The following is a 56,287-nucleotide window of genomic DNA, read 5'->3' as shown; positions in this document are numbered from 1 at the left end:
GATTTCCCCACGCAAGATCTTGGCGAAGATGTTGTCGGTATCGTAAGCGGTCATGTTTGTTCTCCAAGCGCGATATCGACACCAGTTCTGCTGTGCGCCCCAGCGCGGGTCAAGCGACGAATTGAAACCCAAGGCCGAGCCCTTGAAAATCCTGACGTGATACCCAGCTAACAGCTGATTTTGGTCGAAAATAAGCGAGTGGCCCCGCGACCCGCGACAATTATTCTTGATCCAGATCAAACTCGACCATTGAAGGCGCCCCATTCGCAATCTAAAACCAGCAGGAATCCCGCGCGTCGGAGACTTTCGGCTGCGCGGTAGAATTGTAACAGGAGGCACCTAATGGCAGACGCAGCCATTCATGGTCATGATCATGAAGACGAGCGCAGCTTTTTCCAGCGCTGGTTCATGTCGACCAACCACAAGGATATCGGGATTCTTTACCTGATCTTCTCGGCTTTGGCCGGTTTGATTTCGGTTTTGATGACTGTCTATATGCGGCTCGAGCTGATGCACCCCGGTGTGCAGTACATGTGCCTCGAAGGGTTCATGGCTGATCCGTGTACCCCGAATGGTCACCTGTGGAACGTGATGATCACCTACCATGGTGTTCTGATGATGTTCTTCGTAGTCATCCCGGCCCTATTCGGCGGATTTGGCAACTATTTCATGCCGTTGCAGATCGGCGCGCCTGATATGGCGTTCCCGCGGATGAACAACCTGTCCTTCTGGCTGTACGTCGCTGGTACGTCGCTGGGTGTGGCTTCGCTGCTCAGCCCCGGTGGTAACGATCAGCTCGGTTCGGGTGTTGGCTGGGTTCTCTACCCGCCGCTGTCCACGACCGAGGGCGGCATGTCCATGGACCTTGCGATCTTTGCCGTACACGTATCGGGCGCCTCCTCGATCCTCGGCGCGATCAACATGATCACCACCTTCCTGAACATGCGTGCCCCGGGCATGACACTGTTCAAGGTGCCGCTGTTCAGCTGGTCGATCTTCGTCACCTCGTGGCTGATTCTGTTGTCCCTGCCGGTTCTGGCAGGCGCGATCACCATGCTGCTGATGGACCGCAACTTTGGCTTCACCTTCTTTGATCCGGCCGGTGGCGGCGATCCGATCCTGTATCAGCACATTCTGTGGTTCTTCGGCCACCCGGAAGTGTATATCGTGATCCTGCCCGGTTTCGGCATCATCAGCCACGTGATTGCGACCTTCGCACGCAAACCGATCTTCGGCTATCTGCCGATGGTCTGGGCGATTATCGCGATCGGTGTTCTAGGCTTTGTCGTGTGGGCGCACCACATGTACACCGTCGGCATGTCGCTGCGTCAGCAGGCCTACTTCATGTTGGCCACGATGGTCATCGCGGTTCCGACAGGCGTTAAGGTCTTCTCGTGGATTGCGACCATGTGGGGCGGTTCCATCGAGTTCAAGACACCGATGCTGTTCGCGTTTGGCTTCCTGTTCCTGTTCACCGTCGGCGGTGTGACCGGTGTGGTTCTGTCGCAGGCCGGTATCGACCGCGCCTATCACGACACCTACTACGTGGTTGCTCACTTCCACTACGTGATGTCGCTGGGGGCCGTGTTCGCGATCTTTGCAGGCGTGTACTTCTACTTCAGCAAGATGACCGGTCGTCAGTATTCCGAGTTTTGGGGCAAGATCCACTTCTGGATGTTCTTCATCGGCGCTAACCTGACGTTCTTCCCGCAGCACTTCCTGGGTCGTCAGGGCATGCCGCGTCGCTATATCGACTATCCCGAGGCATTCGCCCAGTGGAACTTTGTATCGTCGATTGGTGCGTTCATCTCGTTCGCCTCGTTCCTGCTGTTCTTCGGCATCGTGTTCTACGCCCTGTTCCGTGGCGCTAAGGAAACGCGGAACAACCCGTGGAACGAATATGCGGATACGCTGGAATGGACCCTGCCCACCCCGCCGCCCGAACACACGTTCGAACAGCTGCCGAAGCAGGAAGACTGGGACAAGGGCCACGCCCACTGATCCCATAAAATCTAAAGAAAGCCCCGCCAAATTGGCGGGGCTTTTCATTTTGCATTCCCTTGTTTTCAGAATATTCGCCAGAACCTGCAGGACAGGCTATTCTAGGGGCAACTCCTTATCCAACAGGTCCGGAGGAATCCAATGTCCAAGATTGATTTCTGGTTTTCGATTGGCAGTACATATAGCTTTCTAACCATCATGCGGATGGATGACTGGTGCGTTGAAAACAACACAACAGTCAATTGGCGTCCATTCAATGTACGCGCCATTATGTCCGAACAGAAGAACATCCCGTTCGCCGGGAAACCTGCAAAATCCGCCTATATGTGGCGCGATATCGAGCGTCGTGCAGCCAAGTACCGTTTGCATGCCAACCTGCCCGCGCCCTATCCCGTGTCCGATCTGGCGCTGGCCAATCAGGTTGCGTTGCTGGGAATGCGTGATGGTTGGGGTAAGTCCTTCGCACAGAACATCTACCGTATCTGGTTCGAGGACGGAATCGAAGCTGGCAGCGAAGCCGCAATGACCGAAGCCCTGCACAGATGCCAGCAGGATCCTCGCATCGTTCTGGCCCGTGCGCGCAGTCCGGACATCGTGTCCGCGCTAGAAGTTGAAACGGATCAGGCCCTTCGGCTCGGCATTTTCGGTGCCCCAAGCCTCGTCGTCCGCGGTGAGGTTTTCTGGGGTGATGATCGCCTGGACGACGCTTTGTCATGGGCCCGCGTCGGGCACGTGACCTGAGCATTTTCCGTCGACACCAAAAGCTGCCGCGCTATTTTCGATCTATGCCTTACCAGTGGAATCAAACCTCAAATACCGAACAAGAGCTGCGACTTTGGCCGCATAACTCTTTGCCGCCTCGCTGGGCGATCCGAGTTGTGTTTTCGCTTTTTATATTCGGACTGCTTCCGCTGATGGCTGTGCTTGGTTCAGCGGTGCTGTGGGGCTTGTTGCCGTTCCTATTGGTGACGGTTTTGGGGCTTTGGCTGGCTATTCAGGCGAACTACAGATCTCGCAGTGTGTTCGAAGTATTCACTCTGACGGGAACTCAGGCGCGTCTTGTGCACCACAACCCCCGCACCGGCCAACAGGAATGGGTTTGCAACCGGTATTGGGCCCGGCCAGAGATGCACAAACACGGCGGCCCGGTTCCGAACTACGTAACCCTGACAGGCGACGGTAGAGAAGTGGAAATCGGCGCGTTTCTCTCAGAAGAAGAGCGCATAGCGTTGTACGGTGATCTGACGCAAAAACTGCGCGAACCTGTCGCGCAGTAATTGTTGCTCTTTGCCAGAAAAAGATCAGCAGCCGTTGCTTGATGCCGCACAAAGATGGTCTTTGACCATCGGTCCGACCTTTCCGAAATCCATCTGGCCGGTGTAACGCGTCTTGAGCTCGCCCATCACCTTACCCATGTCCCGGATCGAGCCAGCACCTGTGGTCGTAATGGCCGTCTGAATCGCCTGAGAGACCTCATCATCATCCAACTGCTTGGGTAGGAATTCTTCGATGACTTCAACCTCACGCAGTTCACGTTCAGCCAGGTCTAGCCGCCCACCCTCTTCATAGGCACGGGCGCTTTCCTTGCGCTGCTTGGTCATTTTTCCAAGGATTTCAAGAACCTCGGCATCACCGCAGCCCTTGACCTCTTCGTTGTCCGAGGCGCGCGATGCGATATCGCGGTCCTTGATTGCAGCATTGATCAGCCGCAGCGTCGACAGACGCTCGGCCTCCTTGTCTTTCATTGCTTGCTTCAGGGCAGAGTTCACCCGTGATCGCATATCCATATGATCTGTCCATCCCCATGGAAAAGGAACCCCGACCATATCGAAACAAAAAGCGTGATACAACAGGGGGTGAATATCGCTAAGTTATTGATTTTTATATATAGCCCAAAATTTGAACAGGCTTGACCCAAGCGCTTAACCCTCTTAGGTATGCGCCGGTTTACCTTGCAGGAGAGTCGCGCCATGGCCCAGAACGCCCCGTCCAAGCCCACCGCATGTCTGGCTTTGGCCGACGGAACACTGTTCTACGGGATGGGTTTCGGTGCCACAGGTCAAACCGTGGCTGAGCTGTGCTTTAACACCGCCATGACCGGGTATCAGGAGATTATGACCGACCCATCTTACGCAGGTCAGGTCGTTACCTTCACCTTCCCGCATATCGGCAATGTCGGCGTGAACCCCGAGGATGACGAAACCGGCGATCCTGTCGCCGCTGGCATGGTGGTAAAGTGGGATCCGACCGAACCATCGAACTGGCGTTCGGCGGAAGAGTTGAAGACATGGTTGGCGCGCCGTGGACGCATCGCAATCGGTGGCGTAGATACCCGCCGCCTGACCCGCGCAATCCGGCAGCAAGGCGCCCCTCATGTTGCGTTGGCGCATGATCCCGACGGCAATTTCGATATTGAAGCACTAGTCTCTGCTGCCCGTGGCTTTGCCGGGCTGGAAGGAATGGACCTGGCCAAAGATGTCACCTGCGCCCAAAGCTATCGTTGGGACGAAATGCGTTGGGCTTGGCCCGATGGCTACACACGGCAAGAAGCGCCTGCCCATAAGGTCGTGGCGCTGGATTTTGGTGCCAAGCGCAACATCCTGCGGTGTCTGGCCTCGGCCGGTTGTGACGTGACTGTTTTGCCCGCTACAGCCACTGCTGCCGAAGTACTGGCCCACAATCCTGACGGTGTGTTCCTGTCCAACGGCCCAGGCGACCCGGCAGCGACGGGCGAATATGCTGTACCAATGATCAAAGAGGTTCTGGACACCACAGATCTACCAGTTTTCGGCATATGCCTGGGTCACCAGATGCTGGCCCTCGCACTGGGCGGTGAAACGGTCAAAATGAACCACGGCCACCACGGCGCAAACCACCCGGTCAAGGATTTGGAAACCGGCAAGGTCGAGATTACCTCGATGAACCACGGCTTTGCTGTTGACGCGCAGACACTGCCAGAGGGCGTGGTTGAAACGCATCGCTCGCTGTTCGACGGCTCCAACTGTGGTATCCGCATGACCAACCGGCCTGTCTATTCGGTGCAATACCACCCCGAAGCCTCGCCTGGGCCGCAGGACAGCTTTTACCTGTTCGAGCGCTTCGCCACGGCAATGGCGGACAAAAAAGCGCAGGCATAAGCCTACATTGAACAAGGTTAACCGGTTGTTAACCTTAATAGATGAACCCTGACAACGGTCAAACGTGTCAGGGTTTTTTCATGGTCGTACTGAACCGGCAGCATTTTGCGCGGGCAAGACCGATACCGCCAAAGGTCAGGAAACCCTTGGGCGCCTGCCTGTTGGATCGTGGGTTGATTACCCACAATCAGTTGGAAAAAGCGTTGCACCTTCAGACCCGGCAGAACGCTCCACTGGGCGAAATACTGGTTGGCGAAGGTTGGGTGGACAGGCAGGATGTCCTACATGCACTGGCGGAACAGTCCGGGCTGCAAATCGCGGATTTGGATCTTTTTCCCGCGGAAAGTGACGCGTGCCGCCTGAAACCCGTGGATTTCTGGCTACAGAACAATGTCGTCCCATGGAAACACATTGGTCCGATCCTTTTGATAGCGACATCTCGGCCCGACCATTTTGATACGGTACGCGCTGCATTCAAAAACACAGATTACACCGTAATACCTGTCCTAGCGCCGGCCGAACACATTGACCGGGAAATCGCTCGTGTACATTCAAGCCACCTTGCACACGCCGCAGAGGTTCGTGTCCCCGCTGAACAAAGCTGCCGTTCATGGACGCTAAACGCGCGGATGAGGCCTGTTGTCGGCGTGATCACCATTGCGTTCCTGTTCACAGTCTTCCCCTCTAGTGGATTAGCACTTCTAGTCACCTTAGCGACGCTCTCGCTAATCTTGTTCATGGTGCTTCGCGTCGCGGGATTGATAGCCTTTCTAACGAAACCTCAAAACGACCACGACATTGACGACAAACATACGTCAGTTGGCAAACGGCCGTGCGTCTCGATCCTAGTCCCTCTGTACAAGGAGCGCGAAATCGCTAACGCTCTGATCAGACGGTTGCATCGTCTGACCTATCCCAAAGCGCTGCTGGACGTCATTCTTGTGCTAGAGGAATCCGACGAGGTCACGCGTACTGCGCTTTCCAGTGTCGACCTGCCCAGTTGGATCCGGATAGTTGAAGTCCCCGCATTGAACGGGCTGACGACAAAGCCTCGCGCCATGAACTACGCGCTGGATTTTTGCAGAGGTGATATCTTGGGGGTTTGGGACGCCGAAGATGCACCGCAGCCCGATCAACTTGAACGCGTCGTTTCCACATTCGCGCGCATGGACGAGGACGTAGTCTGCCTTCAGGGCGTACTGGATTATTATAATCCCAGAACAAACTGGCGCTCGCGCTGTTTTACGATCGAGTACAGCAGCTGGTTCCGCGTCATATTGCAAGGAATTGCCCGCATGGGTCTGGTCGTTCCGTTGGGGGGCACAACCTTTTTCTTTCGACGCGACAAGCTGGTCGAACTGGGTGGGTGGGACGCACACAACGTCACCGAGGATGCCGACCTTGGGGTAAGGCTCAGCCGCGCTGGATACCGGACCGAGATGGTCGACACCACCACGTTTGAAGAAGCGAATTTCCGCGCCTGGCCCTGGGTCAAGCAAAGGTCGCGCTGGCTCAAGGGGTTCATGGTCACTTATCTTGTGCACATGCGCGCGCCGTTGCGCCTGCTTAATGATCTGGGGTTAAAACGGTTTCTGGGCGTGCAGGCGTTTTTTCTGGGTACAGTTGGACAGTTTCTACTGGCCCCGGTCCTGTGGTTGTTCTGGCTGACAACCCTTGGTCAGCCCGGCCCGCTGGATCAGATCCTGTCAAACAATGTCATTTTCGGTCTTATTCGTCTTTTCGTCGCCGCCGAGATCACCAATCTGGTCGTCGGCAATCTGGCTGTAGCAGCCAAGGAAAGACGTTTTCTGCTGCCCTGGGTTCCCACCATGCCCTTGTATTTTCCGCTGGGCGTTCTGGCGGCCTACAAAGCCCTGTGGGAGTTGGTCAGCAATCCTTTCTTCTGGGACAAAACACAGCACGGACAGGCCGGAGAAGACGTGAAACTGCCCTGACGCTTAGGCTTCACGCCGAACGGCATCCTGTTTCAGACGAGTCATGAAGGCGACCGAGATATGTTCCTTCAACGCGCGTGCGGCGGCCTCTTCGTCGCGTGCAGCGATAGCCTCGACGATTGCCTTGTGTTCACTTTGGGCAATCTCTCCACGCCCGCGAACAGCCAGCGAGGTCGTTGCCATCAACGCCATAGTGCGATGCACCAGGTCCAACTGCTGCACCAGATAGCGGTTATGCGAGGCCAAATGGATTTGCTCATGAAACCGACGGTTGGCGCGCGACAGCGCGGTGGGGTCATCGACCAGCGCATCATCGGCGGCGACCATATCCTGTAGTACCCGGATTTCCTCTTCGGTCGCATGCTTGGCGGCCAGGCTTGCGGCCAGCCCTTCCAACTCGCGTCGCACCACATAAAGTTCAGCCATCTGGTTATGGTCCAGCGAAGCTACGATCAGCGAACGCCCGTCCCGTTCCAATAGCGATTGCGTCTCTAGCCGCTGCAATGCCTCACGGATGGGGGTGCGCGACACGCCAAACCGTTCGGCAAGCTCGCTTTCCACCAGCCGGTCGCCAGGCTTGTAAACGCCCACATCAATCGCTTCGAGTATCAGGCTATAGGCGTCTTTGGACGGCTGTCTGGATTGTGGCATCGGGTGGTTCATCTCCTGGTTCGAACATGTCTATCCGCCTCCGGCCCTTCGGATCAAGTGCGGCATTGAAAACCAACTCGCCACGCCCTAAACCCAACCCCATGGTCAAACCCGCCTTTTCCCACGTCACCCAATGGGTGTTCGATCTGGACAATACGCTTTACCCGCCTCACATGCGCCTGTTTGATCAGATCGAGGTGCTGATGACCGACTACGTGGTGCAGGCCATCGGCGTCGACCGGGCTGAGGCGGATCGGCTGCGGTCGCACTACTGGCGCGCATACGGCACCACGCTGGCCGGGTTGATGGCCGAGCATGATCTGGACCCCGACCCTTACCTGCACGCGGTTCATCAAGTTGACCTAAGCCATATGGACCCCGACGCCGAGCTGGCTGATCACATTCGGTCCCTGCCCGGCCGCCGGATCGTCTATACCAACGGCAGCGCACCTTATGCCGAGCGCGTTTTGGCAGCGCGCGGCCTCAGCGGATTGTTCGATGCGATCTACGGGGTAGAACATGCGGGCTATCGCCCCAAGCCCGAACAGGCCGCGTTCGAGGCGATCTTTACCAAAGACGGAATCGACGCTCAAAAGGCTGCCATGTTCGAAGATGACCCACGCAATCTGGCCGCTCCGCATGCGATGGGAATGCGCACTGTCCACGTCGCGCCCGAGCCGCACAGGGCCGATCACATCCACCACCACACCGACGACCTGACGTCATTTCTGGCCCGCCTGCGATAGGCTGTCACACTGCGACCATCTGTGTATTTCGCGGGTGCAGCATCGCCCCTATATGCGCCTCAGCGACGAACAGAATCGGAGAAACCCATGAGCGCGATCGAGGCCCCTCGGCGCCTGCCCATCTGGCAGCGCCTGTTGTTTGCAATTCCCCTGTTTGGCTGGATGGCCAAGGACGTCGCCCAGAGCGACGGCGACGATTGGGGTTATACAGCCCTGGCGATCTTCAGCATGTGGGGGTGTTCCATCCTGCTATTCGGCCTGCCGGGTCTCTACATCCCTGCCGTGATGATGGTGCCGGTGATTTTCCTGATCCTCATCCTGATTTCACGCGGGTGACATACGGGACAGGATGTCACTTGGCACGCCGCGTGGAACCGCACTAGGTTCTGCCCAAACGGAGGCCAAGCCCATGACAGATAGCTGTGACATCCTGATTTCCGGCGGCGGAATCGCCGGGTTGACCGCTGCGGCGGCATTCGGAACAGCCGGGTTCGACGTGATCTGCGTCGACCCCACCACTCCGGTGACGGAACGCGATGTGGATGGCTCCGACATGCGGACCACGGCCTTTCTGCAACCGGCGCACGGTCTTTTGGATCAATGCGGGCTTTGGGCGCGGCTGGACGAGCATGCAGCCCCGCTGCAGATCATGCGCATCGTGGACGCGGGCGGAGATTTGCCCGAACCTCGCGTCGTGCGTGATTTCAACGCCGCCGATATCTCCGACCAACCCTTCGGGTGGAACCTGCCCAACTGGTTGCTGCGGCGCGAGATGGTGGCGCGTTTGGCCGAACTGCCCAACGTGGATTTCCGTCCCGGCACTGGCACGGTCAGCCTGTTCACTCGCACCAATGAGGCGCGCGTGGGCCTGAGCGACGGCAGCCGCATCCGATGCAAGCTAGTGGTCGCCGCAGACGGGCGCAGCTCCCCCATGCGCGAGGCGGCGGGGATCGGTGTCCACACCACCCGCTATGGCCAAAAGGCGCTGGCCTTTGCCGTCACGCATCCAGTCCCGCACGAAAATGTCTCGACCGAGATCCACCGCTCGGGCGGGCCGTTCACGCTAGTCCCCCTGCCCGACTGGCAGGGTCAGCCTTCGTCAGCGATTGTGTGGATGGAGCGTGGGCCGCGCGCAGCTGAATTACTGAACTCTGATCCCGACGCGTTCGAGGCGCTGATGACCGAGCGTTCGTGCGGATTGTTCGGGCAGTTGAAACTGGCTTCGCGCCGGACGATCTGGCCGATCATCAGCCAATCGGCCGAGCGTCTGTCGGGCGAACGCATCGCCCTGATGGCCGAGGCCGCCCATGTGGTGCCACCCATCGGCGCGCAAGGATTGAACATGTCACTGGGTGATCTGCGCAGCCTGTTGGATCTCGCGACAGCCCGCCCCGAGGGGCTGGGCGACGCGCAGATGCTGGACGCCTATCACAAGTCCCGCCACGCCGAGATAGAGATGCGTGTTAAAGGCATCGATCTACTTAACCGCGCCTCGATGATCGAGGCACGACCGCTGCGTGATGCGCGGGCGATGGGGTTGAATGCGCTTTATTCCCTGCCGCCGGTGCGCAAGACGCTTATGCAGATGGGCCTGGGTGTGCGCTGATCAGCACCTAGATCACCTGATCCAGCACCCGCTTCAAACGCGCGATCGTGCCATCCACATCATAGAGCTTGTCCAGCCCGAACAAGCCCAGACGGAAAGTACTGAACCCCTCGGGCTCATCACACTGCAGGGGCACGCCCGCCGCAATCTGCATCCCCAAAGCCGCAAATTTCTTGCCGTTCTGCACTTCGGCATCGTCAGTGTAGCTGACAACAACGCCCGGCGCTCCGAACCCATCAACCGCGACCGAGACAATGCCCTTGTCCTTCAGCATCGCCCGAACACCATTTCCTAGTGCCCACTGAGCCTCGCGCAGTTTTTCAAACCCATAGTCGCGGGTCTCGACCATCGTGTCGCGGAATTCCTTCAGCGCATCGGTGGGCATGGTGGCGTGATAGGCGTGCCCGCCCGCCTCATACGCTTGCATGATCTGCCGCCATTTCTTGAGGTCCACGGCAAAACTGTCAGAACTTGTTTCCTCCAGTCGCGCCTCGGCGCGCTCTGACAGCATAACCAGACCGGCACAGGGCGACGCGCTCCATCCTTTTTGCGGAGCCGAGATCAATACATCCACGCCCGTCGCTTTCATATCGACCCAAGCACACCCAGAAGCGATGCAATCAAGCACCATCAAAGCACCGACCTCATGCGCCGCCTCAGCCATGGCCTTCACATAATCGTCCGGCAGAATAACCCCCGCCGAGGTTTCCACATGCGGGGCAAAAACCACATCCGGGCGTTGATCACGAATGGTCGCCACAACCTCGTCTATCGGTGCAGGTGCGAAAGGGGATGGGCTGGAATTCCCGGTTTGCCGCGCCTTGAGCACGGTGGCCGAAGCCGTCAACCCTCCGGCCTCGATGATCTGGCTCCAGCGATACGAGAACCAGCCGTTACGTACGACGACCACATTGGCGTTGCGGGCAAACTGCCGCGCGACAGCCTCCATCCCATAGGTGCCGCCGCCGGGTATGACAGCCACACCATCTGCATTGTAGACGTTCCTCAGCATGTCAGAAATATCCAGCATGACCCGTTGAAACTTAGCCGACATATGGTTCAGCGAACGATCGGTGAATACCACTGAAAACTCTTCAAACCCATCTGGGTCAACTGTGTCCAAAAGCGCTGCCATGAGTGTTCCTTTCAAATAAACCAGCTGACCAACCAGTTGGGCCAGTTCGGATCAGCGGCAATGTAACCTTCAAAATTGACCCAAGGGAACCCAGTAACTTCAACAAAAAATTTACTTTTTTGGGTGGCAATAGATCAATAAATGACGCCAATTAGTGTCACCAGCTCTTTACACTCATACGTGTTTCTGACCAGATACATTCACTTTACGGAAGAAAGGTATTTCCTAACGTGACGGCGCCTAAGCGGATCAGTTTTCAAGTTGTTCGGGACGAGGTGAAGCGGAGGATAGAAACCCGCATCTGGCCGCAGGGAGCGTTGCTGCCCACCGAAACGCAGCTTGCCGAGGAATTCAACTGCGCGCGCGCGACCGTCAACCGCGCGTTGCGAGAACTGGCCGATCAAGGCTTTGTAGAGCGCAAGCGCAAAAGCGGAACGCGGGTTAAGAAAGAACCCAGCAAACATGCCAAACTGGAGTTTTCACTAGCCCGCCAAACGGTCGAAAGACAAAACTCCACTTACAGGTATTCGCTGGTAGAACGAAACGTGGTCGATAGCCCGGGTTGGCTGGCATCGCAAATGAGCGTGGCTCACGATGCACGCGTTCTGCACGTGATCTGTATGCATTACGCCGACAACCGTCCCTTTCAGCTAGAGGAACGCTGGATCAATATCGCCGCGGTACCAGAGGTCGAGTTTGCAGACCTGAATGAGCATGGCCCGCATGAATGGCTGTTGAAGGCCGCCCCGTTTACCGAGGCCGAGGTCGCCTTTTGCGCCGTCTCGGCGGATGGTCGCCTTGCCGAATTCATGGGGACCACGACCGGGGCGTCAATGATACAGCTTGAGCGTACGACATGGCGAGATGGTCAACCGATGACTTTTGCGCGCATGACGCATCATCCCGGCTATTGCATCCGTACCAAATACTGATCAGCCAATCGGACCCGGCAACCTTTCTTCGCTGAGCAGAACGTTGGCCTCGACATCCCCGGCGCCCGGCAGAGTCATGATACGGCGACGCAGCACGCGTTCGAAATCGGCAAGATCGCGCGCGACAACTCGAAGGCGATAGTCGTAAAGCCCCAGCACATGCTCGACCGTTTGCACTTCGGGGATGGCGCTGACGGCACGTTCGAAGTCTTCCAAGCTGATTTGCCCTTTCCGAGCCAGCTTTACCCCAAGAAAAACCGTAACCCCGAACCCAAGGGCTTCGGCGTTCAGGCGTAGCCGACGCCCCTTGATCACACCGGCCTGCTCCAGTCGTCTAATGCGGCGCCACGTCGCTGGCTGAGACAGGCCCAGCTTTCGCCCCAGGGCTCCGGCGCTCTGACCGGCATCCTGCACCAGTGCCCGCAGGATTTTGCGGTCAAGTTCGTCCAGTTCAATCATACCGGCAACACCAGATCACTTTTGACGCGCGCTATATGCATCAGCGCTTCAATATCCGCGATATGCGGCAGCGTCAGAATCTGTTCCCGATAGACCTGCTGGTAATGCGACATGTCCCGCGCCAGAACCGAGAGCCGTACATCAACGCGCCCCAGAAAGGTCTGTATCTCGATGACCTCTGCCACACCTCGAGCTGCCGCAGTGAATTCATCAAAGGCGCGGGATTGCGTCTTGTCCAGAGTAACCCGCAAAGACACTTCAACTGCATATCCAAGCGCGGCCCAGTCGATCACGGCCTCTTGCCCTTGAATTATCCCGGCCTCGTGCATTTTTTCCAGACGTCGCCAGCAGAGGCTGGCGCTGATCCGGCTTCGCTCGGCCAATTCCGAAGTCGCCAGACTGGGGTCCGCCTGCAAATGACGCAGAAGACGCCGGTCAATATCGTCGAGCATGATTTTTTCCATTATCTGACTGAATACGAATAAATTCTCATCTGAGTGTGAGAATTTCAAGAAAAATGCCATCGCATTCCCCATCGCAAGCCAGTAGAACCATCCGCAATCGAAAACAGAAAGGACCGGCGACATGCGCGTCTATTACGATCGCGATTGCGACATCAACCTGATCAAAGACAAGAAAGTGGCAATCCTGGGCTATGGCTCGCAGGGCCACGCCCACGCGCTGAACCTGCGCGACTCGGGTGCGAAGAACCTTGTTGTGGCGCTGCGCGAAGGCTCGGCCTCGGCCAAGAAAGCCGAAGCCGAAGGTCTTACCGTGATGGGTATCGCCGAAGCCGCCGCCTGGTGTGACCTGATCATGTTCACCATGCCCGATGAACTGCAGGCCGAAACCTACAAGAAATACGTGCATGACAACATCAAGCCCGGCGCGGCCATCGCGTTCGCCCACGGCCTGAACGTCCACTTTGGACTGATTGAGCCGAAAGAAGGCGTCGACGTCATTATGATGGCCCCCAAAGGGCCCGGCCACACCGTGCGCGGCGAATACGTCAAAGGCGGCGGCGTGCCCTGTCTGGTAGCCGTCGACAAAGACGAAACCGGCAAGGCCCTGGAAATCGGTCTGTCCTATTGCTCGGCCATCGGCGGCGGTCGCTCGGGCATCATCGAGACCAACTTCCGCGAAGAATGCGAAACCGACCTGTTCGGTGAGCAGGCCGTTCTGTGCGGTGGTCTGGTCGAACTGATCCGCTGCGGCTTTGAAACTCTGGTCGAAGCCGGTTACGCGCCCGAGATGGCCTATTTCGAGTGTCTGCACGAAGTGAAGTTGATCGTGGACCTGATCTATGAAGGCGGCATCGCGAACATGGATTACTCGATCTCGAACACGGCTGAGTACGGCCAGTACGTCACCGGCCCGCGCATCCTGAAATACGACGAGACCAAAGCGCGTATGAAAGAAGTTCTGAACGACATCCAACAGGGTAAATTCGTTCGCGACTTCATGCTGGAAAACGCCGTAGGCCAGCCGACCATCAAAGCGTCGCGCCGCGCCAATGACGAGCATATGATCGAGGAAACCGGTGCAAAACTGCGCGCTATGATGCCCTGGATCTCGGCCGGCAAAATGGTCGACAAAGAAAAGAACTGATCCCCACGGGATCACGCGAAAGGGCGGCCTTCGGGTCGCCTTTTTTGTCCCAATCGGAGGCCGCGCATGGTCGATCAACCCACATCCCGCGACTGGAGCGGCGTCATCGCACTTGGCCTGATATGGGGTGGCACCTTCATGGTCGTGTCTATGGCGTTGGAAGGGTACGGCCCCGTCACGGTTGCAACCGCGCGAACCACTTTGGGGGCAGTCACTTTGTTGGCAATGATGGCTTTGACCGGTCGCAAACTGCCTGCGGGCGATGCCAGGCTGTGGTTCTTTATTGCGATCATCGGCCTGTTATCGACCGCGTTGCCCTTTCTGCTGCTGAGTTGGGGGCAGCAATATGTACCTTCGGCCTTTGCTGGGCTGTCGATGGCAGCGATCCCGCTAATGGTATTGCCACTGGCGCATTTCTTCTCGGACGAGCCGTTAAATCTGCGCAGATTTCTGGGCGTATCGCTGGGTTTTTCCGGGGCTTTGGTGCTGATCGGCCCAGGTCTGGCGCAGATCGGACAAGGGGCTGAACCCCTAGCGCAACTGGCCTGTATCGGGGCAGCACTCTGCTATTCCTGCGCGTCGATCTTCACCCGACGTTGTCCACCGATTGATCCGGTCGCGTTGGCGGCGTTGTCGCTGATGGTCGGGGCGGTTTTATTGTTGCCCGTCATGCTACTGACCGAGGGCGTCCCGCAATGGCAGGGCACGCGCCCTGGCCTGGCAATCATCGCACTTGGTCTGCTACCCACCGCCTTTGCCACCCTTTTACGCGTGTCCATCATCCGCAGCGCGGGGTCAGTGTTCCTGACGCTGGTCAACTATCAGGTGCCCATTTGGTCGATGGTCTTTGGTGCGTGGATTCTGTCCGAGGCGTTGCCACTGAGATTCTTCATAGCGCTGGCCATGATCCTCACCGGGTTGGCCATCAGCCAATGGTTCAGCCTGCGCCGGATGCTGATCGGGCGTTAACCAGCCACAGCCTCGACCTCGGCCACGATGCCGTCGACGACCTGCGCCAGAAGCGCGTCATCCTCGCACTCGGCCATCACACGGATCAAGGGTTCCGTCCCCGATTTACGGATCAGCAAACGGCCCTGTCCGTTGAGCCGCGCCTCGGCATCAGCAATGGCAGCCTGCACGCTGGCGACTTCCAGCGGAGTTTGACCTTCACCATAGCGCACATTCTTCAGCAGCTGCGGAACCGTCTCGAACTGTACGGCCAATTCCGAAGCTTTACGGCCCGAATGCACCATCTCGGCCAGGAAATGCAGCCCGGCCATCAGCCCGTCGCCCGTGGTGGCATAGTCGCTCATGACGATGTGGCCCGATTGTTCTCCGCCCAAGTTGAAGCCGCCTTCACGCATCCTCTCAACAACATAGCGGTCGCCGACCGCCGTTCGTTCAAGACGCAGACCCAACGCGGTCAAGTGCCGTTCCAGCCCCAGATTCGACATAACCGTCGCAACCAGCGCTCCGCCCTGCAAGCGTCCCGCCTTTGACCAACTGCCAGCAAGCAGCGCCATCAACTGGTCGCCGTCAGCCACCTTGCCATGTTCGTCAACCATCACCACACGGTCCGCGTCGCCGTCCAGGCAGATGCCGACATCCGCGCCATGGGCCACCACAGTCTCGGCCGCCAACTGGGGTTTGGTCGAGCCGCAATTCAAGTTGATGTTCTTTCCGTTTGGCGCAATCCCCACAGGGATGACGTCCGCCCCCAATTCCCACAACACTTCCGGGGCTGTTCGGTGTGCCGCACCATTGGCGCAATCGACCACCACTTTGAGGCCGTCCAGCCGCAGATCGCGGGACAGAGAGGACTTTACTCGCTCGCCATATCGAAAGCGGGCATCATCAACGCGTCGCGCACGGCCAATGTTCTGGGCTTGAGCGGGTTTGACACCTTCTTCAATCAGACGCTCGATCTCAATCTCGGCCTGATCCGATAGCTTGAACCCATCGGGGCCAAAAAACTTGATCCCGTTGTCTTCGGCCGGGTTGTGGCTGGCCGAGATCATCACGCCTAGATCCGCCCGCATCGACCGGGTCATCAACCCGACCGCAGGGGTCGGAACCGGCCCCAGTAGCAAAACGTTCATACCGGTCGAAGTCAGCCCCGCCGTTAGCGCGTTTTCCAGCATATAGCCTGACAGACGCGTGTCCTTGCCGATCACGACGCGATGTGCGCCAGACTGGTCACGACGGAAATACCGACCTACGGCTGCGCCAATGCGCAGGGCCATTTCGGCCGTGATCGGATGAGTATTGGCAGTGCCCCGCACCCCATCGGTTCCGAACAGCTTGCGCATTGATATGTCTCCGTCGTTTCTTGCCTGCGACCGGATTACCGGACGGCAGCCCACAGACGCAAGGCCTGAGCGGTCTCAGCCACGTCGTGAACCCGCAGGATCTGCACCCCTTGTGCCAGACCGGCCAACCCGACTGCAATCGAACCCGGCGCACGGGCGTCCTTGCGCGTCTCTTTGCCGATCTGTCCGATGAACCCCTTGCGCGATACGCCCAGTAGTATCGGACAGCCCAACCCGTGAAACAGGCTGAGATTGCGCAGCAGCGTCAGGTTATGGGCCTCAGTCTTACCAAAACCAATGCCGGGATCGACGATGATTTGGTCTCGACGCAGCCCGAGGACTTCGAGGTTCTGTACCTGCTGGCCCAAAAAATCATACACGTCCAGCAGCACGTCATCATAGCGTGGTTCATCCTGCATCGTGGCGGGATCGCCCTGCATATGCATGACACAGACCGGCGCGCCAACCCGCGCACAAAACGGGGCCAGATCTGGATCGAAGGTAAAGCCCGAGACATCGTTGATCAGCCCCGCGCCTGCCCGCCACGCCGCTTTGGCAACGCTCGCTTTGCGCGTGTCTATCGAGATCAGTGCCTGCGTTTGTTCTCGGATCGCTTGGATCAGAGGCTCCGTCCGGGCGATCTCTTCATCTTCCGGGACGAAAGCAGCCCCGGGCCGGGTAGATTCGCCACCAATATCCAGGATCGTCGCATCCTGCGCGACCATCTGTTCGGCCGCACGGCGTGCAGACTGGACTGAGTTATGCATCCCACCGTCCGAGAAACTGTCCGGAGTGGCATTGAGGATACCCATGATCTGAGCCCGATTCATGTCCAACCCCGCTATCGGCGCGCGAGGATGGGACAGAGGTTCCAGGATATCGTCGGGCATGTCATGTGCCGAAACAATAGAAGAGCATTCCGAGCGACTCAGCCGTTCCGCATGGGTAAACCAAAGCGCCTGCCCCGCCAAAGACACGGCGCCATCGGGACGCCGCGCGCCGTTCTGGACCAGCGGACGGTAATAGGTTGTCACAGTTGCGCCTGCTCCACAGAGATTGCTCGCAGTGGTGTTTCAGGATCGCCCGGCAACGCACCACCGATGACCATCATCTCGCTGGCTTCGAACGTCGCTGCAAACCAAGCCGCCAGCGCCACGGCGTCCGATGGCGCAGCCGAAGGGCCATCAACCGCGTCCAGAACGATCTTGGACGGTGCCCAGACGCAAATCTGCCCGTTTTTCATCGCCCAATCCAATTCCGTCCGCGTCGAGACGACGACGCAGCGGTGATCCCGTGCAGCCAGAACCCAGGCGTTTTGCTCGATCGCCAGCAAGTCAATCCGGCGTTGAGTCATCGCATGTCCCGTTTGCGGAACAGCCATGTCAGCTGCACCCACACACAGGATCAGCGGGCGCTGACGATTTTCCAACTGATCGATCCATCCAGTCAGGTTGCCCGACGCAATCGCCTCATTCGATAGAAAGACCAGACGGGGATGCGGGCGTTCTTCTTCGACCACATCATGGTGCACTGCGTCCTTACCGCGCACAATCTCGACACCCAGAGCACCGGGACCCCGATCCAGTTTTTCGATGCGAACAAAAGCCCTTACAGCCTGTGGCTCTAGCAAAATACGTTCTGCCACCCGGTCGGCCAGTGTTTCCAGAAGATTCAACCTTTCAGCAGCCAGTTCAAAGGCGATCGCCTCGGTCACACGATCGTAAGACAAGATGCGGTCAACATCATCGTCAATCGGGTCTGTCAGTGGCCGCACCTCAACCACAATGTTAAAACAAACCCGCTGCGTTGTGCCGCGTTCAGCCTGAAAGGCACCGATCTCGACCTCCACAATATGATCCCGCAACGAAATGCGATCCAAGGGACCTCGGGTCGCAGTAGCCTCGGAACGCTCCGAAGGATGCGCGAAGGCAAGGCGGATTTCAGAACTCATGGTTCGGACCTTTTCGGGCTTTGGGACTGATCTGCCCAAATTAGACGTTGCGGGCGCGTATAGCACCGCAACAAACGCCTTTCCAGCCATCGAATGCGTCGTCAGGTCACGCGGAACCAACTCATCATACCCGATGCGGCATGACCCAGCATGTGACAATGCAACAGCCAGCTGCCCGGATTGTCTGCAACCAGAACAACCTGGCGCGATTGCCCGCGCCCCAAAAGAACCGTATCGCGCCACGGACCAAGGCTGCCATCCGACAGAACGATGCGAAAATGATGACCGTGCATGTGCATCGCATGAGGAAAGGCGGTTTCGTTGGCAAACTCAATCCGATGCGTTTCGCCCAATCGCGCGTCCAAAAACGGATCCTTTGGGCGCTCGGCATACCCGTTCAGCGCCCAGAAACGACCCAGCTGCGCCAGTTCCTGTCCTGACAACTCGGTCTCGCCCAGTTTGGCTGAACTTAACCAACGCATCGCGCCGCCTTGCATCGACATCCGATGCAAAGGCGTATCCTCGACAGAGATTTCAGGCAGCGGATTGGGTGGTAGCGCCGCGATACCGGTTCGCACCGCCCGGCCTGGGCCAGATACATCAAAACGCACAAGGCCAAAGCCCCCGTCCCGCTCAAAACTCACAAGGCTGGCGGTCTCGGACGCGGAGGCACGCACGTCTACGATCATGTCTGCCCGTTGCGCCGGACCCAGTGGGAAACGATCGGTTATCTCCAGCGGAGTTTCCAGCGGCATACCGTCCAGCGCAACGATCCAACCGGTCAGCCCATCTATGCCCAGATCAAATATTCGGGCGTTGGATGCATTGATCAGGCGCAGGCGCAGACGCTCGGAAGCTCTGACTTTATACGAAGGGTCGAACTGACCGTTGACCGTAACGATATTGCCCAATCGTCCGGCATGGCTGAGATCATGCCCGTTGTCGAAATCATTGGTGATCTGGGCTGTTTCAGCGTCCAGCCGCCAGTCATCCAGCATCAGCGTCAGATCACGATCCACGTCGGGTTTATCGGATTCCTCGATGATCAGCGGGCCATAAAGTCCACGCGCCACCTGTTCGATTGTGCGGTTATGGGAATGATACCAATACGTCCCGGCGTCAGGCACGGCGAAATCGTAGTCGAACGTGGATCCGGGCTCGATGACGTCCTGCGTCAGGCCCGGCACACCGTCCATCGCATTGTCAATCCGGATGCCGTGCCAGTGAACCGACGTGGCCTGAGGCAAAGCATTCGAGAGCTGGCGCTGCACACGCCCACCCTGCGGCACACGGATTTCCGTGCCGGGTACAGTCCCGCCAAAGCTCCAAACCGGTGTTTCCGGAAACTCGGACGGCGCGATCTGCTGCACGGCTTCGCGTGCCACAAGTTGAGGATACGCGGCCAGACCCACTTTGGGAAACGCAGATAGCGCGGCAGACGCGCCCAGGAATTGTCGACGATTCAAAAACATTGCGGGCCTCCTGGCACGCAACATAGATCAAAAAACGCCCCGCGCCATTCAGCTTCCAGCGCGGGTGCGTCAGTTAGTTACTCGCCGTGCGATGTTTGTGCCGGTAGAAAATGTGCACGCCGATCCGTGCGGTTTCCGTATAGACACGCGCCCAAGAGGGCCGAACGGCTGTTGTGTGGTAGTGAGTGGCACCTTCGGTCAACGCAGGCACGTCACCGTCGATGGCCGCACGTGCGACTTTCGAAACACGTTCATAGGCTCTTTTCTCGCGGATTACTTCCTTGCGGCCATCACAGGTATAGGTGAACTGGCACTGGTATTTCTTACCTGTCCCCTGCTTGATCACTCCGCACAGCGTATCGGGAAAACGTCCGCTGTCGACTCGGTTCAGGATGACCTCGGCCACGGCAAACTGTCCGCGCACACTTTCGCCACGCGCCTCGAAGTACAGTGCTTCGGCCAGGCACTTGAAGTGCTCGTCCCCAGTGGCCTTGGGCTGTTGATCCAGCCAGTTCTTTGAGTAGGATATTTTTTGTGGTTCAGCCGCCTTTCGGGGCTTGAACAAATTCAGGTATTCGCGGAAGTTTTGACCGGGCAGTTCAGTCCGGGCCACAAGTTCACGCTTTGCAGTATCGGTGGCTTCCCTCTCAGCGACGGAAACACTTGGCAGCACGGTTGCTGCCATCGTGGCAACAGCCATTATGTAACGTAGCATTCAGATAACCTCGCATAGGCACATGATGCGCCAAACCCTCCCCCGGCGGGCGCGACGAGGCTCATACCGAATTGAATCGGAAACGTCCAGTTTTGTCGAAAAAAGCAAGTGGAAAATCGCCGTTACGTCAAAAATAACCCACGGCGAAGCTTGTTGTTTCCTACTATTCTTAGGGTTTCAGAAGGCTGTCAACCCCCAAGTCTGGACGAAATCGCCAGTTGAGCGGCAGCCAGCCGAGCCACAGGCACCCTGAAGGGAGAACATGAGACATAGTCGAATCCCAGATCTCGACAAACGGCGATTGATTCGGGGTTTCCACCGTGTTCACCGCACACAGACAAGGTCACGTTAGGTTGCGATTGCCGCCCCCTCTCGGCCCCGAGCTTGAGCAGTTCCCCAACACCGTCCGCATCCAATACATGGAACGGATCTTCGGCAAAGACACCTTGTCGGACATAGGCGGACATAAACCGCCCCGCGTCATCGCGCGACAGCCCGTAGGTCATCTGGGTCAGATCGTTGGTTCCGAAACTCAAGAACGAGGTCTGTGGCGCGATCTCATCTGCGCGCAGGCAGGCGCGCGGTGTTTCGACCATCACACCCAACCTGTATTCGAATTCCTGCCCGCGCTCGGCCGCAACCGAAGCCGCAACAGAGTCGATCCGCGATTTGACCAGCTCAACTTCGCGTTTCGCGGAAACCAGCGGGATCATCACCTCGGGCACGACAGGTTCGCCATTTTTGCTGGCTTCGATCGTCGCCTCAAAGATCGCGCGGGCCTGCATGTCATAAATCTCGGGCACAGTGACACCCAAGCGGACACCGCGCAGCCCCAACATGGGGTTGTATTCCGTCATCGCCGTCACGCGACGTTCAACATCCGAGACCGGGAGGTCCAGCGCTTCGGCCAATTCGCGTTGACCGCCGCGTGTGGTGGGCAGGAATTCATGCAAAGGCGGGTCGAACAGGCGGATACAGACGGGCTGCCCTTCCATAATCCGGAACAGTTCGACAAAATCCTCGCGCTGCATCGGCAATAGACGTTCCAGAACCGCCTCGCGACCCGATGAGGTTTGCGCAAAGATCATCTCGCGCATGACAATCAGGCGGCCGGGATCAAAGAACATATGCTCGGTCCGGCACAGCCCAATGCCCTGCGCCAAAAAGTTCCGCGCCGTCTGCGCGTCGGCAGGCGTATCGGCGTTCGCGCGAATGGCAATGTCGCGCTCAGCGTCGGCCCAGGCCATAAGTGTCTGAAAACAATCATCCAACGCCGCTTCCAGCATCGCAGGTTTCCCAGCAAGGACTTGCCCTGAACTGCCATCGATAGTCAGTGTGTCTCCGGTTTTAAACACACGTCCGTCAGGTGCAGTCAACATCCGTTTCTTGGTTTGAAAACGCATCTCGGACGCACCGACAATACAAGGCAGACCGAGACCCCGACCAATAACGGCCGCGTGACTGGTCATCCCGCCTTTTTCAGTCAGAACCGCGACGGCCGCGTGCATCCCGCGCACATCCTCGGGCGCGGTTTCACGTCGCACCAGGATACACGGCTCTCCACGAGCAGCGCTGGCCTGCGCTTCGGCGGCGGTAAACACCATTTTGCCAGTCGCGGCGCCGGGGCTGGCGGCGATTCCGGTCGTCAGAACATCTCGCTTCGCCTCGGGGTGGACCTGACGGTGCAGTAATTCGTTCAGCGAATGCGGATCAACCCGCATCACCGCCTCTTGCGGTGGAATGATACCGTCTTCGGCTAGTCGCACTGCAATCCGCATCGCGGCCCGCGCGCTGCGTTGCACGCGAACACCGTCCAAAATGTGGACATGGCCGTTTTCGATCACGAATTCGACCTGCATTTCCTCGCGCAGCTTGATCCGCATCAGCGCGGCATGCGCCTTGAGTTCCGCAAAGGCTTCGGGCGCCACTTCCTCGAGCGACTTGCCGCGCGGATCCTTTTCCAGATAGAGCGCAGCAACACCCTCGCCCAACGCATCACGGCCCTGGCTCTGGCTCAGGTATCGCCCGGTCAACTGAGGCATCCCAGTCGTAGGTTCCACCAATTGCAAAACACCCGAGCCGCACTCACCCTGACCGACACCCGGGATCATCTCCTGAATGACGAGGCCCAATCCGGCATCCACAGGCGCACCTTTAGCCTGTCGCAGAAGGCGTGCCGAAGTCCCATCCCATGCTCGTGCCATCGACCGTAAAACGGCGACAAGTTGCTCGCCGCGATCCTGCGGAAAGGTTTCGTCCGTTTCATCTTCGTAGGCACGCAGCGATTGTTGCAGACCTTCGCGCCCATCGGCGTCGATATCATCGAACACGTCTGCATCCAACCGCGCGACGTGAACCGCGTAGCTTTGCACGAAACGCAGATACAGGGCGGCCGCAGCCTCGACGCCCATCGAATCCGACAGGTCCACATATCGCGCATCATTCATTCCGATATTCAGGATCGCACCTGGACCGCCCCAATCAGGGTCCTCGGAGCTGGGTCGCACGCACAACAGTGTCGATTGGTCGAACTGCTCAAGAATAGCGTCGATATCAGGGACCTGTCCCTTGGCAATTGCCTGAACAGCATCAAAGGATAACGCCACTGTGCGCGGCACCGGTAATTCCAGACGGACAAGCCGTTGTAGACATTTCGCGCGGCCACCATGCGACGCCGTGGTGACAGGCGCGGTGGATGTGATCAGCGTGGTATGCGGGTTATTCTGCACTGCGGCACCTTTTGGTTTGACCGCAGCATAAGCCCCTGCACCAATGGCGCAAGGGCCATCTGGCTTAGCCTTCGATCTTGCTGAGGTCCGCCACGCGCGCGCAAACCTGACGGATCTGGCTGAGCAGGTTCAGACGGTTGCGCCGCAGGATGTCATTGTCGGTATTGACCTGAACATCTTCGAAGAACGCATCCACCGGACCGCGCAGTGCGGCCATGGCGGTCATTGCAGCGGGGAAATCCTCGGCCTTCTGCGCGGCTTCGATCTGGCCCTGCGCGTTTTCCAGCGCCGCAAACAGCGCCTTTTCGCTGTCGGTCTCGGCAAACTTCACATCCGCACCGTAGGAATATTCGACCCCATCTTTTTCCTCGGCCTGAGTCAGAATGTTGTTGGCGCGCTTGAAGCCCTGAACAAGATTCTCACCATCCTCGGTCGCGATCACTGCGTTCAGAGCACGAGCGCGTTTGACCAAAAGGTTGAGGTCATCATTGCCGTCCATCGCGATACAGGCGTCGATGATGTCGTGGCGGATGCCTTCATCACGCAGGAACACCTTAAGGCGGTCGTGGAAGAAGGACAGCAGGTCCGCCGGGGCGTTGGTGACAATCGCAGTCGCGGCTTCGACCTGATGCGCGAGCCCGTGAACCTCTTGCGCGGCGGCCTCGGCATCCTCGGCCTTGGCTTGTTTCGCCTTGGCTTCCAGCAGGGCTGCCTGCCATTCGGGCAGTTTCAGCAGGCTTCCCAATGCTGATGCGAAGGTGTCATTCAGCGAAAGGCGCAGATTGTTGGTGAGGATCAACCGGATCACCCCAAGCGCCGCACGGCGCAGCGCAAACGGGTCTTTCGAGCCAGTGGGCTTTTCGTCAATCGCCCAGAATCCGGTCAGCGTGTCCAGCTTGTCGGCCAGCGCCACAGCCACGGAAACCGGCGCGGTCGGCACATCATCCGACGGGCCAAGCGGCGAGTAATGTTCCTCACTTGCCTGCCCCACTTCCGCAGGCAGTTCGGCTGAATCGGCATAATAGCGGCCCATCAGGCCCTGCAATTCGGGGAATTCGAACACCATCTCGGATGACAGGTCCGCCTTGCACCCTTGCGCCGCCATCATCGCCAAGGCTGGCGTTGCACCGGTCGCAGAGGCCAGTTCATGCGCCAGCGCGGCGATGCGCAGAACCCGCTCGCCCTGCGAGCCCAGTTCTGCGTGGAAGGTCACCGAGTTCAGTTTCTCGACCCACGGCTCGAACCCGTCGGATTTGACAATGCGCAGGTCGTTCTCCCAGAAGAACTTCGCATCCGCCAGCCGGGCGGACAGCACCTTTTGGTTCCCCGCCAGGATGGTCGCGCCATTGTCGGCGGTCTCGCGGTTGGCGACGGTTATGAATTGTTCGATCCGACCGGTCTTGGGGTTCTTCACCGAAAAGAACTTCTGATGCTCTTTCATCGAGGTTTGAAGCACCTCGGGCGGCAGGTCCAGGAATTCGTCGTCGATCTTGCCCATTAGCACCACTGGCCATTCGACCAGACCCGCAACCTCGGCCAGCAGGCCCTTGTCCTCGACAACTTCCAGACCGGCGGCAAAGGCCATGTTCTGTGCGTCGTTCCAGATATGTTCGGCCCGATCCGCGGGGTTTAGTTCCACAAAGGCGCGTTTCAGTTTGGCAGCGTAGTCTTCGAAGGACGTGGCCGAGAACCGATCCGGGGCCATGAAACGGTGCCCCCCCGTGGTATCCCCGGATTTGATCCCCTCGACCTCAAGCGGTACGACCTGCGCGCCCGTCTCATCCGACAGGATGCACAGGATTGAATGCAAAGGGCGAACCCAGCGCAACGGACCGCTGCCCCAACGCATCGACTTGGGCCAGGGGAAGTTACGGATGGTGGCCTCCAGCACGTCGGCCACGATCTCGGTCGCTGGACGGCCCGCTTTTTCGATGGTGGCGAAATAAACCGCGCCTTTTGGCGTTTCGCGCTCTTCCAACTGATCGCGCGTCAGTCCCGCACCGCGCAGGAAGCCCTCGATCGCTTTGTCGGGCGCGCCGACCTTGGGGCCCTTGCGTTCTTCTCGGATGGTGGGGCTTTCCGCCAGCAGGCCCTCGATCGCCAGCGTCAGGCGGCGCGGCGTGGTTAGAGCGGCAGCCCCGGCATAGGTCAGACCGGCCTCGACCAAACCATCGGTGATCCGCTTTTTCAGATCTTCGCCGGCACGGGTTTGCATGCGGGCGGGGATTTCCTCGGAAAACAGTTCGATCAGCAGGTCGGGCATGGTCGGTCCTTAGAAGTTCACGATCGTCTGGATGACGATGGCATTGGCAATATCCACAAAGAAGGCGGATACAAGGGGCAACACGATAAAGGCAATAGGCGAAGGGCCATATCGCTTGGTGACAGCGGTCATATTCGCGATAGCTGTGGGGGTTGCACCCAGGGCAAACCCGCCGAACCCGGCGGCCAGAACAGCGGCCCGGTAGTTGCCACCCATGACCGGAAACAGCACCCAGATCACAAACACAACGGCCAGCAGCGTCTGCGCCGTCATGATCACCACAATCGCAAGCCCCAGCTCAGCGATCGTCCATAACTGCAGGCTCATCAATGACATTGCCAGAAACGCACCCAGCGAGAATTCCGAAAGCAAAGCAAGCGAAGGCGTACGCGCAACAGGATTCGCGTTTGGAAACAGCGCCGAGCGTAAGTTGGCAATGACGATACCCATGATCAGACAGGGGACGAACAAAGGCAGCTTGAGCCCCGCCGCACTGATCGCCTGGTGCAGGAAGTACCCCGCAACGATCGCGATGTTCAGATACAGCATCACCCGCATGATGGTCAGGTGGTCCACCTTTGCCTCTGCCTCGGTGGGTTTGTCGGGCAAACCGACCGTATGTTCTTCGTCGGGACGTTCTGGTGTCAGGTTCTTGCCCTCGACCAGAAATCGCGCGATCGGACCGCCGACCAAAGCTGCCAGAACAAGACCCAGAGTAGCCACAGCAACACCCAGTTCAGTTGCACCTTCCAAACCGGTCACTGCGCCAACCTCGGGTGCCCAGGCGATGGCAGTACCATGCCCGCCAATCAATGCCGCCGACCCGAACAAGACCCCGGCCTGTACCGGATAGCCGAAGATCGCTGCGCCAACCGCGCCGATTCCGTTTTGCAGAACTATTGTGATCAGCGTCAGGATCAAAAGCAAAAACAGCGGCTTACCGCCAGCAACCAAATCAGAAAGTCTGGCGTTCAGCCCAATTCCGGCAAAGAATACAACCAACAGGAAATCGCGCGCAGCCAGTCCGAACGACATCTCGATGCCGAAGACCAGATACAGCGCCAACAGAAAGACCGAGGCCAGCAACCCTCCGGTCACGGGCTCGGGGATGTTGAACTGCCGCAGCACCTCCACACGGGCGTTGATCTCGGCCCCGATCAGATAAACGGCAAACCCCATCGTAGCTGTCAGAAAGTCGGGAACTTGCAACATCTGCTGGATCATTGCTTCACTCCTGCGGGCGCGGCGGGCATTCCTCGCCTACGACCGTTCCGTCATAGGCTTTTTCACCGCAATTGTTCAGCGCGTGCCAAACATAGCCCTTGCCGTCCTGTGAGACTGCAACGATACGATCGACGCCATAGTGAATGTTCTTTTGCCCCATGAATGCCTGTGCCTGCCCGGTCTTCAACGCATCCGCGATGGCAACGGCATTGTAGCAGTCGAACCATCCTGGCGCGGTCAACGGTTCGGCATTGTCCAACGCCACGAAGCCTGACAACTGGTCCAAGCTCAGATCGGTTTCAAAACACGCTCGATACCGGATCGGAGAGCTATCGGCATCAATTGCCTGAAACGCAGAATAGGTGATCGGTTTTGGCTGATCGGTCTCAACGACCACCAGATTGACATCCCGCCCCGGCTGCGGTTCGACCGTGTAGTAAAACCCATAGACCTGAAGATAATACATTCCCACACCGGCCAAAACAGCCGAGCCAAGCAACAGAAGAGCAAGCAGTTTTCCGGTCATTGTTTACGCAACCCCTTTCAAATGCGCGGGAAATCGGACAGGGTCCGGCACGTAACAGGTTGATACGAGGCTTATCGAATGGACTCCACCCTTACCGTCGGATTCTTCGGCGCTTTGTTCGCGATCATGAACCCGATCACCAACCTGCCCGTTTTCCTCAGCGTGACCGAAGGGTTGTCCCCCGCCGATCAGCGTAAGGTGGCCGCGAAAGTGACGGTCTACTGCCTGATCCTTGGTGGCGCCTTTGCAGCCATCGGCAATCAGGCGTTGGGGTTGTTTGGCATTTCGGTCGATGACCTGCGTGTCGCGGGTGGGCTGGTCGTTCTGATGATCGGCCTCAACATGCTGAACGGCAATCAAAGCACGACCCATCATGGGACCGAGGATGAAAAACAGTCCTACCCCGAACCCGACACCGTTGCGTTCTACCCCTTGGCCTTCCCGATTCTGGTCGGGCCAGGCACGATCACGACACTGATCCTCTATGCTCATCACATCACCAAACCAGTGGATGCGATGCTTTATGCAGGCGTATTTTTTGTTGTCCTGCTGTTGCTGTTCGTTACCTTCTGGAACGCATCGGCGCTGGCCAAACGCTTGTCCGCAAACGCGCGCGTTATTATGAGCCGCTTCATGGGCATGATCCTGTCGGCCATCGCCATCAGCATGATCGCCGATGGCCTCAAGGTTTTGCTGCCCGGATTGGCGTGATCTGGCCATCAAGCCTCGTACCCGGCAGCCTCGGTCATGACAAACGCATCGGCGCATTGCTTGGCCAACGCCCGCACCCGCCCGATATAGGCCTGCCGTTCGGTGACCGAAATCACCCCACGCGCGTCCAACAGGTTGAAGATATGGCTGGCCTTGATGCACTGATCATAAGCCGGATGCGCCATCACGATGCGCTTGCCCGTCTTTGGATCATCATGCTCTTGCGCCAGAATAGTGGCGCATTCTGCCTCGGCCTCTTCAAAGTGGCGCAGCAGGACCTCGGTGTTGGCCACGTCAAAATTCCAGCGGGCGTATTCTTCCTCGGTCTGTTTGAAGATATCGCCATATTTCAACGGGCTGGGCGATTGAGGGTCGTTGAAGGGCATGTCCATTACATGGTCGATGCCCAACACATACATTGCCAGACGCTCCAACCCATAGGTCAGCTCACCCGAGACAGGCGCGCAATCGTGGCCGCCGACCTGTTGGAAATAGGTGAACTGGCTGACTTCCATACCGTCGCACCAAACCTCCCAGCCCAGACCCCAGGCCCCAAGGGTGGGACTTTCCCAGTCATCCTCGACAAAACGGATGTCGTGCAGCTCCATGTCGATACCGATCGCCTCAAGCGAACCCAGATACAGCTCTTGCAGGTCCGGTGGGCTAGGTTTGATCAACACCTGATACTGATAGTAGTGCTGCAATCGATTGGGGTTCTCTCCATATCGCCCGTCGGTCGGGCGGCGCGAAGGTTGAACGTAGGCCGCTGCCCAAGCTTTGGACCCCAAGGCGCGCAATGTGGTCGCCGGATGGAAGGTGCCGGCACCGACCTCCATATCGTAGGGCTGCAGGATCGCGCAGCCTTTCGAGGCCCAATAGGTCTGAAGCCGCAGAATAATCTCTTGAAAAGAACGAGGTGTACTGGACTGGTCGGTCATGACATTCCCTTTGGACGCTTGGGCGCCGGTTCCGGTGGGTTTTTCCTTTCCTATGCAAGGGGCCGGGGGGCGTCAACGGCACAAGTGGTCTCGCCTGTCACTGAGCGGCCACACTGTAAATTCCCCGTATTCGGGGCATGGCAATCCACACCCCTGATCGCGTAGTCTGCGGCGCAGAAAAACACTGCGGACATGGGCAGACAATGACACGCATATTTACGGCAATTCTGTTTCTAATTCTCTTCGGCCTTCGCGCCTCATACGCGCAACAAGACACTGGGGTCTGGGTTCAGGTTGAAGCCCGCCCGACTTTGGCCGCAGCACAAGAGCGCGCGCGGGCGTACGCAGAAGTATTACCTGATGTGAACGGCTTTCGCTTGAACTCTGGATGGTATGCGATTGTTATTGGTCCTTATTTACGCGGCGATGCCGAGCAGGTTCTGAGTGTTTACCGCTCCGAAGGGCAAATCCCCGCGGACAGTTACATCACGTTCTCCAACGTTCTGGGGAAGCAGTTCTGGCCCACCGATGCGGCCCTGTCAGAACCGGAAACTGTAGCGCCACCAGTCGAACAACAGCCCGATCAGCCCGTGGCCGGGCTGACGCCGCAAGCCTCGGACGAAACACGGTCACAGGCATTGCAATCAGAGCGCCGTCTGACGGCTCAGGAACGCAGGAATCTGCAGACCGCTTTGCAGGCCGCCGGTTTCTACAACGCAACAATCGACGGCGCATTCGGGCAAGGCACCCGGCGTTCGATGGCCGATTGGCAGCGTTTCAATGGTTTCGAGGCGACGGGCGTTCTAACCACGGCACAGCGCGCAGCCCTGATGGACGCCTATAACGCACCTTTGATCAACGTCGGGATGGCGCGCCATTCGGATATGAAGGCGGGGATTGATCTGGATCTGCCGTTGGGCGTGGTCTCGTTTGACCGCTACGAGGCGCCATTCGTGCATTTCACGAACAGTACCGATCTGGGCGCAAAGGCGCTGCTGATCAGCCAGACCGGCGACAAGAACACGCTGCGCGCTTTGTACGAAGTCATGCAGTCACTTGAGATCGTTCCTTTGGAAGGGCCGCGTCAACTAAGTGGCAATAGCTTTACCCTTGAAGGACGTGGAAACGATGTCGTTTCCTATACCGAGGCGCGTCTGGACAATGGGCAGATCAAGGGCTTCACGCTGGTTTGGCCTGATGGAGATGACGCCCGGCGGATGCGGGTACTGGCCGCGATGAAAGCCAGCTTTGCAACGAACAACGCCGTTCTCGACGCCGCGGCTGGCGCAGATTCTGAACAGCGGATCGATCTTGTGGCTGGCCTTCAGATACGCAAGCCTCGCCTGTCACGGTCCGGGTTCTTTGCCGACACCAATGGCACCGTACTTACTGTGGCCGAGGCGGCAGACAGCTGCGCCCGCGTGACGCTGGACGGAGATCAGGAACTTCAGGTCGCCTGGCGGGATTCCGACCTAGGTATCGCAGTTCTGCAACCGCGCAGCGCATTGGCCCCGCTGAGCGTTGCTGAATTCAGCGCAATCGCCCCCCGTATTCAGGCTGAAGTAGCAGTGTCTGGCTTTTCGTACCAAGGCGCATTGGGCGCGCCCACGCTGACTTTCGGCCAGATCGCCGATGTGCGCGGGCTGAACGGGGAAGAAGGCGTGAAGCGCCTAGCCCTCGCGGCTCAGCCCGGTGACGCCGGAGGCCCTGTATTCGACGGGAACGGTCAAGTGGTTGGTATGTTGTTGCCGACCCCATCCGACGGTCGCACCCTGCCCGCTTCGGTCAGTCTGGCGGCGACGGTATCCAGCCTGAACCAGATTTTGGACAAAGCAGGCGTATCCGGCGTATCCGGTCAACCGTCCTCTCAGATCACACCTAACGAGCTGAACCGTCGGGCAACCGGAATGACGGTGCTGGTCCACTGTTGGGACTGATCCCGCCTCAATCAATTCAACGCCGCCTTTAGGGGCGGCGTTTTTAGTTACAAAATATCTGGCGTGATCCGGATCAGCGTAGGGCCTTTCGCATCAAAAGCAGCGCGGACGGCAGCCTGCATGTCTTCAAGACTAACTGGCTCTGCGGACCGGGCACCGAAGGCTTCGGCCAGCTTGCAAAAGTCGGGGTTCCGCGCCACGACCGCATTCGGCGCGATCTGACTGCGGACCATGCTGTCTTCGATCTCTCTCAGCTTGCCATTGTCCCAAAGGATAATGGGAAGAGACAGGCCAAGTTCGACTGCAACGCCTAGCTCCATCATCGTGTATTGAAACCCGTAATCTCCTGCGAGTACCGCCGTAGGTTTGCCGCGCCGTGCCACAGCGCCTCCGATCCCCGCGGGAAGGGCATAGCCCAGCGTCCCAAACCCGGTGGGGTGGTGCCAGTGGTAAGGGAAGGTCATATCCCAGACCTCTTTGCCCACATAGGCAAGCTGGGTCATGTCCGAATAGATCATTGTCTCGGCCGGCATCGCCTCGCGCAGCGCGTCCAGCACGGGGACAATGCCGGGGCGTTCGGCGTCCACTTCGATCCGCCATTTCGCGCGGGCTTGGGCGACCTCGTCTTCGGTCCAGCCGGTTGCTGGTTTCACATGGTCGATTGCGGCCCAAAGTGCGTGAGCAAAACTTTCCCCGTCCACTTGCAACTTAACCGCCGCCCGTTGGCGGTCGGACAAGACAGCAGGGTCAAGGTCGACGCGCACTAGATTCCCAGAATGCCCCAGATCGTCGCGCCACAGATCGACCTCGCCCAGCTCGGCCCCAACCACGACAACCAGATCGGCCGATGCAATGACCTCGGCGCTGCTGGGTCGGGGCAGATAGGCACCAAAATCAAGCGCATAGTTCAACCCGGCCATGCCACGCCCCGCATAGGTGGTGAAACAGGCTGCCCCCAGTTGGGTCAGGATCTGCCGCCACAGGTTGGACCGCGTCCCGCCCCCAAGGATGAACAAGGGCCTGCGGGCGATATTCAGCATCGACATAACCGACGCGACGTCCGGCGGCGCGGCTTTGGTGCGCAGCCCCGGTTGGTTGGGAAACGGGGCCGGATCTGCTTCGGCCTCAAGCTGCTTGATCGGCACCTGAATATGCTTGGGACGCGGGCGCGCCAGTTCGAATTCCTCAAAGGCGCGCTCCACCAGCCCGTAGGCGGCTTGGGCCGAATTTGCCTGCACCGACCAATCCGCAACCGTATCGGCGGCCCCGCGCTGGTCCTTCATCTGATGCAACTGGCCCTTTGACGCCTCGGTCTCGTCCAGACATGAGGACAGAACCAGCATCGGAACAGAATCCGAATACCCCTGCCCCATCGGTGTCATGATGTTGCACAGGCCCGGCCCGGTTATCACATAGGCCACCCCCGGCTTGCCTGTTGCACGGGCATATCCGTCAGCCATAAAGCCCGCGCCTTGCTCGTGCCGGGCCAGAACATGGGTGATACCTGCTTCTTCGATCCCCCGATACATTTCCTGGTTGTGCACACCGGGAATGCCAAAAATCACATCCACACCGCGATCCCGAAGCATATGCGAGATTTGCGCGCCGAGGGGTCTTTTCATCAGCTTCTCCAGAATTGAACAGTGAACAGAGCGTAGACGGCCAGCAGCTCAAGCCGCCCAACCAACATCCCGATGGACAGCAGCCACTTGGCCGTATCGCTCAGCCCCGCGAAATTGCCCGCCGGGCCGATCTGATCGCCAAGCCCCGGCCCTACATTGGCTAACGCCGTCGCCGCGCCCGAGACAGAGGTGATAAAGTCCAGACCCGTCAGCGCCAAAGCCCAAGCCAGAACGCCCATCGACAGCACAAAGAACATGAAAAAGCTCATGACCGAGGTCAGAACATCGGTACTGATGGGGCGCCCATCATATAAAGGCATAAAGACCCCGTGCGGAGACCGGATCCGACGAATCTGAGTTTTGATGGATGCAAATAGCAACTGATAGCGGAAGACTTTGATCGAACAGGCTGTCGAACCCGCACACCCCCCGATCAGACCGATCAGAAAGAACACCATCACCGGAAAGCTGCCCCATGTCATGTAGTTGACGCTGGCGTATCCGGTTCCCGAGATAATGGAGGTGATGTTGAACAAGGACTCGCGAAATGCCTGTTCCCAATGATGCGGAAAGACCAAAAGCAGAAAGACCGTCATCACGGCGACCAGCACCAGAATGGTCGCTAGAAACGTGCGGATCTGGCTGTCTTTCCATAATGAGCTTGTATTGCCGTTCGCCAGCTGGACGTAGCGCACAAACGGCAGCGCTGCCAAAATCATGAATACCGATGCTGCATATTCGGTGGGCCCGGAAAACGTTGCAAAGGACGCATCATAGTTCGAGAACCCGCCAGTTGCGATCGTTGTCATCGAATGCACAACGGCGTCAAAAAAGCTCATTCCAAAACCGGCGTAGACCAAAACGCAGACAAAGGTCAGAAACACATAAATCAGTGATATCTGCCCAGCGATTTCCTGCGCGCGAGGCAGGATTTTCCCCATGGTCTCAAACCCTTCCGAGCGGAAAATCTGCATCCCGCCCACCCGGAGCTCGGGCAAAAACACCATAGCCACAACGATAATCCCGATGCCACCCAGCCATTGCAGGACGCCGCGCCACAAAAGCAATCCCTGCGGCAGAGCATCCAACCCCGTGATCAAGGTCGAGCCGGTGGTCGTCAGCCCCGACATCGCCTCAAAATAAGCATCGACGAAACGAAGCTCGGTCGCCCCAAACAAAAATGGGATGGCACCAAAGAACGGCAGCGCGACCCAAACCCCTGTTGTCAGCAAAAAGGTCTGACGGATCGTCAGACCTTCGCCCACACCGTTCGAGCAGCTCATCGCCAGAATAACGCCGGTCAGGACCGTAATGATCCCACTTTCAAGGAAAACATGCCATTCGTCGCGCCCTTCAATCAGGTCCGCGATCAAAGGCAGCACCATGGTCGCCCCAAGAATGGCGACCAACAGGCCAATCACATATCCAACCGGGCGTATATCCGTCATGAGGCGCAGCGTTGGCGCGCCTGCACGACTGTGTCAAGCGGATGACCCGATTTACTTATCGGATTTATTGCCAGCAGCCGGCATCGCAGGCGGCTTCGAAGGGGCACGAGGCCGGCGCGCAGCAGGCGCAGACGCCGGTTTCTCTGCAGCCGGTTTTGCGGCCACGGATTTAGGCGCCGCAGCTTTGGGGGCTACTTTGGTCGGAGTCGGCTTGGCTGACGCCGCTTTGGTCGGGGCCGTTTTGGGCGCCGGGGCTTTAACCGGAGTCGATTTGGCCGGCGCTGCTTTGGCTGTTGTTTTGGGCGCGGCCGGCTTGGATGCCGCAGCCGCAGGCTTGGTAGCCGCCGGTTTCGGTGCCGCTTTCGCTGTCGCAGGTTTTGGCGCAACAGATTTCGTCGCAGGTCTGGCGGCGGAAGGAGCCTTAGATGCAGCTGTTTTCGCAACCGCAGGCTTGACCGGTGTCTGAGCGGGTTTCACCGCCTTGGCGGGGGCCGGTTTTGAGACAACACGTTTCGGTGATTCGGTCGCTGTCTTCGCTGCGGGTTTGACCTTTGCAGCCGGTTTCGGCTTAGCAACCGGAGCTGTAGTTGCCTTGGAAGCTGGTGCTGTGGTCTTGGTCGCAGATTTCGGCGCAACAGGTGCGGGCACCGATGAAGACGCATGCAATGCTTGAACGGGAACGAAAGGCAGCTCCATCGCCGAGCACGCCAGAATGTGCATGATTTTCATCTGGTTGCTGACCGCATAGCCCGCCATCCGAATGGCGGCAGCCTGAAATTCCAGCGGCTGGGTAATCGGATTCATACGTAGTTACTCCTCTGAAAACGACGCAGCCTGCATGACGGGAAGAAGCCAGAGACGCCGCGATGTTTCGGGCACCCTTCAGTGTCGCTCTGATTCAGGCGTTGCACGTGTCGGCTTCCTTCAGAAGTGACCTTTGCCGCAATCAAACGGCGCAGTCACGGCTGCATTCGGCCTCAGTCTACTTGAAAGGCCGTGCGCTTGCAGCATTTTTTGCTGCGCTGCGGCAAAAACGTGCCGTAAGTTTGAAGTTGAGACTTTTTGACCTCACCCTACGTGGAAAAGGGTCGCAAACAATTTCGGGTCAATGCTGGCGGATACGAAGGTCGGGCCTTCAGTCAGGACCGAAACCGCATCGTGGCTGTGCAGGCTTTCCTGATGGCTGGCGACCACTCGGAAATCACCGACGTGATGATCGGCCAGCAATTCGGCGCAGAACAAACGCGCGGCGTCCTCGACAAAGATCGGGTTGGCGGCGTTCAGCTCGGCAAAAGCCTGTTCATCCTCGCGCTTGACCATGACTTGCGTTTCCGTGGGCACTGCGCGACGACACAGAGCGATCAGGTCTTCGAACCAAAGACAATCGGCGTCGCAGTCCACCACGACCGAAATCCGCGCGACCGAGCGCTGTGAATGAGGCGTCGCCAACTGCCCTCGCGTCGAGCGCGCATGCTCGCTGAGTTCCAGCGAACAAGGGCAGGTCGAGGAATAGACATAGTCCAGATGCATGATCTTCTGGCGCACGCCGTTCTGTTCAACCAGTTCCAGCGCGATGTCGTAGTATTGATAACCTTCCAAACCCGAGCGCAGGCTTTGCACCTTATCAGGGAAGGAAAACCGCATCTGGATGCGCGCATCAAAGCTGTCCAGATCGGTCATGTAATCATCCAGCGCGGCTTCCATCACCTCAAAGCTGAAGGTGCGCTCGGCGTGTTTGTAGAAGGACCGCATGATGCGGGACATGTTGATGCCCTTCTTTTCCGCCTCAAGGCTGACTGACCCGGTAACCGAGGTCTCAAGGGTCAAATCCTCACCTTCTTTGCGATGGAAGCGGATCGGCAGGCGGAAATTGGAAATGCCCACATGCTGAATTTGCTGCTTTGCCCCCCGGATCAGGCTGGAGGGGCCGTTTTGCAGGTCGGGCAGCGTGGCGCGATATGCAGCATCCACTTCGAACCCTTCGAGATACTCACGTGACAGCGACGGATAGTTCACCGGTACCAGCCCCGGAACCAGACGTGCGATCGCCGGATCAAGCTGGCTGATTTCGGCCTCTGTCGCGCTTTCGGCCCATTTGCGCAGCACTTTCAGCGCGGCTTCGGCCTGATCATGGTTGGGGGCGTCGTCAATGTCACGGGGATGCACGTTCATCGATCAGAGTTCCTCGGGGTTGGTCGCCGGAGTATATACGGGCTCGGCGCGTTTTCCAGTTTATCCGTATACGCCGGAAAACACAGCCCGGATCGAATTTTGGTGCGGAATGAGCGATTTACTACCCCACACACATTTCTTTGACCCGGGAATACCTGATTTGACGCACCGCTATTGTTGAGAAACGTCCAATGCGTGCCCGATATCGGCAAGCAGGTCATCTGCATCCTCAAGCCCGACCGAAAAACGGATCAGACCCGGTGTGATACCCAACTCGTCCTTTTGCGTATCGCTCAGACGCTGATGCGTGGTCGTCGCCGGGTGCGTAGAGATTGATTTGGCATCACCCAGATTGTTCGAGATCACCGGGATCGTCAGCGCGTTCAGGAACTTGAAGGCCGCGTCCTTGCCGCCCTTGATATCCAGCGACAGAACCGTGCCGCCCTTGCCCCCCAGTTGCGTCTGTACCAGCGCATTCTGCGCGTGGGTTTTCAAACCAGGGTACAAAGTGCGTTCCAACGCTGGATGCCCCTCAAGCGCCTCGGCGATGATCTGCGCGGATTCAGCCTGCGCGTTGACGCGCAGCGCCATCGTCTCAAGCCCTTTCAGCATCACCCAGGCGTTAAACGGGCTAAGCGCCCCGCCGGTGTGTTTCAAATAAGGTTCAACGGTGCCGCGGATGAAGTCTTTGGTGCCGATGATGACGCCGCCCAGCGCCCTGCCCTGCCCGTCGATATGTTTGGTCGCGGAATAGACCACCACATCCGCACCCTGCTGAATCGCGCGCGAGAACACGGGCGTCGAGAATACATTGTCCACAATCACCAGCGCGCCAACGGCATGTGCCAGCTTGGCGACGGCCTCGATGTCGATCACCTCAAGCGTCGGGTTCGACATAGATTCGAAAAACACCGCCTTGGTATCGGGACGGATCGCAGCCTGCCACGCGTCCAGATCGGTGCCGTCTACGAAACTCACTTCGACCCCAAAACGGGTCAGGATGTTTTCCAGAATATAAAGGCATGAGCCGAACAGCGCCTTGGCCGACACCACATGATCGCCCGCCTTCAGCATCGAGGTCAGCGCCGCATTCACAGCCGCCATGCCCGATGCGGTGGCAAAGGCGTCCTCGCCCCCTTCCAGAGCGGCAATACGCTGTTCAAACATGGACACGGTCGGGTTGCCATAGCGGGCATAGATGAACTCATCCGGGCCGGTCTCGATAAAACGGGCCTCGGCCTGCTCGGCGGTATCATATACAAAGCCCTGCGTCAGAAAGATCGCCTCGGACACCTCGTTATACTGACTGCGGCGGATGCCACCATGGACGGCTTGTGTGCGTTTGTTCCAGTTCTCGCTCATGTCATTCCTTTCGGCCCGGTTTGGGCGCGCAAATAAAAAACCCCAGACGCGGTCAAGCGAAAGGGGCCCTTCATCCTGACCTTTTAGCGGTGTTGTTTAGCGTGGCCCGCAATCCGGTATCAAATCGCCACGTGGTCTTGATGCCATTACGCCGCAGTTGCAAAGGCGTCAACCCTGACCGGTGCAACGTCACGGTTCTGTAACCTGTCTTTCACCCAATCGTCATAGCGTCATGACAGACGAGCACCACTACATCTTGTGTGAGGCTGAGCAGATGCCAATAGTCAGGATCAACGCCGAAGACGACCAGATTTCCCTCCATCGCAGCCCCCGACCCGTCTATAGCGTGCTGCGGCGTACAAGGGATGTATCGGGCCCTGTCGTCATCATGACCCACGGGTATAAATACAGGCCCGACGACGCCAAAGCCTGCCCACATCGACATATTTTGGCCCTGAATCCGGATGGTACGTACTTTGGTTGTCCAAGCTGGCCACAGCAGCTTGGGTTCGGCGCGGGGTTCTCGGATGAAGGGCTGGGGATCGCATTTGGCTGGAACGCCCAGGGGCCAGTATGGGCGGCGCGTCGTCGCGCCGTCGAGGCCGGCCGCGCATTGGCCGGGCTGATCCGCGATTTGCGTCGGTTGAACCCGGGAAGACCGATACATTTCATCGGCCATTCAATGGGTGTCGAACTGGCGCTTGAGGCTTTGCACCACTCTGGATCCGGGGCGTTGAACCGCATTATCTCGTTGACGGGTGCAGCCTACCAAAGCCGAGCGCTTTGTGCGTTGGACACACCGGCCGGTCGATCTGCGGAATTCGTTAATGTGACCAGCCGGGAAAACGATCTGTTTGACATGGCTTATGAATGGCTGATCCAGCCACCCCGACGTGGAGACCGTAGCATAGGAACAGGGCTACAAGCCCCAAACGCTGTCACGCTACAACTGGATTGTCCGCAAACTTTGGCCCATCTGTCCCGCGTCGTACAGCCAGTCGGCATGCCCCAGCGTCGCATCTGTCATTGGTCAAGCTATACTCGACCGGGCGTTTTGCGGTTGTATAACGCGTTGCTGCGCCACGACGACCGTTTGTGTCTGGGTTGCCTGCAGAATGGCCTGCCCGACCTGCCAGCGCCACGCTGGTCACGGTTGTTTGCGCTTCCCCGGCCACACGCCCTCTTGCCCTTTGCGCAGAAAGCCTCATGATCCCCTCAAGCTGAGGAGACATTATGATCGATCTGTATTTCTGGCCGACGCCGAATGGCTGGAAGGCGTCCATAGCGCTGGAAGAAATGGACCTGCCCTACACCACCCACCTGATCAATATCGGCAAAGGTGACCAGTTCGACCCAGAATTCCTGAAAATCGCACCCAACAACCGGATGCCGGCCATCGTTGACCCCGACGGCCCGGATGGAAGGCCGATCTCGGTTTTCGAAAGCGGTGCCATCCTGATGTATCTGGCACGCAAGACAGGGCGGTTCTACGGCAAGACCGAGCGTGACCGAATCGCTGTTGAGGAATGGCTGATGTGGCAAATGGGCGGGGTCGGACCCATGGCCGGTCAGGCGCACCACTTTTTGAAATACGCCCCGCAACTGGACCCGCCACAAGACCTGCCCTATGCCAAGGATCGCTATCGCACCGAGGTTGGCAGGCTTTACGGCGTGCTCGACCGGCGGCTGGCCGAGAACGAATATGTCGCGGGCGATTTCTACTCCATTGCAGACATGTCGATCTGGGGCTGGGCCAGTCTGTGGGAAGGCCAGCAACAGGTGCTGGAGGACAAGCCACATTTCACCCGCTGGCTGGAAACCGTCAGTGCCCGCCCCGGTGTTCAGGCCGGTCGGGCGCTACATGCAGAATTGCGCGGGGACCATCGAGACAAGCAGTCGCAGAGCAATTTGTTCAAGCGGTAAATTAGGCCAAAAGCCTTGCTAACCTGCGGATGATGCGTGGCTTGTACTGACAGCGGGCGAATTATCCGCCACCGGCGGGACGGCCCGCTGATAAAGATGCCACGTCGTATGCCCCAGAATCGGTAGTGTAAAAATCAGGCCCAAAAACGCCGGAACCAGCGACAGCAGCATCGTGACCGAGATGATCGCAGCCCAGCTCAGCATCACCACTGGGTTCTCGGTGACAACCCGGATTGATGTGAGCATGGCAGAGACGAAATTGGTCTCGCGATCCAGCAGCATAGGCATGGCAACGACAGTTGTCGAGAACAGGACCGCTGACAGAAATGCCCCTATGGCCGTGCCGACAGCAAGAAACGTCCATCCCTGCGGAGTGAAAAATACTGTGTTCAGAAACCCGTCCAAGTCCGAAAAAGAGGCGTCCTGTAGGATAATCGCCAGCCATAGCCGAATCTGGTAAACCCACACCCAGAATATGAACAGGGTAACAAAGGCCATCCAGCCCATCTCACGCTTTCGCTGATTGGCCATGACGGTCAGAATTTCAGACCATCCGAAGTCCTCTCTGTTTTGCAGCCGGCGTGACATTTCGTACAGCCCAGCGGCCGCAAATGGTGCAATCAACGGAAAGCCGACAATGGCCGGAATGATCATCCAGATCTTACCCAGCCAGACCATGACCCAAACCAGAAGAATTCCGAACACCGCATAGAACAGACCGAAAAAGCCGCTCATGACCGGGTGCGCCAGAAAGTCAGAGAAGCCAGCTTTTAACGAGGCGGTTATATCGTCGACAGTGATTTTATTGACGTCGGCCCTGTCCTGCTGCTGGGGCGTCAGGTCCTCTGGCGGTGTGGAGTCTGCGGTTTTGGATGGCATGACACGTTCCTCCCAAAGCGTGACGTGGTGGTCTGTCGGCGCGCCCAACATCTAATGATGAAATTGTGCATCAGCGCTGGCGTTTGGACAAGGCAGGAGTGGATGGCAGCGCCTAGGCTCCCTCCCCCCGCACCAACACGTCCAACATCCCCGAGATATCCTCGATCTCTTCCGCGATCACATGGGTCACGGAATGCGCCCGTTGCATCCGCCCTGTAACCCGCAACAACCGCCCCGAGATCACCGCGCGACGGAACGCCTCGTACATCGCGCGCCAGACCACCACGTTCACGATGCCGGTCTCGTCCTCAAGCGTCAGAAAGATCACGCCCTTGGCGGTTCCCGGCCTCTGCCGCAAGATCACCAGCCCGGCCACGGTCACACGGGCGTTATCGGGTGGATCGTCCAGCCGATTGGCTGGCAGGCAAGCGGGTGGGCGCGGCCAGTTCCGGTTTGATCCTACAGGGCGAGCAGGGGCAACAAGCATGAGAACAAAAATAGAACAAATACACAGAAAGTCCAGTCACGGCATACTGAGTCGCAAATGAGGCTGGAAAGACCTAAATCCCTTCACTAAGGAAGGTTTTGAACATCGAAAAAGGAAGACGCACGCAATGGCAAAGATCACCTATGTCGAGCATGGCGGTACCGAACACACAGTCGAGGTCGCCAACGGACTGACTGTCATGGAAGGGGCCCGCGACAACAACATCCCCGGCATCGAAGCCGATTGCGGCGGCGCCTGCGCCTGCTCGACCTGTCATGTTTATATCCACCCTGATTGGGTCGAGAAAGTGCCTGCCAAAGACGACATGGAAGAGGACATGCTGGACTTTGCGTTTGAGCCCGACCCAGAGCGGTCCCGCCTGACCTGCCAGATCAAAGTCACCGACGCATTGGACGGTCTGGTCGTCCAGATGCCTGAGAAGCAGATCTGATGATCTCCAAAGCGCCGCGCCGGCCCTCTCGCCTCTGGCAAGGCAGGTCTCGCGGCGCGCTGCTGACGGCGTGCTTGTGGCTGGCAGGGACAATGCCTCTTACAGCAGCAGACACGGTTACAAGGGCCCATTTCACCGATCCAACCACTCGCTATGCCCATGGTGTCCTGGGCGATTTCGTCGAATATGGCGGATTGGAGATGCGGATCGAAGACGCCTCATCGCAAGCCCCACTCCGCTTGCAACCAGTATACGAATGGACAACGCACTCCATCAAGCTTCCCCCGGACCGCGTATTCGAAGACCTCGAGCCACGACTTGCCGATGTTGATCTTGACGGTACGAATGAGGTGATCGTTGTCGAATCCAGCGTTCACGAAGGCGCACAACTCGCCATCTATAACGCGCGCGGAGAAAAGATAGCCGCCACCCCGCATATAGGCACCCGTTTCCGCTGGCTCGCGCCAATCGGCGCAGCTGATCTGGACGGCGACGACCATGTCGAAATCGCCTATATCGACCGCCCTCATCTGGCCAAAACCCTGCGCATCTGGCGATTCAAGGATGGTGCTCTTACTGAAATTGCCGCGCTTCCCGGCCTGACAAACCACAAAATCGGAGAAGACTTCATCTCAGGTGGCATCCGCAGCTGCGGTACCCGCTCGGCACTCGTTGTGGCCAGTGCGGACTGGTCTCGCGTCAAAGGCGTCTATTTCCAAGATGGTTGGAAAACCACCGACCTTGGCCCGCTCAGAGGACGCAGCGACCTGACCGACGCATTAAACTGCTGATCCGCCCTTCATCTGGCCAAAAATACCTTGAGGGTGAGGCCGAAAGGCCGAGGGGGCAAAGTCCCCTTCCGGAAAAAATCAAGACGGGCGCAGCCCGGCAATCAGATTACAAAGCCCGCCAACCGATATCGCGTCGGAAGAACCCTCCGGGCCAGTCAATCCCGTCAACCATCGCATAAGCCCGGTCGCGCGCGTCCTTCAGTGTCTCGCCCCGAGCAGTGACGTTCAGAACCCGACCACCCGACGCAAGTACTTGCCCGTCTGCCGCCTTGGTCCCGGCATGAAAAACCATGTTCTTGCTGTCCTCGGGCAACGCGTCCAGACCGCCAATCACACTGCCCTTCTCGTAAGAACCGGGATAGCCATTGGCCGCCATCACAACGGTCAGCGCGTGATCGTCGGCCCAGTTCACCTGCGCCTCGCCTAAACGGCCCTCGGCTGCGGCATGCATCAGATCCATCGCCTGCGCGCCCAGGCGCATCATTAGCACCTGACATTCAGGATCGCCGAAGCGCACATTGTATTCCACCAGTCGCGGCTGCCCGTCCTTGATCATCAACCCCGCATAGAGAACCCCCTGAAACGGCATCCCGCGCTTTTTCATCTCGGCCACAGTGGGTTTGATGATCTGCTCCATTGCGCGGACTTCGACCTCGGCGCTCAGGACCGGGGCCGGAGAATACGCCCCCATCCCGCCCGTGTTTAGCCCGGTATCGCCCTCACCCACGCGCTTATGATCCTGCGCGGTACCAACGGACAGGATATCCTCTCCATCGCACAACACGAACAGCGAGGCTTCCTCGCCCTCCATAAATTCCTCGATCACCACCTCGGCCCCGGCCCTGCCAAAAGCACCACCGAACATGTCGTCGATGGCCTCCAGCGCGGTGGCCTCGTCCATCGCCACGATCACGCCCTTGCCGGCGGCCAGACCATCGGCCTTGACCACAATCGGCGCGCCCTGTTCGCGGATATAGGCCTTGGCAGGCTCGGCCTCGGTAAAGCGCCCATAGGCGGCCGTCGGCGCACCCGAGGCGTCGCAGATTTCCTTGGTAAAGCTCTTGGATGCCTCCAACTGCGCCGCATCAGCCGAGGGGCCAAAGACCAACACACCTGCTTCGCGCAAACGGTCCGCGACACCAGCGGCCAGCGGGGCCTCAGGGCCGACAATCACGAAATCAATCGCGTTTTCCTCGGCAAAGCTGACCACCGCGCCGCCATTTTCAATATCCAGCGCTGCGCACTCGGCGATCTGCGCGATCCCTGCATTACCCGGAGCCACAATCAGACGGTCACATTTTGGGTTTTGCATCACCGCCCAAGCCAGGCTGTGTTCGCGCCCACCGCTTCCAAGAATGAGGATATTCATGACTGCTCTCCGATCTGCTTGGCCTCGCCTTCCGCGCGTTCTAAGCTGGGTGGGCATTTGACACAAGGCGCTGAAATGTCCGACCTGCTTGACGACCCCATTCCCGGCCAAAACACCCCGGAATATACAGTTTCTGACATCTCGGGTGAGGTGAAACGCACGCTTGAAGGCACGTTCGGCCGAATCCGTGTACGCGGCGAGGTCGGTCGCGTGTTCAAGGCGCGCTCGGGTCATCTGTATTACGACATCAAGGACGACAAGAACGTGCTCGCCTGCACCACATGGAAGGGGCAGATCTCGGGCCTGTCCGTGGTGCCCGAAGAAGGGCTTGAGGTCGTCGTCACCGGCCGCCTGACCGCATTCGGCGCGCAATCGAAATACAACCTCAACGTCGATGAGGTCGCCGTCGCCGGGCAAGGCGCGCTGATGGCGCTGCTGGAAAAGCGCAAGAAACAGCTTGAGGCCGAAGGGCTGTTCGCGCCTGAACGCAAGAAACCCCTGCCCTATCTACCGCAGATCATCGGCGTAGTGACATCACCATCTGGCGCGGTGATCCGCGATATCCTACACCGCCTGCGCGACCGGTTCCCGCGCAAGGTGCTGATCTGGCCTGTCGCCGTGCAAGGATCGAACTGCGCGCCCGAGGTTGCCAACGCGATCAACGGTTTCAACCAACTCTCGCCCGGAGGTGCCCTGCCGCGCCCCGACCTTATCATCGTTGCCCGCGGCGGAGGATCGATCGAAGACCTGTGGGGTTTCAACGAAGAAGCGGTCGCGCGGGCGGCTGCGGCCTCGGAGATCCCGCTGATCTCGGCTGTGGGGCATGAAACTGATACAACGCTGATCGACTTCGTCTCGGACCGTCGCGCGCCCACACCCACTGCAGCCGCCGAACTGGCTGTGCCCGTTCGAATGGAGCTACTGGCCTGGACCGGCGAGCAAGGCGCGCGCCTGTCCCGCGCCGCGACCGATGCCGTGCAACGCCGCAGCCAACGCCTGCGCGACTTGTCCCGCGCCCTGCCGCGCCCGGACAGCTTGTTGAACTCTCCACGCCAACGACTTGATTTGATTGCAGATCGCCTGACCCCGGCGCTGGAGCGCGGCGTGCAAAACCGCCAGTTGCAAGTGGTGCGGCTCTCTGCCCATCTGCGGCCCTCAACCCTGCGCATTCTTGTAAGCAGCCGACAAGAGGCGGTGCGTAACCTGTCCTCGCGCCTGTCACTGCGCCCCATCCAGCGCGAGATCGAGGTGCAGCGCCAAACTCTCTCGAGGTTAAGCGAACGGATGAGCGCGGCCCACACTCTGCGTTTGGACCGGATGCGGCAACAGCTAGAGGCCACGGACCGCCTACGCGAAACGCTCGGCTACAAAGCGACGTTGCAACGTGGTTACGCCGTGGTACGAGCCGACGATCAAGTGATAACCACAAAGAAGCAGGCTGCAAAACACGACGCACTAGAGATTGAATTTGCCGATGGTATGCTCACCACGGGACAGCCGCAGGCGCCGCGACCGGCACCAAAAAAATCGCCCAAAAAAGACGCACCGGATCAAGGCTCATTGTTCTAAGTGACACTTAAACTCCGACCTCTGGCCCGAGGCATATCATCTCTTCGTCGATGTCCTCGGCCTCATACAATTCGGTCTGGTCGGGATTTCCTTCAAATTGAGCAATCAACCCAGCGCCAGACCGGGTAAAGCGCCAGCATTGTGGATCAAGCCTGTCTTCATAGAGGAAACAGATCTGATCCTCCTGCTCATACCAGACGCCCTCTTTGCAGTCGCCATCCAAAAAGGACCAAATCACCCGACGGTTCGGCAGGTACCGTTCGACACCGTAAACCTCGCCCTGAAACCCGTAAAACAGGGTTTTACCGCGTGTATAGTCATCGAACTCGGACCCGGACAGGGCCGTCTGGGCACCGACCGCCTGCGCGGAAAGGGCTAAAAGAATCACGATGTGTCTCAGCATGCAGTCATTCTGTCAGAAGCCGGAAGACAAGGCCAATTACCATTGCGTCAGACCACCCTGCCCTGACGTAACCCGTTGAATTGACCGCATGATCATGGCGTTCTGGTTTGATCACCAACCCGGAGACCAACGCGTGACCACTGTTCTGCTGATTTTCGCATCCGCCTGTGCGCTGGCTTACATGCCAATGGCCCCAAAACCTGTCAGCACGGCGAGAACGTTTTTTAAGACCGCTTCAGTTGGCACACTGGCCGTCATTGCGGTTTTCAGCGGTGCGCCATTGCTCTTGTCGACGGCACTTGCCCTTTGCGCAATCGGGGATGCGTTACTGTCACGCGAAACGGACCAGACCTTCATGGCCGGTATCGGAGCGTTTGCCGCCGGGCATCTGGCCTATATTGCGTTGTTTCTCACGCATCCGTCCAGCGACCCGGGCCTGATTTGGGAACGACCGGCCATGTTCTGGTCGTTGATCGTTTTGGGTATTATTGCCGCCACGTTGCTGACCCCGCGCGCAGGTGACCTGAAAGGCCCGGTGCTTGCCTATATTCCGATCATTTTGGGGATGGGGATCGCGGTTTTGACCCTACCGGATACAGACGCGCTGTGGTTGGCCCTGCCCGCTGCCCTTGCCTTCATCGCCTCAGACCTGATCCTGGCCACCGAGAAATTCCTTTTGCCCCCTAACCACCCATCTCGGAAAGTTACACCCTATCCGATTTGGATATTGTACTGGGGGGCGCAGGTGGGGTTACTGCTGGCGTTTGCCTGACCCTTTGCAACCGCTGCGAATCCGCATTAGGTGAGGGGAACACCTGCGGAGACCAAAAATGGCGTTTTTCTCAAAGCTAAAGAACAAGCTTTTCAAATCCTCGTCCCGCCTTGAACAGGGGCTGGACGCAATCGTCGAGGATGGCGGCGAGGAAACAACAACCCCGGACCCGATCATACCAGAGCCCGAACCGCAGCCTGAACCTGTTCCGGAAGTACCTCAACCAACGCCGGAACCAGTACCCGCACCACAACCAACACCCGCCCCTGTACCCACGCCGCAGCCGGTCGAAACGCCCGACCCGTCGCCTGCCGATCCACAACCCGCGCCACCCCCTCCCGAAGCTACGTCTTCCAAAGGCGTGCTGGGGCGTCTGTTTGGCCGAAGTGAGCCAAAGACCGTTGTCCGCCGTGCGCTGGATGACGACATGCTGGAACAGCTCGAGGAACTGCTGATCGCCTCGGATATGGGCGTCGACACTGCCCTGCGCGTAACCTCGAACATGGCCCAGGGGCGGTACGGTCGCAAACTCTCGACGCAAGAAATCAAACAGCTTCTGGCGCAAGAAGTCGCCCGCGTCATGGAGCCGGTGGCGAAACCCCTTCCTATTTACCCAAAACGCCCGCAGGTGGTGCTGGTCGTGGGCGTTAACGGATCCGGCAAGACCACAACCATCGGCAAGCTCGCAAGCCAGTTCAAAACCGCCGGGAAAAAGGTCGTCATTGCCGCCGGAGACACCTTCCGCGCTGCCGCAGTTGAACAGCTGCAGGTCTGGGGGGATCGCGCCGGAGTGCCGGTCCTGACTGCTCCGGAAGGCTCGGACCCTGCTTCTCTTGCCTTTGACGCACTCACCAAAGCACAGGAGGAAGGCGCGGATCTTCTGATGATCGACACGGCGGGTCGTTTGCAAAACCGCACAGACCTGATGGAAGAACTCGCCAAAATCGTCCGTGTCATCCGCAAGGTCGACGAAACCGCTCCGCATAACACCCTTCTGGTACTGGACGCCACCACCGGGCAAAACGCACTCAGCCAAGTTGAAACCTTCCGCAAGCTGGCGGATGTGTCGGGGCTTGTGATGACGAAACTCGACGGAACGGCCAAGGGCGGGGTTTTGGTCGCGCTGGCCGACAAGTTCGGTCTTCCGATCCACGCAATCGGAGTTGGTGAGCAGATCGACGACCTCGCGCCTTTCGATCCCGAAGAGTTTGCCGCAGCCCTGACTGGGCTGGAAAACTGATCCGCCCCTTCATCTGGCTAAAAATATCCTTCGGGGGTCCGGGGGTGGATAACCCCCCGGCCTCACCACCCGTGAAAGAGCACTTGTATTGAGCGACTGGCTGATATCACTGGAAGGCACCGAAGCAGGTCACCAGTTGGCACTGGCGCTGGCGCTTATGGCTGCCTTTCTGCACGCAGCCTTCGGAGCGTTACAAAAGGGACGCCACGACCCCTGGATGTCGCGCGGGGCTATCGACGCCTGCTATTGCCTGATGGCTGCCCCCTTTGCGCTTTTTGTCGTGCCCTGGCCTGAACCCTACATGTGGCCCATCTTTGCCGTCGTGTGGGTGATCCATATCTTGTACAAAACGCTTCAGGCGTTGGCCTATACCAAGGGATCGTACACGGTCGTTTATCCTGTGGTACGTGGCACCGGCCCACTGTTCACCGTCATCGGCGCTTATCTTTTGTTCGGTGAAACCTTCACCGGAACCCAATGGTTCGGAGTCGCCGTCCTTCTTGCCGGTATCTTCGGTCTGGCCGCCTACAACTTCAAATTTCTCGAAACAAATCGTGAGACGTTGGGCATTGCCCTTGCATTGGCCATCGCGACGGGGCTGTTCGTGGCGCTGTATACAACCTATGACGCCTATGGCATCCGCGCCACGGCGGATCCTTTCACGTTTCTGGCGTGGTTCTTCATGATCGACGGGGCTGCGATGCCATTCTACGCATTTCTCAGATGGCGGGCCATGATCCATCGTCCGGCTCTTGGACCTTTGATGCTGCGCGGACTCGCCGGAGGTATCATCGCGCCGCTGTCATTTGGCTCGATCATGCTGGCCACCCGACTGGACAAGGTCGGCGAAGCCGCTGTGCTGCGTGAAACCTCAACGGTATTTGCTGCACTGATCGGTTGGTTGATCCTCAAAGAAACCGTCGGCCCCAGACGGATTGCGTTGATGGCATTGATTGCACTTGGCGCCGTAATAGTTGAAATGGGCGGGTAAGCAGCAGGAATCCGTGATGACAGGCAAAAAAGAGATCAACCCTTTCCTGAAACAGGCGCTGGAGCTTGGGCCTCCGTTGGCCTTTTTTTTCATCTACCTGCGTCTGCGCGACGACAGCTTTGAATTCGCGGGAACCGAATACTCGGGGTTCATCGTGGCCACCATTATCTTTGTCCCGCTTATGTTAGGGGCAATGGCTGTTCTTTGGGTACTGACCGGGAAACTCAGCCGAATGCAGATATTCACCGCGTTCATGGTGATCTTCTTCGGTGGCTTGACGGCCTGGTTCAACGACGAGCGGTTTTTCAAAATGAAAACCACGCTGGTCTATGGGTTCTTCTCCGCGATCCTTGGCATAGGCCTGCTGCAGGGCAAATCCTATTTGGCCTATGTGCTGGACGAGATGCTGCCGATGCGGCACGAAGGGTGGATGATACTGACCCGCCGTCTGTGCGGGTGCTTCGCAGTTCTTGCTGTGGCGAATGAACTGGTGTGGCGCACCCTATCGACTGATCTATGGGTGAAAATCGAAACCTTCGCGTTTCCAATCGCGCTGATGGCGTTTTTAATGCTGCAATTCAGCATGTTGCAGACGTATATGGAAGAACCCGACCAAAATGAAAATCAGGACGGCTGAAGGTTCAGAAGGTCACGGACGTCGCTCTGATATAAAATAAGTGCACAAAAACCTTGGCTAAAGGCGTTTGCTGTGAAAAGTTGTGGGACCACTCACAATCCCTCGGGTAAAACCACCAATATGACGCCCTTTCCAAACACCGGCTTTCTGGCCGAGGCATCTGACCGGCTTAGAACCATGCTATCGGCTCAGGCGACCGAGATCTCCTTGACCCAAGGAGATGTACTTTTTGAACAGGGGGACGAGGGCGACGCTCTCTATGCGATCCTCGAAGGAACGCTTGAAGTCTCCTTTCTGGCGATGAGCGGCCGCAAGCTGTCTCTGACCCTTATGAAACCCGGAGAAGTGTTCGGTGAGATCGGCCTGTTCGACAACGGCCCACGCACCGCCACCATTGCCGCCGCCGAGCCGTCTCGCGTTCTTCGAGTCCGACGCAAGGACGTCATGAACCAGATTCGTCAGCACCCCGACCTTGCCGTTGATATGATCAGGCTGGCAGGATTGCGGATGCGTTGGATGGGCTCTCAGTTGAACGAACAGGTCTTTTTGCCGATGCCGATCCGTCTGGCACGTAAATTGCTGCACCTGTCTGACCTGCAAGGCGACGCAACCAATCGCATCACTCTGTCGCAAAGCGAACTGGCTGAATTCGTTGGCGCAACGCGAGAGGCAGTGTCAAAGACGATCTCGACCTGGAAGCGGGACAAAGTGGTCGAGGCATCGCGCGGCGGCCTTAAGATCCACGACTTTGACGCGCTGCGGGAACTTGCAGATTCTGATTTGATCTGACGGGCTGTGACCTGCTTCACATACTCGCCCAGTCGTTAAGACTATCTTAATAACTGTTACCGTAGGAGGTCAGAGAATCATCCCCGATATCTGTCCACTGACCTCTCCCTGTATCAGAGCCACGTGCCTTCCCCGGCGCGTGGCTCTTTCTATTGGACAGTCTTAAAAAAGCGCGAAAAACAAAAGGCCAGAGCATCTGCTCCGGCCTTCCACTGTTTTTTGCAAGTTGATTACTGTTCCAGACTCAGCGCGACAAAGCGAGGGTCTCCGCCGCGACGTACCAGCAGAAGCAACGATTTGCGCCCTGCTTCGCCTGCTTCCACCATGCGCGTTTCGAAATCTTCGATCGATGTCACTTTTTGCTGCCCGGCCTCAGTGATCAGGTCACCAGCGCGCAAACCTTTTGCATAGGCTTCCGAGGCTTCATCAACTTCGGTCACCACAAGACCTTCGGCCTCTGCATCCAAAGCCAAATCTGACCGCAGCTCTTCCGTCAGTGGTGAGATGGTCAGGCCCAGAATATCGGCGTTTTCTTCAACCGGCGCTTCGGGCGCATCTTCTTCATTGCTCTCAGACCGCTCAGCGTCTTCGCGGCGGCCCAACGTCACCAGAACGGTCTGCGTTCCGCCGTCGCGATGCACCACAACACGAACTGCTTTGCCAACTGTGGTCTCTCCTACCTGACGGACCAGACCACGGGTATCTTCGACCTCGACCCCATCAAAGCTGAGGATCACGTCGCCTGCCAGCAGCCCGGCGTCCTTGGCGGGACCATCCGGCACGTCACTGATCAGCGCCCCGCCCGGTTTGTCCAGACCCATCGCCTCGGCCATATCCTCGGTCACGTCCTGAATGCGCACACCCAGCCAACCACGGCGCGTTTCACCGAACTCGCGCAGCTGGTCCACGACCTTGATCACGACGTTTGACGCCATCGAAAAACCAATCCCGATCGAGCCGCCATTGGGCGAAAGGATCGCGGTGTTCACTCCGATGACCTCGCCCTCCATGTTGAAAAGCGGACCGCCCGAGTTACCCCGGTTGATTGCGGCATCCGTCTGAATGTAGTCATCATACGATCCGCTGAGCGCCCGGTTGCGCGCAGATACGATACCGGCCGAGACCGAGAATCCCTGACCCAACGGGTTACCCATTGCAATCACCCAATCGCCCACGCGGGCCACATCGCTGTCACCGAACTGCACATATTGCAGCGGCCCCGACGCCTCGACCTTAAGAAGCGCGATATCGGTTTTCTCATCGGTGCCAATCACTTTGGCGGGCAGCTCTTTTACAGGCTGGCCATCGCCGGGGAAGAACTCGATTAGGATTTCATCGGCTTCTGCGATGACGTGATTGTTGGTTACGATGAACCCATCTTCAGAAATCACAAATCCCGAGCCCAGCGCATTACTGCGGCGCGGGGCGTTCTGACCATTATTCCCGCGGTCTTGAAATTCGCGGAAAAAATCCTCAAACGGAGACCCTTCGGGTACGATCCCCTGAGGACCGGATTGGCCTTCGATCAGAGTTGACGTTGTGATGTTGACCACCGCCGGGCTGATCTTTTCGGCCAGAGGAGCAAGGCTTTCGCCCCGTGCTTGCGCGGAGACGGTCTGCGCCAGAACCAACAGCATCCCGACAAAGGCCAACCACATCAGCCGCGTGAAACCAACAACCTCGTCCCGCCGGACGGAAATACTGCGCGCTTGTGCCTGCACTTGGGAACTCCTTGTCGTCAACTCTAACTGGATCGCCCTTAGGCGTTCCTCCTTGGCAACCAATGTAGTCGGTTTGGCCAAGCCCGCAACTGAGGATCGCGGAGAAATCACCGGCAAGTGAAAACCCTGTGTTAAAACCCGACCTGATGCGCGCCCCACAGCAGCACCAATCCACTGACCACACAAAGCAGCCCCGCCAGTCGCCGTGCTTGTTCGGGCAACGCACGCAGCGCCTCGAGCATACGCTCAATAAGCGAAGGGGCCAGCGCATAGGCCAGCCCCTCGACAATCAACACCAGCCCGAAGGCCAGAAGGATCATGCCCATTACCGACCGCCTTGGCCGGAAGGCGACTTCAGATAGTTAAAGAACTCAGAGTCTGGACTCAGAACTAACGAGCTGTTGCCCCCCTGCAGCGCCTGTTCATAGGCCGACAGGGAACGGTAGAACTCAAAGAACTCAGGATCCGCACCATAGGCTTCGGCAAAGATCGCGTTGCGTTCGGCGTCGGCTTCACCACGAATGATCTCGGCCTCTCGGTTTGCATCCGAGACCAGTTCAACCACAGTACGATCGGCCTGCGCCCGCACACGCTGCGCCGCCTCGTTACCACGGGCGCGCTCATCGGTGGCCTCACGCTCCCGCTCGGCTTTCATCCGGTCAAAGGTCGCCTGAAGGTTGGCCTGCGGCAGATCTGTTGCTTTCAGACGTACGTCGATAACAGTCACACCCAGCGCGCGTGCTTCAGCAATCGCGCTGTTGCGAATGCGCAGCATCAGTGCGGCCCGGTCCGAACTAAGAATATCGCGGGACGACACCGAACCCAGGACCTCACGGGTCTCGGCACGAAGGATGCTATCCAGACGATTCTCGGCAACCGGGATGCCACCGGTACCAACAGCCTGACGGAACTGGTTCAGGTCCGCGATACGGTACCGAGCAAAGGCATCGACCACCAGACGTCGATCATCCAGAGGCGTGACTTCAAGCGGTTGTACGTCGATCGACAGAATGCGGTCGTCATAGCGCACGACCTCGTCAAAGATCGGCAGTTTAAAGGCAAGGCCCGGCGTTTCCTTGACATCGACAACTCGGCCAAACCGCAGAACCAGAGCACGTTCGCGCTCATCGACGATAAAGATCGAAGACAGTCCAAGGACGCCGATAATTACAAGGATGATGAGGATAATGGGTGATTTACGCATCAGTTGCTCTCCTGCCCAGAATTGCGGCGCAGTTCGTTCAACGGCAGGTAAGGTACAACCCCCTGCCCCGAACCAGTCGAGTTCTCATCAAGGATGATCTTGTCGACATCTCCCAAAACCTGCTCCATCCGTTCCAGATACAGGCGCTTGCGCGTCACTTCAGGCGCCTTGCTGTATTCTTCCAGAACCGCACTGAAACGGCTGGCCTCACCCTGTGCGCTGTTGATCTGTTGAGCGCGATACGCCTCGGCCTGTTCCAGAACCTGCGCAGCCTCACCACGGGCTTCCGCCAAAACTTGGTTGGCATAGGCGTCAGCAACGTTCTGCAATCGATCCCGCTCTTGCGCGGCAGCCTGAACGTCACGGAAGGCGGCGATCACGTCTTGCGGCGGGTCGGCTTTGTCAAAGTTCACACGGATGATGTTTACGCCCGAATCGTAGCTGTCCATCGTGGACTGGATCAACTCTTGCAGGCGTTCACCGATGATACCACGATCCCGGTTCAGGATCGGCGCCAGCTCGCTTTGAGCAATAATCTCACGCATCGCCGATTCCGACACAGCCTGGATGGTTTGGCGCGGATCACGCAGGTTGAACAGGTATTTTGCCGGATCGTTGATGTTCCAGACAACCTGATAGTCGATGTCTACCACGTTTTCGTCGCCGGTCAGCATAAGACCATCATCGCTACCGCGTGCACCGCCCATGTCCTCGGTCTGTTCGCGCGTAACCGGGATGACTTCGGCAGTTACAAAGGGCCACGGGGCAAAGTTAAGACCAGGATTCCCGACAGAGGAGAACTCGCCCAGGAAAAGTTCTACCGACTGCTCTTCTGGTTTCACTGTGTAAAAACTTGCAGCCGCCCATAGTCCGGCCGCGACCAGCGTGCCAATTGCTATGGTCCCTTTGGTAAAGATGGGACCGCCGCCCCCGCTGCCCTGACCATTGCCGCCACGGCCCGAGCCACCACGACCGCCCATCAGAACGCGCAGTTGCTCTTGCCCTTTTTTCATCAGCTCGTCGATCTCGGGGATCTGCGGGCCATCGCCTTCGGGCGGGCGTTGCCCGTTCCCGTTGTTACCCCGATTTCCTCCGCCGCCAGAAGAGCCTCCGCCCCCCCAGGGGCCACCGCTGTTGCCCGCCATGTGTATCTATTCCCTTGTGTTGGACCGTGTGATCACGGGTTCCCTTGTAACTTGTGTGCGCGCGGTTGCAAATCAAGCAGTGCGCACAGGTTGCCGCATTGTCACCAGCTCTTCGGCCATGACTGGGTGAACCGCAACCGTCCGATCAAAATCTTCCTTGGTCGCGCCCATTTTTACGGCGATTCCGGCCAGCTGGATCATTTCACCTGCGCCGGGGGCGACAATGTGACAGCCCAGAACCTTGCGTGTCGCCTGAGACACGATCAGCTTCATCAGAACCCTCTGAGTACCACCTGCAAACGCCTTTTGCATTGGCTTGAACGAAGTAGCATACACCTCGATCGGCTCCTGCGCGGCGGCATCTTCCTCGCTCAGGCCCACAGTGCCCATTTCGGGCTGGGTGAAAATGGCGGTGGGGATGAGGTCATGATCCACGGGCGTGGGATTGCCCTTGAACACGGTTTCCACAAAAGCCATGCCCTCGCGGATCGCAACCGGGGTCAGGTTTACACGATCAGTCACATCCCCGATGGCATAAATCGAGGGCACGCCGGTCTGGCTGTATTCATCAACGATGATCTCACCCTTACGGCCACGCTCAACACCTACGGCCTCAAGCCCCAGGTTATCTGCATTGGGCGCACGACCGGTGGCGTACATGACCACGTCGAACTGATCCTCGGTGCCGTCGGTGGCCTTGACGCGGATCTTGTCGCCCTCTTTCGTCATCTCAAGCACATTGGTGCCCAGACGCACGTCGATGCCGTTCTGGCGCATCTCTTCACAGATCAGACCGCGCGCCTCTTCGTCAAAGCCGCGCAGAATCTGCGCGCCGCGATAAAACTGAGTCGTTTTCACGCCCAACCCGTTCATGATCCCGGCAAATTCGCTGGCGATATAACCGCCGCCAACGATCAGAATGCTTTCGGGCAGTTTCGGCAGGTGGAAAATCTCGTTCGATGTGATCGCCAACTCTGACCCGGGGAAGTCCGGCACAACCGGGCGACCGCCGGTGGCGATCAGGATGTGTTTGGCGGTCTTGCGGGTACCGTCGGCCAGTTCAACCGTATGTGCATCAACGATATGTGCGCGCTGGTCAAAGCTTTCGACGCCGTTGTTTTTCAGGATATTGCGGTAGATACCTTCCAGCCGGTCCAGTTCTGTCACCAGCTTGCCGTGGAACGTATCCCAATCGAACGCGCCGGGTTGGATATCCCAACCATAGGCCTGCGCGTCGCCGACCATGCTCGAAAACTCGCTGGCGAAGACCATCAGCTTTTTGGGCACACAGCCCCGAATGACACAGGTGCCGCCATAGCGATCTTCTTCGGCCAAGGCCACTTTGGCCCCGTTTTCGCCCGCCGCCACACGCGCTGCGCGGACCCCGCCCGAGCCGCCTCCGATGACGAAAAGATCATAGTCAAAGCTCATCCTGAGTTCCTTTTTGTCAGGCCAAAATTCGTTGAGTATCTGGGGTCGAATACCGCACTGCCAACCCTTGGTCGCCCAAAAAATCTATCACCGGGCCAAGTTTAGTCCGCTATATCCAGAAATAAGTTCTCGCTGTTGTCTGGCGAATGCTCGGTCTCGACCGTTCCTTCATTGATATCCCGGATTTCTACTCGACCATTTCCATGCCCGATTACAACCTTGTCGCAGATATCAATAAACAACCCGTTCTCGACGACGCCCGGCACCTGGTTCAGAACCAACGCCAACTGTCGGGCGTTTCCGATACGTTGCAGGTGCAAATCAAGGATATGGTTGCCTTCATCTGTAACAAACGGAGCTTCACCATTGAGTCGCAGGGTCGTCGAGGTTCCAAGGACGTCCATCGTGTCCAAAACCTCCTCCACCAAAGTTCGGGTCGCTTGCCAGCCGAAGGGGATAACTTCCAAGGGCAAAGGAAAAGCGCCCAGCGTTTCGACCTGTTTGCCCGCATCCGCGATAACCACCATCTGATCGCTGGCAGTCGCCACGATCTTTTCCTGCAAATGCGCGCCACCGCCGCCTTTTATTAGGTTTAATTCCCGATCAAACTCATCGGCACCGTCGATCGTCATATCCAGCCATCCGGCCTGATCCAGCGAGACAACCTCGATCCCGACTTCGCGCGCCAGTTGGGTTGTCCGGGTCGAAGTTGGAACACCTTTGATCTTCAACCCCTCTTTCTGCACCCTGTCGCCCAACCGGCGGACCATCCATTCAGCTGTCGACCCGGTGCCCAACCCAACCCGCATGCCGTCCTGAACCATGTCCGCTGCACGGCGCGCGGCGACGTATTTTGCCGTGTCGATGGGTGACATC

General features: G+C 58.3%; 54 protein-coding genes and 1 riboswitch (2 of these 55 running past the window's edge). Of the genes, 24 read left to right on the top strand and 30 right to left on the bottom strand.

Annotated features, from left to right (window positions below; all coding sequences use genetic code 11):
• Positions 1 to 54, bottom strand: the 5' end (the start) of a protein-coding gene (locus AC2FF7_RS04190; RefSeq protein WP_480867355.1) for an HIT family protein. It extends 369 nt beyond the left edge of the window; only the first 54 of its 423 coding nucleotides appear in the window; its start codon is at positions 52 to 54; its stop codon lies beyond the left edge, outside the window.
• 288 nt (positions 55 to 342) lie between these two features.
• Here AC2FF7_RS04190 and ctaD point away from each other — a divergent pair, with 288 nt between their 5' ends.
• The 3 genes from ctaD (at position 343) to AC2FF7_RS04175 (ending at position 3,278) form a co-directional block, all read left to right on the top strand.
• The gene (gene ctaD, locus AC2FF7_RS04185; protein WP_170352822.1) at positions 343 to 2,001 is read left to right on the top strand and encodes a cytochrome c oxidase subunit I; all 1,659 of its coding nucleotides are present in this window, start codon (positions 343 to 345) and stop codon (positions 1,999 to 2,001) included.
• 141 nt (positions 2,002 to 2,142) lie between these two features.
• Entirely contained in the window at positions 2,143 to 2,742 is a 600-nt protein-coding gene (locus AC2FF7_RS04180; protein ID WP_480867354.1) for a 2-hydroxychromene-2-carboxylate isomerase, read from the top strand.
• Positions 2,743 to 2,786: 44 nt separating this feature from the next.
• Entirely contained in the window at positions 2,787 to 3,278 is a 492-nt protein-coding gene (locus AC2FF7_RS04175) for a DUF2244 domain-containing protein (protein WP_170352820.1), read from the top strand.
• 24 nt (positions 3,279 to 3,302) lie between these two features.
• On the opposite strand, the gene AC2FF7_RS04170 is transcribed toward AC2FF7_RS04175, so the two are convergent.
• The gene (locus AC2FF7_RS04170) at positions 3,303 to 3,788 is read right to left on the bottom strand and encodes a GatB/YqeY domain-containing protein (protein WP_170352819.1); all 486 of its coding nucleotides are present in this window, start codon (positions 3,786 to 3,788) and stop codon (positions 3,303 to 3,305) included.
• Between the two features lie 183 nt (positions 3,789 to 3,971).
• Here AC2FF7_RS04170 and carA point away from each other — a divergent pair, with 183 nt between their 5' ends.
• Positions 3,972 to 5,138, top strand: coding sequence for a glutamine-hydrolyzing carbamoyl-phosphate synthase small subunit (gene carA, locus AC2FF7_RS04165; RefSeq protein ID WP_170352818.1), 1,167 nt, complete (start codon positions 3,972 to 3,974; stop codon positions 5,136 to 5,138).
• Positions 5,139 to 5,218: 80 nt separating this feature from the next.
• Positions 5,219 to 7,093 (top strand): glycosyltransferase, encoded by a 1,875-nt coding sequence (locus AC2FF7_RS04160; RefSeq protein WP_496905234.1) that lies wholly within the window; start codon positions 5,219 to 5,221, stop codon positions 7,091 to 7,093.
• A gap of 3 nt (positions 7,094 to 7,096) precedes the next feature.
• Here AC2FF7_RS04160 and AC2FF7_RS04155 read toward each other — a convergent pair whose 3' ends face one another.
• Positions 7,097 to 7,744: a GntR family transcriptional regulator gene (locus AC2FF7_RS04155; RefSeq protein ID WP_170352816.1), complete on the bottom strand. Its 648-nt coding sequence runs from the start codon at positions 7,742 to 7,744 to the stop codon at positions 7,097 to 7,099.
• A gap of 101 nt (positions 7,745 to 7,845) precedes the next feature.
• Here AC2FF7_RS04155 and AC2FF7_RS04150 point away from each other — a divergent pair, with 101 nt between their 5' ends.
• From AC2FF7_RS04150 to AC2FF7_RS04140, 3 genes are all read left to right on the top strand, one after another.
• A complete protein-coding gene (locus AC2FF7_RS04150; protein ID WP_480867575.1) occupies positions 7,846 to 8,490 on the top strand; it encodes a pyrimidine 5'-nucleotidase in 645 nt (214 codons plus the stop codon).
• 87 nt (positions 8,491 to 8,577) lie between these two features.
• Positions 8,578 to 8,826, top strand: a complete 249-nt coding sequence (locus AC2FF7_RS04145) for a hypothetical protein (protein WP_496905233.1) — start codon at positions 8,578 to 8,580, stop codon at positions 8,824 to 8,826.
• Between the two features lie 73 nt (positions 8,827 to 8,899).
• Positions 8,900 to 10,096, top strand: coding sequence for a UbiH/UbiF family hydroxylase (locus tag AC2FF7_RS04140; RefSeq protein WP_496905232.1), 1,197 nt, complete (start codon positions 8,900 to 8,902; stop codon positions 10,094 to 10,096).
• A gap of 7 nt (positions 10,097 to 10,103) precedes the next feature.
• Here the strand turns inward: AC2FF7_RS04140 and AC2FF7_RS04135 are convergent, their stop codons facing one another.
• Positions 10,104 to 11,231 carry an aminotransferase class V-fold PLP-dependent enzyme gene (locus AC2FF7_RS04135; RefSeq protein WP_496905231.1) on the bottom strand — a complete coding sequence of 376 codons (1,128 nt, stop codon included), beginning with the start codon at positions 11,229 to 11,231 and terminating at the stop codon, positions 10,104 to 10,106.
• Positions 11,232 to 11,461: 230 nt separating this feature from the next.
• Between AC2FF7_RS04135 and hutC the strand changes: the two genes are divergently transcribed.
• Entirely contained in the window at positions 11,462 to 12,163 is a 702-nt protein-coding gene (gene hutC / locus AC2FF7_RS04130) for a histidine utilization transcriptional repressor HutC (protein WP_170352811.1), read from the top strand.
• Here the strand turns inward: hutC and AC2FF7_RS04125 are convergent, their stop codons facing one another.
• Both AC2FF7_RS04125 and AC2FF7_RS04120 read right to left on the bottom strand, forming a co-directional pair.
• The gene (locus AC2FF7_RS04125) at positions 12,164 to 12,622 is read right to left on the bottom strand and encodes an Lrp/AsnC family transcriptional regulator (protein WP_170352810.1); all 459 of its coding nucleotides are present in this window, start codon (positions 12,620 to 12,622) and stop codon (positions 12,164 to 12,166) included.
• Positions 12,619 to 13,074 carry an Lrp/AsnC family transcriptional regulator gene (locus AC2FF7_RS04120; RefSeq protein WP_170352809.1) on the bottom strand — a complete coding sequence of 152 codons (456 nt, stop codon included), beginning with the start codon at positions 13,072 to 13,074 and terminating at the stop codon, positions 12,619 to 12,621. The genes AC2FF7_RS04125 and AC2FF7_RS04120 overlap by 4 nt, the downstream gene beginning before the upstream one ends.
• A gap of 133 nt (positions 13,075 to 13,207) precedes the next feature.
• Here AC2FF7_RS04120 and ilvC point away from each other — a divergent pair, with 133 nt between their 5' ends.
• Together ilvC and AC2FF7_RS04110 are read left to right on the top strand one after the other, a co-directional pair.
• Complete coding sequence (ilvC, locus tag AC2FF7_RS04115; RefSeq protein ID WP_170352808.1) at positions 13,208 to 14,230, top strand: ketol-acid reductoisomerase; 1,023 nt, start codon at positions 13,208 to 13,210, stop codon at positions 14,228 to 14,230.
• 66 nt (positions 14,231 to 14,296) lie between these two features.
• Complete coding sequence (locus AC2FF7_RS04110) at positions 14,297 to 15,199, top strand: DMT family transporter (RefSeq protein WP_170750655.1); 903 nt, start codon at positions 14,297 to 14,299, stop codon at positions 15,197 to 15,199.
• Here the strand turns inward: AC2FF7_RS04110 and glmM are convergent.
• From glmM to AC2FF7_RS04065, 9 genes are all read right to left on the bottom strand, one after another.
• Positions 15,196 to 16,539: a phosphoglucosamine mutase gene (gene glmM / locus AC2FF7_RS04105; protein ID WP_480867348.1), complete on the bottom strand. Its 1,344-nt coding sequence runs from the start codon at positions 16,537 to 16,539 to the stop codon at positions 15,196 to 15,198. The genes AC2FF7_RS04110 and glmM overlap by 4 nt on opposite strands.
• Positions 16,540 to 16,574: 35 nt before the next feature.
• Entirely contained in the window at positions 16,575 to 17,573 is a 999-nt protein-coding gene (gene folP / locus AC2FF7_RS04100) for a dihydropteroate synthase (protein ID WP_496905230.1), read from the bottom strand.
• The gene (locus AC2FF7_RS04095) at positions 17,570 to 18,490 is read right to left on the bottom strand and encodes a dihydroneopterin aldolase (protein ID WP_353393198.1); all 921 of its coding nucleotides are present in this window, start codon (positions 18,488 to 18,490) and stop codon (positions 17,570 to 17,572) included. Before AC2FF7_RS04095 ends, folP begins: the two co-directional genes overlap by 4 nt.
• A gap of 101 nt (positions 18,491 to 18,591) precedes the next feature.
• On the bottom strand, positions 18,592 to 19,962 hold the full coding sequence (locus AC2FF7_RS04090; RefSeq protein WP_480867345.1) for a multicopper oxidase family protein: 1,371 nt from the start codon (positions 19,960 to 19,962) through the stop codon (positions 18,592 to 18,594).
• Positions 19,963 to 20,035: 73 nt separating this feature from the next.
• Positions 20,036 to 20,677, bottom strand: coding sequence for a cell wall hydrolase (locus tag AC2FF7_RS04085; RefSeq protein WP_170352802.1), 642 nt, complete (start codon positions 20,675 to 20,677; stop codon positions 20,036 to 20,038).
• A gap of 188 nt (positions 20,678 to 20,865) precedes the next feature.
• On the bottom strand, positions 20,866 to 23,406 hold the full coding sequence (locus tag AC2FF7_RS04080; RefSeq protein ID WP_496905229.1) for a putative PEP-binding protein: 2,541 nt from the start codon (positions 23,404 to 23,406) through the stop codon (positions 20,866 to 20,868).
• Between the two features lie 64 nt (positions 23,407 to 23,470).
• Positions 23,471 to 25,669: a glycine--tRNA ligase subunit beta gene (glyS, locus tag AC2FF7_RS04075; RefSeq protein WP_496905228.1), complete on the bottom strand. Its 2,199-nt coding sequence runs from the start codon at positions 25,667 to 25,669 to the stop codon at positions 23,471 to 23,473.
• 9 nt (positions 25,670 to 25,678) lie between these two features.
• Positions 25,679 to 26,893, bottom strand: a complete 1,215-nt coding sequence (gene gltS / locus AC2FF7_RS04070) for a sodium/glutamate symporter (protein WP_480867341.1) — start codon at positions 26,891 to 26,893, stop codon at positions 25,679 to 25,681.
• Positions 26,894 to 26,897: 4 nt separating this feature from the next.
• Positions 26,898 to 27,419, bottom strand: a complete 522-nt coding sequence (locus AC2FF7_RS04065) for a DUF6446 family protein (RefSeq protein ID WP_480867340.1) — start codon at positions 27,417 to 27,419, stop codon at positions 26,898 to 26,900.
• A 78-nt stretch (positions 27,420 to 27,497) separates the two neighbouring features.
• Here AC2FF7_RS04065 and AC2FF7_RS04060 point away from each other — a divergent pair, with 78 nt between their 5' ends.
• Positions 27,498 to 28,130 (top strand): MarC family protein, encoded by a 633-nt coding sequence (locus AC2FF7_RS04060; RefSeq protein ID WP_496905227.1) that lies wholly within the window; start codon positions 27,498 to 27,500, stop codon positions 28,128 to 28,130.
• A gap of 8 nt (positions 28,131 to 28,138) precedes the next feature.
• Here the strand turns inward: AC2FF7_RS04060 and AC2FF7_RS04055 are convergent, their stop codons facing one another.
• Complete coding sequence (locus tag AC2FF7_RS04055; protein WP_170352797.1) at positions 28,139 to 29,068, bottom strand: glycine--tRNA ligase subunit alpha; 930 nt, start codon at positions 29,066 to 29,068, stop codon at positions 28,139 to 28,141.
• A gap of 203 nt (positions 29,069 to 29,271) precedes the next feature.
• Between AC2FF7_RS04055 and AC2FF7_RS04050 the strand changes: the two genes are divergently transcribed.
• Positions 29,272 to 31,005 carry a serine protease gene (locus tag AC2FF7_RS04050; RefSeq protein ID WP_496905226.1) on the top strand — a complete coding sequence of 578 codons (1,734 nt, stop codon included), beginning with the start codon at positions 29,272 to 29,274 and terminating at the stop codon, positions 31,003 to 31,005.
• A gap of 47 nt (positions 31,006 to 31,052) precedes the next feature.
• Here AC2FF7_RS04050 and AC2FF7_RS04045 read toward each other — a convergent pair whose 3' ends face one another.
• Both AC2FF7_RS04045 and AC2FF7_RS04040 read right to left on the bottom strand, forming a co-directional pair.
• Positions 31,053 to 32,627 (bottom strand): thiamine pyrophosphate-binding protein, encoded by a 1,575-nt coding sequence (locus AC2FF7_RS04045; RefSeq protein ID WP_480867334.1) that lies wholly within the window; start codon positions 32,625 to 32,627, stop codon positions 31,053 to 31,055.
• A complete protein-coding gene (locus tag AC2FF7_RS04040; protein ID WP_496905225.1) occupies positions 32,627 to 34,075 on the bottom strand; it encodes a TrkH family potassium uptake protein in 1,449 nt (482 codons plus the stop codon). Before AC2FF7_RS04040 ends, AC2FF7_RS04045 begins: the two co-directional genes overlap by 1 nt.
• On the opposite strand from AC2FF7_RS04040, the gene AC2FF7_RS04035 reads away from it, so the two are divergent.
• Positions 34,074 to 34,541: a hypothetical protein gene (locus tag AC2FF7_RS04035; protein WP_480867332.1), complete on the top strand. Its 468-nt coding sequence runs from the start codon at positions 34,074 to 34,076 to the stop codon at positions 34,539 to 34,541. The genes AC2FF7_RS04040 and AC2FF7_RS04035 overlap by 2 nt on opposite strands.
• 602 nt (positions 34,542 to 35,143) lie before the next feature.
• Here AC2FF7_RS04035 and folE2 read toward each other — a convergent pair.
• Both folE2 and metZ read right to left on the bottom strand, forming a co-directional pair.
• Entirely contained in the window at positions 35,144 to 36,247 is a 1,104-nt protein-coding gene (gene folE2 / locus AC2FF7_RS04030) for a GTP cyclohydrolase FolE2 (RefSeq protein WP_170750628.1), read from the bottom strand.
• A gap of 171 nt (positions 36,248 to 36,418) precedes the next feature.
• On the bottom strand, positions 36,419 to 37,609 hold the full coding sequence (gene metZ, locus AC2FF7_RS04025) for an O-succinylhomoserine sulfhydrylase (protein ID WP_170750626.1): 1,191 nt from the start codon (positions 37,607 to 37,609) through the stop codon (positions 36,419 to 36,421).
• Between the two features lie 63 nt (positions 37,610 to 37,672).
• A riboswitch (SAM riboswitch) is annotated at positions 37,673 to 37,750 on the bottom strand.
• Between the two features lie 91 nt (positions 37,751 to 37,841).
• Here metZ and AC2FF7_RS04020 point away from each other — a divergent pair.
• Positions 37,842 to 38,819: an alpha/beta hydrolase gene (locus AC2FF7_RS04020; protein ID WP_496905224.1), complete on the top strand. Its 978-nt coding sequence runs from the start codon at positions 37,842 to 37,844 to the stop codon at positions 38,817 to 38,819.
• Positions 38,820 to 38,842: 23 nt separating this feature from the next.
• The gene (locus tag AC2FF7_RS04015; RefSeq protein WP_170352790.1) at positions 38,843 to 39,532 is read left to right on the top strand and encodes a glutathione S-transferase N-terminal domain-containing protein; all 690 of its coding nucleotides are present in this window, start codon (positions 38,843 to 38,845) and stop codon (positions 39,530 to 39,532) included.
• Positions 39,533 to 39,550: 18 nt separating this feature from the next.
• On the opposite strand, the gene AC2FF7_RS04010 is transcribed toward AC2FF7_RS04015, so the two are convergent.
• A complete protein-coding gene (locus AC2FF7_RS04010) occupies positions 39,551 to 40,411 on the bottom strand; it encodes a DUF2189 domain-containing protein (protein WP_496848471.1) in 861 nt (286 codons plus the stop codon).
• 112 nt (positions 40,412 to 40,523) lie between these two features.
• Positions 40,524 to 40,898, bottom strand: coding sequence for an OB-fold nucleic acid binding domain-containing protein (locus AC2FF7_RS04005; protein ID WP_480867295.1), 375 nt, complete (start codon positions 40,896 to 40,898; stop codon positions 40,524 to 40,526).
• Positions 40,899 to 41,025: 127 nt separating this feature from the next.
• On the opposite strand from AC2FF7_RS04005, the gene AC2FF7_RS04000 reads away from it, so the two are divergent.
• Positions 41,026 to 41,349 (top strand): 2Fe-2S iron-sulfur cluster-binding protein, encoded by a 324-nt coding sequence (locus tag AC2FF7_RS04000; protein ID WP_170769391.1) that lies wholly within the window; start codon positions 41,026 to 41,028, stop codon positions 41,347 to 41,349.
• 92 nt (positions 41,350 to 41,441) lie between these two features.
• Entirely contained in the window at positions 41,442 to 42,140 is a 699-nt protein-coding gene (locus AC2FF7_RS03995; RefSeq protein ID WP_496905223.1) for an FG-GAP repeat domain-containing protein, read from the top strand.
• Between the two features lie 106 nt (positions 42,141 to 42,246).
• Here AC2FF7_RS03995 and purD read toward each other — a convergent pair whose 3' ends face one another.
• Entirely contained in the window at positions 42,247 to 43,509 is a 1,263-nt protein-coding gene (purD, locus tag AC2FF7_RS03990; protein WP_480867291.1) for a phosphoribosylamine--glycine ligase, read from the bottom strand.
• A 75-nt stretch (positions 43,510 to 43,584) separates the two neighbouring features.
• On the opposite strand from purD, the gene xseA reads away from it, so the two are divergent.
• Positions 43,585 to 45,078 carry an exodeoxyribonuclease VII large subunit gene (gene xseA, locus AC2FF7_RS03985; RefSeq protein ID WP_496905222.1) on the top strand — a complete coding sequence of 498 codons (1,494 nt, stop codon included), beginning with the start codon at positions 43,585 to 43,587 and terminating at the stop codon, positions 45,076 to 45,078.
• A 7-nt stretch (positions 45,079 to 45,085) separates the two neighbouring features.
• Here xseA and AC2FF7_RS03980 read toward each other — a convergent pair whose 3' ends face one another.
• The gene (locus AC2FF7_RS03980; protein WP_170352784.1) at positions 45,086 to 45,481 is read right to left on the bottom strand and encodes a hypothetical protein; all 396 of its coding nucleotides are present in this window, start codon (positions 45,479 to 45,481) and stop codon (positions 45,086 to 45,088) included.
• A 133-nt stretch (positions 45,482 to 45,614) separates the two neighbouring features.
• Between AC2FF7_RS03980 and AC2FF7_RS03975 the strand changes: the two genes are divergently transcribed.
• From AC2FF7_RS03975 to AC2FF7_RS03955, 5 genes are all read left to right on the top strand, one after another.
• Positions 45,615 to 46,253, top strand: a complete 639-nt coding sequence (locus AC2FF7_RS03975) for a lysoplasmalogenase family protein (protein WP_331251860.1) — start codon at positions 45,615 to 45,617, stop codon at positions 46,251 to 46,253.
• 58 nt (positions 46,254 to 46,311) lie between these two features.
• A complete protein-coding gene (ftsY, locus tag AC2FF7_RS03970; protein WP_480867286.1) occupies positions 46,312 to 47,493 on the top strand; it encodes a signal recognition particle-docking protein FtsY in 1,182 nt (393 codons plus the stop codon).
• A gap of 88 nt (positions 47,494 to 47,581) precedes the next feature.
• Positions 47,582 to 48,484: an EamA family transporter gene (locus AC2FF7_RS03965; protein WP_170352781.1), complete on the top strand. Its 903-nt coding sequence runs from the start codon at positions 47,582 to 47,584 to the stop codon at positions 48,482 to 48,484.
• 16 nt (positions 48,485 to 48,500) lie between these two features.
• On the top strand, positions 48,501 to 49,121 hold the full coding sequence (locus tag AC2FF7_RS03960; protein WP_170750608.1) for an inner membrane-spanning protein YciB: 621 nt from the start codon (positions 48,501 to 48,503) through the stop codon (positions 49,119 to 49,121).
• Between the two features lie 120 nt (positions 49,122 to 49,241).
• Positions 49,242 to 49,910, top strand: coding sequence for a Crp/Fnr family transcriptional regulator (locus tag AC2FF7_RS03955; RefSeq protein WP_480867284.1), 669 nt, complete (start codon positions 49,242 to 49,244; stop codon positions 49,908 to 49,910).
• Between the two features lie 230 nt (positions 49,911 to 50,140).
• On the opposite strand, the gene AC2FF7_RS03950 is transcribed toward AC2FF7_RS03955, so the two are convergent.
• The 6 genes from AC2FF7_RS03950 to rpiA all read right to left on the bottom strand — a co-directional run.
• On the bottom strand, positions 50,141 to 51,631 hold the full coding sequence (locus AC2FF7_RS03950; protein WP_480867282.1) for a Do family serine endopeptidase: 1,491 nt from the start codon (positions 51,629 to 51,631) through the stop codon (positions 50,141 to 50,143).
• Between the two features lie 131 nt (positions 51,632 to 51,762).
• Complete coding sequence (locus AC2FF7_RS03945; protein WP_170352778.1) at positions 51,763 to 51,957, bottom strand: DUF2065 domain-containing protein; 195 nt, start codon at positions 51,955 to 51,957, stop codon at positions 51,763 to 51,765.
• On the bottom strand, positions 51,957 to 52,835 hold the full coding sequence (gene hflC, locus AC2FF7_RS03940; protein WP_170352777.1) for a protease modulator HflC: 879 nt from the start codon (positions 52,833 to 52,835) through the stop codon (positions 51,957 to 51,959). Before hflC ends, AC2FF7_RS03945 begins: the two co-directional genes overlap by 1 nt.
• Entirely contained in the window at positions 52,835 to 53,980 is a 1,146-nt protein-coding gene (hflK, locus tag AC2FF7_RS03935) for an FtsH protease activity modulator HflK (RefSeq protein WP_496905221.1), read from the bottom strand. The genes hflC and hflK overlap by 1 nt, the downstream gene beginning before the upstream one ends.
• Positions 53,981 to 54,052: 72 nt before the next feature.
• Positions 54,053 to 55,411: a glutathione-disulfide reductase gene (gene gor / locus AC2FF7_RS03930; RefSeq protein ID WP_480867278.1), complete on the bottom strand. Its 1,359-nt coding sequence runs from the start codon at positions 55,409 to 55,411 to the stop codon at positions 54,053 to 54,055.
• A 101-nt stretch (positions 55,412 to 55,512) separates the two neighbouring features.
• Positions 55,513 to 56,287 carry the 3' portion of a ribose-5-phosphate isomerase RpiA gene (rpiA, locus tag AC2FF7_RS03925; RefSeq protein ID WP_496905220.1) on the bottom strand. Its footprint extends 11 nt past the window's final position, so the window shows 775 of its 786 coding nt (coding positions 12–786); its start codon lies off the right edge, out of view; it ends in the stop codon at positions 55,513 to 55,515.

This window comes from Ruegeria sp. YTSC325 (genome assembly GCF_059609525.1).
Note: the sequence above shows the minus strand (reverse complement) of the source record. Positions and strands in the feature narration are given on the sequence as shown.

Excerpts from the sequence above, each read along its gene's own strand:
- ctaD (WP_170352822.1), top strand. The coding sequence starts at position 343 with ATGGCAGACGCAGCCATTCATGGTCATGATCATGAAGACGAGCGCAGC.
- AC2FF7_RS04180 (WP_480867354.1), top strand. The coding sequence starts at position 2,143 with ATGTCCAAGATTGATTTCTGGTTTTCGATTGGCAGTACATATAGCTTT.
- AC2FF7_RS04175 (WP_170352820.1), top strand. The coding sequence starts at position 2,787 with ATGCCTTACCAGTGGAATCAAACCTCAAATACCGAACAAGAGCTGCGA.
- AC2FF7_RS04170 (WP_170352819.1), bottom strand. The coding sequence starts at position 3,788 with ATGGATATGCGATCACGGGTGAACTCTGCCCTGAAGCAAGCAATGAAA.
- carA (WP_170352818.1), top strand. The coding sequence starts at position 3,972 with ATGGCCCAGAACGCCCCGTCCAAGCCCACCGCATGTCTGGCTTTGGCC.
- AC2FF7_RS04160 (WP_496905234.1), top strand. The coding sequence starts at position 5,219 with ATGGTCGTACTGAACCGGCAGCATTTTGCGCGGGCAAGACCGATACCG.
- AC2FF7_RS04155 (WP_170352816.1), bottom strand. The coding sequence starts at position 7,744 with ATGCCACAATCCAGACAGCCGTCCAAAGACGCCTATAGCCTGATACTC.
- AC2FF7_RS04150 (WP_480867575.1), top strand. The coding sequence starts at position 7,846 with ATGGTCAAACCCGCCTTTTCCCACGTCACCCAATGGGTGTTCGATCTG.
- AC2FF7_RS04145 (WP_496905233.1), top strand. The coding sequence starts at position 8,578 with ATGAGCGCGATCGAGGCCCCTCGGCGCCTGCCCATCTGGCAGCGCCTG.
- AC2FF7_RS04140 (WP_496905232.1), top strand. The coding sequence starts at position 8,900 with ATGACAGATAGCTGTGACATCCTGATTTCCGGCGGCGGAATCGCCGGG.
- AC2FF7_RS04135 (WP_496905231.1), bottom strand. The coding sequence starts at position 11,231 with ATGGCAGCGCTTTTGGACACAGTTGACCCAGATGGGTTTGAAGAGTTT.
- AC2FF7_RS04125 (WP_170352810.1), bottom strand. The coding sequence starts at position 12,622 with ATGATTGAACTGGACGAACTTGACCGCAAAATCCTGCGGGCACTGGTG.
- AC2FF7_RS04120 (WP_170352809.1), bottom strand. The coding sequence starts at position 13,074 with ATGCTCGACGATATTGACCGGCGTCTTCTGCGTCATTTGCAGGCGGAC.
- ilvC (WP_170352808.1), top strand. The coding sequence starts at position 13,208 with ATGCGCGTCTATTACGATCGCGATTGCGACATCAACCTGATCAAAGAC.
- AC2FF7_RS04110 (WP_170750655.1), top strand. The coding sequence starts at position 14,297 with ATGGTCGATCAACCCACATCCCGCGACTGGAGCGGCGTCATCGCACTT.
- glmM (WP_480867348.1), bottom strand. The coding sequence starts at position 16,539 with ATGCGCAAGCTGTTCGGAACCGATGGGGTGCGGGGCACTGCCAATACT.
- AC2FF7_RS04095 (WP_353393198.1), bottom strand. The coding sequence starts at position 18,490 with ATGAGTTCTGAAATCCGCCTTGCCTTCGCGCATCCTTCGGAGCGTTCC.
- AC2FF7_RS04090 (WP_480867345.1), bottom strand. The coding sequence starts at position 19,962 with ATGTTTTTGAATCGTCGACAATTCCTGGGCGCGTCTGCCGCGCTATCT.
- AC2FF7_RS04085 (WP_170352802.1), bottom strand. The coding sequence starts at position 20,677 with ATGCTACGTTACATAATGGCTGTTGCCACGATGGCAGCAACCGTGCTG.
- glyS (WP_496905228.1), bottom strand. The coding sequence starts at position 25,669 with ATGCCCGACCTGCTGATCGAACTGTTTTCCGAGGAAATCCCCGCCCGC.
- gltS (WP_480867341.1), bottom strand. The coding sequence starts at position 26,893 with ATGATCCAGCAGATGTTGCAAGTTCCCGACTTTCTGACAGCTACGATG.
- AC2FF7_RS04065 (WP_480867340.1), bottom strand. The coding sequence starts at position 27,419 with ATGACCGGAAAACTGCTTGCTCTTCTGTTGCTTGGCTCGGCTGTTTTG.
- AC2FF7_RS04060 (WP_496905227.1), top strand. The coding sequence starts at position 27,498 with ATGGACTCCACCCTTACCGTCGGATTCTTCGGCGCTTTGTTCGCGATC.
- AC2FF7_RS04055 (WP_170352797.1), bottom strand. The coding sequence starts at position 29,068 with ATGACCGACCAGTCCAGTACACCTCGTTCTTTTCAAGAGATTATTCTG.
- AC2FF7_RS04050 (WP_496905226.1), top strand. The coding sequence starts at position 29,272 with ATGACACGCATATTTACGGCAATTCTGTTTCTAATTCTCTTCGGCCTT.
- AC2FF7_RS04045 (WP_480867334.1), bottom strand. The coding sequence starts at position 32,627 with ATGAAAAGACCCCTCGGCGCGCAAATCTCGCATATGCTTCGGGATCGC.
- AC2FF7_RS04035 (WP_480867332.1), top strand. The coding sequence starts at position 34,074 with ATGAGGCGCAGCGTTGGCGCGCCTGCACGACTGTGTCAAGCGGATGAC.
- AC2FF7_RS04040 (WP_496905225.1), bottom strand. The coding sequence starts at position 34,075 with ATGACGGATATACGCCCGGTTGGATATGTGATTGGCCTGTTGGTCGCC.
- folE2 (WP_170750628.1), bottom strand. The coding sequence starts at position 36,247 with ATGAACGTGCATCCCCGTGACATTGACGACGCCCCCAACCATGATCAG.
- metZ (WP_170750626.1), bottom strand. The coding sequence starts at position 37,609 with ATGAGCGAGAACTGGAACAAACGCACACAAGCCGTCCATGGTGGCATC.
- AC2FF7_RS04020 (WP_496905224.1), top strand. The coding sequence starts at position 37,842 with ATGACAGACGAGCACCACTACATCTTGTGTGAGGCTGAGCAGATGCCA.
- AC2FF7_RS04015 (WP_170352790.1), top strand. The coding sequence starts at position 38,843 with ATGATCGATCTGTATTTCTGGCCGACGCCGAATGGCTGGAAGGCGTCC.
- AC2FF7_RS04010 (WP_496848471.1), bottom strand. The coding sequence starts at position 40,411 with ATGCCATCCAAAACCGCAGACTCCACACCGCCAGAGGACCTGACGCCC.
- AC2FF7_RS04005 (WP_480867295.1), bottom strand. The coding sequence starts at position 40,898 with ATGCTTGTTGCCCCTGCTCGCCCTGTAGGATCAAACCGGAACTGGCCG.
- AC2FF7_RS04000 (WP_170769391.1), top strand. The coding sequence starts at position 41,026 with ATGGCAAAGATCACCTATGTCGAGCATGGCGGTACCGAACACACAGTC.
- AC2FF7_RS03995 (WP_496905223.1), top strand. The coding sequence starts at position 41,442 with ATGCCTCTTACAGCAGCAGACACGGTTACAAGGGCCCATTTCACCGAT.
- purD (WP_480867291.1), bottom strand. The coding sequence starts at position 43,509 with ATGAATATCCTCATTCTTGGAAGCGGTGGGCGCGAACACAGCCTGGCT.
- xseA (WP_496905222.1), top strand. The coding sequence starts at position 43,585 with ATGTCCGACCTGCTTGACGACCCCATTCCCGGCCAAAACACCCCGGAA.
- AC2FF7_RS03980 (WP_170352784.1), bottom strand. The coding sequence starts at position 45,481 with ATGCTGAGACACATCGTGATTCTTTTAGCCCTTTCCGCGCAGGCGGTC.
- ftsY (WP_480867286.1), top strand. The coding sequence starts at position 46,312 with ATGGCGTTTTTCTCAAAGCTAAAGAACAAGCTTTTCAAATCCTCGTCC.
- AC2FF7_RS03960 (WP_170750608.1), top strand. The coding sequence starts at position 48,501 with ATGACAGGCAAAAAAGAGATCAACCCTTTCCTGAAACAGGCGCTGGAG.
- AC2FF7_RS03955 (WP_480867284.1), top strand. The coding sequence starts at position 49,242 with ATGACGCCCTTTCCAAACACCGGCTTTCTGGCCGAGGCATCTGACCGG.
- AC2FF7_RS03945 (WP_170352778.1), bottom strand. The coding sequence starts at position 51,957 with ATGGGCATGATCCTTCTGGCCTTCGGGCTGGTGTTGATTGTCGAGGGG.
- hflC (WP_170352777.1), bottom strand. The coding sequence starts at position 52,835 with ATGCGTAAATCACCCATTATCCTCATCATCCTTGTAATTATCGGCGTC.
- hflK (WP_496905221.1), bottom strand. The coding sequence starts at position 53,980 with ATGGCGGGCAACAGCGGTGGCCCCTGGGGGGGCGGAGGCTCTTCTGGC.
- gor (WP_480867278.1), bottom strand. The coding sequence starts at position 55,411 with ATGAGCTTTGACTATGATCTTTTCGTCATCGGAGGCGGCTCGGGCGGG.